The 57,671-nt window shown below is 51.5% G+C and carries 56 protein-coding genes (1 of these 56 running past the window's edge); 5 read left to right on the top strand and 51 right to left on the bottom strand.

What is annotated here, in order from left to right:
• Positions 1-181 (bottom strand): helix-turn-helix domain-containing protein (locus FYJ84_RS15050; protein ID WP_407060745.1); only part of this gene is annotated, 181 nt, incomplete at its 3' end.
• A gap of 282 nt (positions 182-463) precedes the next feature.
• Between FYJ84_RS15050 and FYJ84_RS08420 the strand changes: the two genes are divergently transcribed.
• On the top strand, positions 464-1,186 hold the full coding sequence (locus tag FYJ84_RS08420) for a thiamine diphosphokinase (RefSeq protein ID WP_154407163.1): 723 nt from the start codon (positions 464-466) through the stop codon (positions 1,184-1,186).
• Between the two features lie 150 nt (positions 1,187-1,336).
• On the opposite strand, the gene FYJ84_RS08425 is transcribed toward FYJ84_RS08420, so the two are convergent.
• The 42 genes from FYJ84_RS08425 to FYJ84_RS08625 all read right to left on the bottom strand — a co-directional run bounded on the left by FYJ84_RS08425 (position 1,337) and on the right by FYJ84_RS08625 (position 45,420).
• Complete coding sequence (locus FYJ84_RS08425; protein WP_154407164.1) at positions 1,337-2,620, bottom strand: O-acetylhomoserine aminocarboxypropyltransferase/cysteine synthase family protein; 1,284 nt, start codon at positions 2,618-2,620, stop codon at positions 1,337-1,339.
• Positions 2,621-3,053: 433 nt separating this feature from the next.
• The gene (locus FYJ84_RS08430) at positions 3,054-3,284 is read right to left on the bottom strand and encodes a hypothetical protein (RefSeq protein WP_154407165.1); all 231 of its coding nucleotides are present in this window, start codon (positions 3,282-3,284) and stop codon (positions 3,054-3,056) included.
• A 62-nt stretch (positions 3,285-3,346) separates the two neighbouring features.
• On the bottom strand, positions 3,347-4,687 hold the full coding sequence (locus FYJ84_RS08435; protein WP_154407166.1) for a replication-associated recombination protein A: 1,341 nt from the start codon (positions 4,685-4,687) through the stop codon (positions 3,347-3,349).
• 2 nt (positions 4,688-4,689) lie between these two features.
• Positions 4,690-5,169 (bottom strand): dCTP deaminase/dUTPase family protein, encoded by a 480-nt coding sequence (locus FYJ84_RS08440; protein ID WP_235901405.1) that lies wholly within the window; start codon positions 5,167-5,169, stop codon positions 4,690-4,692.
• Positions 5,170-5,184: 15 nt separating this feature from the next.
• Positions 5,185-5,436 carry an RNA chaperone Hfq gene (hfq, locus tag FYJ84_RS08445; RefSeq protein WP_277008197.1) on the bottom strand — a complete coding sequence of 84 codons (252 nt, stop codon included), beginning with the start codon at positions 5,434-5,436 and terminating at the stop codon, positions 5,185-5,187.
• Positions 5,437-5,463: 27 nt separating this feature from the next.
• Entirely contained in the window at positions 5,464-6,462 is a 999-nt protein-coding gene (gene miaA / locus FYJ84_RS08450) for a tRNA (adenosine(37)-N6)-dimethylallyltransferase MiaA (protein ID WP_235901406.1), read from the bottom strand.
• A complete protein-coding gene (locus FYJ84_RS08455; RefSeq protein WP_154407168.1) occupies positions 6,459-7,130 on the bottom strand; it encodes a metal-dependent hydrolase in 672 nt (223 codons plus the stop codon). Before FYJ84_RS08455 ends, miaA begins: the two co-directional genes overlap by 4 nt.
• An 84-nt stretch (positions 7,131-7,214) precedes the next feature.
• Positions 7,215-8,177, bottom strand: a complete 963-nt coding sequence (locus FYJ84_RS08460) for a D-2-hydroxyacid dehydrogenase (RefSeq protein ID WP_154407169.1) — start codon at positions 8,175-8,177, stop codon at positions 7,215-7,217.
• 16 nt (positions 8,178-8,193) lie between these two features.
• On the bottom strand, positions 8,194-8,748 hold the full coding sequence (gene pyrR, locus FYJ84_RS08465) for a bifunctional pyr operon transcriptional regulator/uracil phosphoribosyltransferase PyrR (protein ID WP_154407170.1): 555 nt from the start codon (positions 8,746-8,748) through the stop codon (positions 8,194-8,196).
• Between the two features lie 114 nt (positions 8,749-8,862).
• On the bottom strand, positions 8,863-9,783 hold the full coding sequence (locus FYJ84_RS08470) for an RluA family pseudouridine synthase (RefSeq protein ID WP_154407171.1): 921 nt from the start codon (positions 9,781-9,783) through the stop codon (positions 8,863-8,865).
• Positions 9,761-10,210: a signal peptidase II gene (lspA, locus tag FYJ84_RS08475; protein ID WP_277008148.1), complete on the bottom strand. Its 450-nt coding sequence runs from the start codon at positions 10,208-10,210 to the stop codon at positions 9,761-9,763. Before lspA ends, FYJ84_RS08470 begins: the two co-directional genes overlap by 23 nt.
• Before the next feature lie 44 nt (positions 10,211-10,254).
• Positions 10,255-11,049: a DivIVA domain-containing protein gene (locus FYJ84_RS08480; protein ID WP_154407172.1), complete on the bottom strand. Its 795-nt coding sequence runs from the start codon at positions 11,047-11,049 to the stop codon at positions 10,255-10,257.
• Between the two features lie 18 nt (positions 11,050-11,067).
• A complete protein-coding gene (locus FYJ84_RS08485) occupies positions 11,068-11,862 on the bottom strand; it encodes a YlmH family RNA-binding protein (RefSeq protein ID WP_154407173.1) in 795 nt (264 codons plus the stop codon).
• A gap of 24 nt (positions 11,863-11,886) precedes the next feature.
• Positions 11,887-12,693, bottom strand: coding sequence for a pyrroline-5-carboxylate reductase (proC, locus tag FYJ84_RS08490; RefSeq protein WP_154407174.1), 807 nt, complete (start codon positions 12,691-12,693; stop codon positions 11,887-11,889).
• The gene (locus FYJ84_RS08495; RefSeq protein ID WP_154407175.1) at positions 12,693-13,235 is read right to left on the bottom strand and encodes a cell division protein SepF; all 543 of its coding nucleotides are present in this window, start codon (positions 13,233-13,235) and stop codon (positions 12,693-12,695) included. The genes proC and FYJ84_RS08495 overlap by 1 nt, the downstream gene beginning before the upstream one ends.
• 29 nt (positions 13,236-13,264) lie before the next feature.
• Positions 13,265-13,954, bottom strand: a complete 690-nt coding sequence (locus FYJ84_RS08500) for a YggS family pyridoxal phosphate-dependent enzyme (protein ID WP_154407176.1) — start codon at positions 13,952-13,954, stop codon at positions 13,265-13,267.
• Positions 13,955-14,017: 63 nt separating this feature from the next.
• Positions 14,018-14,839 carry a peptidoglycan editing factor PgeF gene (pgeF, locus tag FYJ84_RS08505; protein ID WP_154407177.1) on the bottom strand — a complete coding sequence of 274 codons (822 nt, stop codon included), beginning with the start codon at positions 14,837-14,839 and terminating at the stop codon, positions 14,018-14,020.
• 17 nt (positions 14,840-14,856) lie between these two features.
• Entirely contained in the window at positions 14,857-16,548 is a 1,692-nt protein-coding gene (locus FYJ84_RS08510; RefSeq protein ID WP_154407178.1) for a radical SAM protein, read from the bottom strand.
• Positions 16,549-16,620: 72 nt separating this feature from the next.
• Positions 16,621-17,073 (bottom strand): transcriptional regulator NrdR, encoded by a 453-nt coding sequence (gene nrdR, locus FYJ84_RS14465; protein ID WP_205764162.1) that lies wholly within the window; start codon positions 17,071-17,073, stop codon positions 16,621-16,623.
• Positions 17,074-18,996, bottom strand: coding sequence for a YgiQ family radical SAM protein (locus tag FYJ84_RS08515; protein ID WP_205764163.1), 1,923 nt, complete (start codon positions 18,994-18,996; stop codon positions 17,074-17,076). It lies immediately after the preceding gene.
• Between the two features lie 30 nt (positions 18,997-19,026).
• A complete protein-coding gene (locus FYJ84_RS08520) occupies positions 19,027-20,106 on the bottom strand; it encodes a helix-turn-helix domain-containing protein (protein WP_154407179.1) in 1,080 nt (359 codons plus the stop codon).
• A 123-nt stretch (positions 20,107-20,229) separates the two neighbouring features.
• On the bottom strand, positions 20,230-20,652 hold the full coding sequence (locus tag FYJ84_RS08525) for an RrF2 family transcriptional regulator (RefSeq protein WP_154407180.1): 423 nt from the start codon (positions 20,650-20,652) through the stop codon (positions 20,230-20,232).
• Positions 20,653-20,698: 46 nt separating this feature from the next.
• Positions 20,699-22,027: a cytidylate kinase family protein gene (locus FYJ84_RS08530; protein ID WP_154407181.1), complete on the bottom strand. Its 1,329-nt coding sequence runs from the start codon at positions 22,025-22,027 to the stop codon at positions 20,699-20,701.
• 123 nt (positions 22,028-22,150) lie between these two features.
• On the bottom strand, positions 22,151-24,220 hold the full coding sequence (locus FYJ84_RS08535; RefSeq protein WP_154407182.1) for a polyribonucleotide nucleotidyltransferase: 2,070 nt from the start codon (positions 24,218-24,220) through the stop codon (positions 22,151-22,153).
• 254 nt (positions 24,221-24,474) lie between these two features.
• Entirely contained in the window at positions 24,475-24,879 is a 405-nt protein-coding gene (locus FYJ84_RS08540) for a type II toxin-antitoxin system HicB family antitoxin (protein WP_154407183.1), read from the bottom strand.
• A 31-nt stretch (positions 24,880-24,910) separates the two neighbouring features.
• Positions 24,911-25,120 carry a type II toxin-antitoxin system HicA family toxin gene (locus FYJ84_RS08545; RefSeq protein WP_328596358.1) on the bottom strand — a complete coding sequence of 70 codons (210 nt, stop codon included), beginning with the start codon at positions 25,118-25,120 and terminating at the stop codon, positions 24,911-24,913.
• Between the two features lie 544 nt (positions 25,121-25,664).
• Entirely contained in the window at positions 25,665-26,417 is a 753-nt protein-coding gene (locus FYJ84_RS08550; protein WP_154407185.1) for a hypothetical protein, read from the bottom strand.
• Positions 26,418-27,368, bottom strand: a complete 951-nt coding sequence (locus FYJ84_RS08555; RefSeq protein WP_154407186.1) for a helix-turn-helix domain-containing protein — start codon at positions 27,366-27,368, stop codon at positions 26,418-26,420. It abuts the gene before it with no gap.
• Between the two features lie 191 nt (positions 27,369-27,559).
• Positions 27,560-28,807: a bifunctional phosphopantothenoylcysteine decarboxylase/phosphopantothenate--cysteine ligase CoaBC gene (gene coaBC / locus FYJ84_RS08560; RefSeq protein ID WP_154407187.1), complete on the bottom strand. Its 1,248-nt coding sequence runs from the start codon at positions 28,805-28,807 to the stop codon at positions 27,560-27,562.
• Between the two features lie 27 nt (positions 28,808-28,834).
• A complete protein-coding gene (rpoZ, locus tag FYJ84_RS08565; RefSeq protein WP_439714483.1) occupies positions 28,835-29,059 on the bottom strand; it encodes a DNA-directed RNA polymerase subunit omega in 225 nt (74 codons plus the stop codon).
• Entirely contained in the window at positions 29,059-29,676 is a 618-nt protein-coding gene (gene gmk / locus FYJ84_RS08570; protein WP_277008124.1) for a guanylate kinase, read from the bottom strand. Before gmk ends, rpoZ begins: the two co-directional genes overlap by 1 nt.
• 2 nt (positions 29,677-29,678) lie before the next feature.
• The gene (gene remA, locus FYJ84_RS08575) at positions 29,679-29,924 is read right to left on the bottom strand and encodes an extracellular matrix/biofilm regulator RemA (RefSeq protein ID WP_154407188.1); all 246 of its coding nucleotides are present in this window, start codon (positions 29,922-29,924) and stop codon (positions 29,679-29,681) included.
• A 99-nt stretch (positions 29,925-30,023) separates the two neighbouring features.
• On the bottom strand, positions 30,024-30,902 hold the full coding sequence (locus FYJ84_RS08580) for a YicC/YloC family endoribonuclease (protein WP_235901407.1): 879 nt from the start codon (positions 30,900-30,902) through the stop codon (positions 30,024-30,026).
• Positions 30,903-30,977: 75 nt separating this feature from the next.
• Positions 30,978-31,826, bottom strand: a complete 849-nt coding sequence (gene dapF, locus FYJ84_RS08585; protein ID WP_154407189.1) for a diaminopimelate epimerase — start codon at positions 31,824-31,826, stop codon at positions 30,978-30,980.
• 113 nt (positions 31,827-31,939) lie between these two features.
• Complete coding sequence (locus FYJ84_RS08590; protein WP_154407190.1) at positions 31,940-35,650, bottom strand: dynamin family protein; 3,711 nt, start codon at positions 35,648-35,650, stop codon at positions 31,940-31,942.
• Between the two features lie 90 nt (positions 35,651-35,740).
• Positions 35,741-38,215 (bottom strand): replication restart helicase PriA, encoded by a 2,475-nt coding sequence (gene priA / locus FYJ84_RS08595; RefSeq protein WP_154407191.1) that lies wholly within the window; start codon positions 38,213-38,215, stop codon positions 35,741-35,743.
• Between the two features lie 47 nt (positions 38,216-38,262).
• Entirely contained in the window at positions 38,263-38,751 is a 489-nt protein-coding gene (locus FYJ84_RS08600; protein ID WP_205764164.1) for a prolyl-tRNA synthetase associated domain-containing protein, read from the bottom strand.
• Between the two features lie 19 nt (positions 38,752-38,770).
• The gene (gene cobO / locus FYJ84_RS08605; protein ID WP_268878713.1) at positions 38,771-39,364 is read right to left on the bottom strand and encodes a cob(I)yrinic acid a,c-diamide adenosyltransferase; all 594 of its coding nucleotides are present in this window, start codon (positions 39,362-39,364) and stop codon (positions 38,771-38,773) included.
• Positions 39,365-39,392: 28 nt separating this feature from the next.
• A complete protein-coding gene (locus tag FYJ84_RS08610) occupies positions 39,393-40,754 on the bottom strand; it encodes an MATE family efflux transporter (protein ID WP_205764165.1) in 1,362 nt (453 codons plus the stop codon).
• Between the two features lie 29 nt (positions 40,755-40,783).
• On the bottom strand, positions 40,784-43,927 hold the full coding sequence (locus FYJ84_RS08615) for a DNA translocase FtsK (RefSeq protein WP_154407195.1): 3,144 nt from the start codon (positions 43,925-43,927) through the stop codon (positions 40,784-40,786).
• 215 nt (positions 43,928-44,142) lie between these two features.
• Positions 44,143-44,700 (bottom strand): nitroreductase family protein, encoded by a 558-nt coding sequence (locus FYJ84_RS08620; RefSeq protein WP_154407196.1) that lies wholly within the window; start codon positions 44,698-44,700, stop codon positions 44,143-44,145.
• A 30-nt stretch (positions 44,701-44,730) separates the two neighbouring features.
• A complete protein-coding gene (locus tag FYJ84_RS08625; RefSeq protein ID WP_154407197.1) occupies positions 44,731-45,420 on the bottom strand; it encodes an MgtC/SapB family protein in 690 nt (229 codons plus the stop codon).
• 238 nt (positions 45,421-45,658) lie between these two features.
• On the opposite strand from FYJ84_RS08625, the gene FYJ84_RS08630 reads away from it, so the two are divergent.
• Complete coding sequence (locus tag FYJ84_RS08630) at positions 45,659-46,078, top strand: C-GCAxxG-C-C family protein (RefSeq protein ID WP_154407198.1); 420 nt, start codon at positions 45,659-45,661, stop codon at positions 46,076-46,078.
• Positions 46,079-46,190: 112 nt separating this feature from the next.
• On the opposite strand, the gene ilvB is transcribed toward FYJ84_RS08630, so the two are convergent.
• From ilvB to murB, 8 genes are all read right to left on the bottom strand, one after another.
• The gene (gene ilvB, locus FYJ84_RS08635; RefSeq protein WP_154407199.1) at positions 46,191-47,861 is read right to left on the bottom strand and encodes a biosynthetic-type acetolactate synthase large subunit; all 1,671 of its coding nucleotides are present in this window, start codon (positions 47,859-47,861) and stop codon (positions 46,191-46,193) included.
• A 39-nt stretch (positions 47,862-47,900) separates the two neighbouring features.
• Positions 47,901-48,968: a 3-isopropylmalate dehydrogenase gene (leuB, locus tag FYJ84_RS08640; RefSeq protein ID WP_154407200.1), complete on the bottom strand. Its 1,068-nt coding sequence runs from the start codon at positions 48,966-48,968 to the stop codon at positions 47,901-47,903.
• A gap of 69 nt (positions 48,969-49,037) precedes the next feature.
• Positions 49,038-49,538 (bottom strand): 3-isopropylmalate dehydratase small subunit, encoded by a 501-nt coding sequence (locus FYJ84_RS08645; protein WP_154407201.1) that lies wholly within the window; start codon positions 49,536-49,538, stop codon positions 49,038-49,040.
• A 1-nt stretch (position 49,539) separates the two neighbouring features.
• Positions 49,540-50,799, bottom strand: coding sequence for a 3-isopropylmalate dehydratase large subunit (leuC, locus tag FYJ84_RS08650; RefSeq protein WP_154407202.1), 1,260 nt, complete (start codon positions 50,797-50,799; stop codon positions 49,540-49,542).
• A 112-nt stretch (positions 50,800-50,911) separates the two neighbouring features.
• Positions 50,912-51,925: a ketol-acid reductoisomerase gene (gene ilvC / locus FYJ84_RS08655; RefSeq protein ID WP_154407203.1), complete on the bottom strand. Its 1,014-nt coding sequence runs from the start codon at positions 51,923-51,925 to the stop codon at positions 50,912-50,914.
• Positions 51,906-52,436: an acetolactate synthase small subunit gene (ilvN, locus tag FYJ84_RS08660; RefSeq protein ID WP_154407204.1), complete on the bottom strand. Its 531-nt coding sequence runs from the start codon at positions 52,434-52,436 to the stop codon at positions 51,906-51,908. Before ilvN ends, ilvC begins: the two co-directional genes overlap by 20 nt.
• Positions 52,437-52,653: 217 nt before the next feature.
• Positions 52,654-53,124 carry a CYTH domain-containing protein gene (locus tag FYJ84_RS08665; protein WP_154407205.1) on the bottom strand — a complete coding sequence of 157 codons (471 nt, stop codon included), beginning with the start codon at positions 53,122-53,124 and terminating at the stop codon, positions 52,654-52,656.
• A gap of 80 nt (positions 53,125-53,204) precedes the next feature.
• Positions 53,205-54,122 (bottom strand): UDP-N-acetylmuramate dehydrogenase, encoded by a 918-nt coding sequence (murB, locus tag FYJ84_RS08670; RefSeq protein ID WP_154407206.1) that lies wholly within the window; start codon positions 54,120-54,122, stop codon positions 53,205-53,207.
• A 182-nt stretch (positions 54,123-54,304) separates the two neighbouring features.
• Here murB and FYJ84_RS08675 point away from each other — a divergent pair, with 182 nt between their 5' ends.
• The 3 genes from FYJ84_RS08675 to FYJ84_RS08685 form a co-directional block, all read left to right on the top strand.
• The gene (locus FYJ84_RS08675; RefSeq protein ID WP_154407207.1) at positions 54,305-55,933 is read left to right on the top strand and encodes an SGNH/GDSL hydrolase family protein; all 1,629 of its coding nucleotides are present in this window, start codon (positions 54,305-54,307) and stop codon (positions 55,931-55,933) included.
• Positions 55,934-56,212: 279 nt separating this feature from the next.
• Positions 56,213-57,034: an Rpn family recombination-promoting nuclease/putative transposase gene (locus FYJ84_RS08680; RefSeq protein WP_205764166.1), complete on the top strand. Its 822-nt coding sequence runs from the start codon at positions 56,213-56,215 to the stop codon at positions 57,032-57,034.
• 314 nt (positions 57,035-57,348) lie between these two features.
• On the top strand, positions 57,349-57,671 hold the 5' portion of the coding sequence (locus FYJ84_RS08685; protein ID WP_154407209.1) for an Rpn family recombination-promoting nuclease/putative transposase. Its footprint extends 484 nt past the window's final position; 323 of the gene's 807 nt are visible here — the first part of the coding sequence; it begins with the start codon at positions 57,349-57,351; the stop codon falls past the right edge of the window.

The raw sequence follows: 57,671 nt of genomic DNA on the forward strand, positions 1-57,671 counted from the left end.
TTTTACTAGTCTGCTTGTAAGTCACACTTGTTTTGGAATTTGTCCATGCTTCTTTACGGATATTCAAAAACCTGTTATACACAAACCTGACGCATCCCAGTGTCTGATTGATTAGCTGTTGCTGTTGCTTAGTGGGATATATTCGATACAGATAGCCTTTTTGCTGTAACACATCATTCACCTCCTGCCACCTATTATTATATCATCGATATGTTCTATTGTCCACCTCAATTACTTGCGTAAATTCGGTGGACGTGGCATTCATCTCCCGCCTATAGAGGCAGGGAGTCTTCTGCCACATTAAGATAAATAGTGAAATTAAATCTTACTTAAATACTTTTGAAGCAGGTATTGACACCGGGAAACTATCATAAGAAAATATATTTGTAATGAAAAAAATGCCCTTATCATTCAAAATAACAAGGGCAGCCGATAGATATAGAGATTATGCAGGGAGGCAAAAATGCAGTTAAATACAACCGAAAAGAATGCAATATCATTGCCGGAGGTGTATGCCGGCTATTCCGCTCACCTGCCCCCGGGGGAGCTGCTTTTGGCAGGTGGCGGCAGGGCACCGGCACCTAACTGGCTGTGCCAGGCAGCCAGCGGCAGGCAGCTGTGGTGCATTGACCGCGGCATAGACTGCTGTCACCGTGCCGGGCTTGTGCCGCTGAGGCTCATCGGCGATGGTGACAGCGCAACAGAACAGTCCTGGCAGTGGGCGGAAGAAAACAAGGTTCCCATTGCGAAATTCCCTGTCAAAAAGGATTATACCGATACCCAGCTGGCACTGGAGATGGCAGCAGCAGAGCAAAAATATGTAGTTCTGACGGGTGCTATGGGAGGCCGTTTTGACCACGCCTACAGTACCATTTTTTCCTTTGGGCACAGCAATATCCAGGGCTGTATTGCCGATGAGCAGGAAACGGTATTTTTTCTGCGCGGCAAGGAAAAAATCACCCTGACATTAAGAAGGCATGCCAGGGCAATTTCCCTGCTTCCCCTGACAGCGGCAGCCTCCGGCGTTACCATTCAGGGAGTATACTGGCCCTTGCAGGATGCGGAGCTCACCCAGGGGCTTCCTTATGCAGTCAGCAATGAAGCAGCCGGGGAAAAAATCAGCATAGCTTTGGACAATGGTATTTTGGCAGTATATATCTGCTGGCAGGAAGACAAACTGGCTTAAATGATATCTGTAAAACAAATGATTCATTAGGCAAACAGGCGGCCACAGCTCCACTCCCGCAAGGTGAAGGCTGTAACCGCCTGTTTTTGTCCACTGTATGTTTTTATGTTTGTAAGAGAGATGTCAAAGTTAAAGTAACAACATTCGGGCTTACTTTACGGCTGCAAAGCCCTTTTCCAGATCGGCAATGATGTCATCAATATGCTCAGTACCGATAGAAAGCCTGATGGTATTCTGATAAATGCCCTGGTCGGTAAGCTCCTCCTCAGTCAGCTGGGAATGAGTGGTAGTAGCAGGGTGGATAACAAGGCTCTTTACATCTGCTACGTTTGCCAGCAGGGAGAAAATCTCCAGATTGTCGATGAAAGCATGAGCTTCCTTCTGACCGCCCTTGATATTGAAGGTAAAGATAGAAGCACCGCCATTAGGGAAATACTTCTTGTACAGCTCATGGTCAGGATGGTCAGGCAGGGATGGATGGTTTACCTTCTCCACCAGAGGATGCTTGCTGAGGAACTCAACAACCTTCTTGGTGTTTTCCACATGACGCTCTACCCGCAGGGAAAGGGTTTCCACGCCCTGCAGAATAATGAAGGCATTGAAAGGAGAAATAGTTGCACCGGTGTCACGCAACAGGATTGCCCGGATGTAAGTAACAAAGGCAGCAGGACCTACTGCATCAGCAAAGGAAATACCATGGTAGCTAGGGTTCGGTGCAGCGATAGCAGGATACTTGCCGCTTGCCTTCCAATCGAACTTGCCGGAGTCTACAATAACGCCGCCCAGGGAAGTACCATGACCGCCCAGGAACTTGGTAGCGGAATGTACCACGATATCAGCACCATACTCAATCGGACGAATCAGGTACGGAGTACCAAAGGTGTTATCGATTACCAGCGGCAGGCCGTGCTTGTGGGCAATCTTTGCCACTGCCTCAATATCAGGAATATCGCTGTTCGGATTGCCGAGAGTTTCCAGATATACTGCCTTGGTGTTAGGCTGGATAGCGGCCTCTACCTCCTCCAGGTTGTGGGCATCCACAAAGGTAGTCTTGATGCCATAGCGAGGCAGGGTATGTGCCAGCAGGTTGAAGCTGCCGCCGTAGATGGTCTTCTGGGCAACGATGTGGTCACCTTCCCCGGCAAGAGCCTGAATAGTGTAGTCAATAGCTGCAGCACCGCTTGCCACTGCCAGGCCTGCCACACCGCCCTCCAGGGCAGCTACGCGGCTCTCCAGGACACCCTGGGTAGAGTTGGTCAGACGGCCATAGATGTTGCCTGCATCAGCCAGGCCAAAACGGGCTGCCGCATGAGCGGAATTCCTAAAAACATAGGAGGTAGTCTGATAAATAGGCACCGCCCTCGCATCAGTAGCCGGATCCGGCTGCTCCTGTCCAACGTGTAACTGCAATGTCTCAAATTTATAGTTGCTCATAATAAATACCTCATTTCAATACAATTTATTTTTACTAACTTACCAGGCTTTAATCAGTGCTCTCCGCACTGCTCATCATGCCCCGGTATAACTCAGAATAATTTCATCCAATAGCTTCATCTTTCCTACACATGACGAAAGTGCTCTGGTGCCAGGCTGAAAGCCTTGCCAATCTCTGCATACCCTTCGCCTCCTTAATGCTTTAATCTTTTACTATATGGTTCAAACCTTATGCTTGTATATTAAACCTATTTGTCTAGTATGTCAATAGGTAATTGGAAAAATTTCTAAAAAAGCACTAAAAAAGGGACTAAATGCTACTTTAGTCCCAAAGATATATAATACTCATCTGCTTATCAGGATATACCACCCGACATACTCTGCGTATTATGCATATTTCAACATATATTCATATATTTAGATATTCAGACATTTAGCAGGAATTGCTGCCCAGCCGGGGATGCACCGCGTGGCGCAGGCTGCGACGGCGTATAATCGCCATGGCTTCCCGCAAATCCACATCCTCCCTGTCCTCGCCCTGCTCATACACGCAAAGGGGCTTATCCGCTCCCAGTTCGCTGGCAGGCATGTAGACATATTCGGCTGTATTGCCATCACCAAAGATTACACCGGCCTTTAATTCACATTCCGTCATCGTAGCCATCAAGAAAATCTCCTTTGCCTTCCGTTATGGGCTGTAAGTATTCTAGTATTCCGGTATCTTTATTACCGCTTGCGCTTCGGCCAGCATTTGGCCAGGTATTCCCTGATATAACGCTCACGCCCATTGTCAGAAGGATGATAATAAACCTTGTCCCTGATTTTATCCGGCAGATACTGCTGCAAAGCAAAATTTCCCGGATAATCGTGAGGATAGATATAGTCCAGACCATGCCCCAGCTTTGAAGCACCCTTGTAATGGGAGTCCCTGAGATGGGCAGGCACAGCACCGCAATCCGCCCTGCGCACATCAGCCAGCGCCTCGTCAATGGCCATATAGGCCCCATTGCTCTTTGGTGCCGAAGCCACATAGGTCACAGCCTCTGCCAGGGGAATACGCCCCTCAGGCATGCCTACGAACTGCACGGCCTGTACAGCCGCCATTGCCACCACCAGTGCCATAGGGTCTGCGTTGCCCACATCCTCGGCGGCACATATCGCCACCCTGCGGGCAATGAAATTGGGATCCTCACCACCGGCAATCATACGGGCAAGATAATGAACCGCCGCATCGGGATCGCTGCCCCGCATGCTCTTGATAAAGGCAGAAACCGTATCATAATGGTTATCGCCATTTTTGTCATAGCACTGGATGCGCTCCCCGAAAAGGCTCTCCAAAAGTGCCATATCAATCACAGCCCCATCCTCCGTCATGGAGGCCGCCTGCTCCAAAAGGTTCAATGCCATGCGCCCGTCACCGCCGGAGAGGCGTATCAGGGCGGTCATTGCTTCCCCGTCACAGGAAAGCTGCTGGCTGCCAAGGCCACGCTGGCAATCCGTCAGTGCCTGCGTCAAAAGCTTGCGGATATCATCATCGGACAGGGCAGAGAGCCGCACGATGCGCACCCTGCTCAAAAGGGCATGATTCACCTCAAAAAAAGGATTTTCCGTGGTGGCGCCGATCAAAATCAGCCTGCCATCCTCCACATAGGGAAGCAATACATCCTGCTGTCCTTTATTGAAGCGATGAATCTCGTCTATAAATACGATAGTGCGCTTTTGATAAAACTTGCGCTGCTCCGCAGCTTCATCCACAATCTTCCTGATATCCCCGATGCCCGAGGACACAGCATTCAGCCGCTTGAAATGACTGTTGGTGATACCGGCAATCATCATGGCAATGGTAGTCTTGCCGGTTCCCGGCGGGCCAAAAAGAATCATGGAAGGGAGCATATCCTGCTCAATCATCCGCCGGAGATACCTGCCCTTGCCCATGGCCTCCTCCTGCCCGATAAATTCATCAAAATTCCTCGGGCGCATCCGCTGGGCCAGCGGCTCGTACTTCGCCTTGCTCCTGCTTTCCTCCTCGGCAGCTGCCGCAGAAAACAAATCAAACCCCATATCCATAGCTACCTGTCTCCCGTAGAGCCAAATCCGCCGCCGCGCCCTGCGCCACAGCCTGCCCTATCGCCATCCACCAGAAGATAGCGATAAAAAATGCCCTGGGCAACCCGCATGCCTCTGGCTATTTTCACTGCTTTTTCCCCATGATTAATAAGGGGCAGCATGATATGCCCCTCATTATCAGGATTGTTATAATAGTCCGCATCAATAATCCCCTGGCTGTTAATGCAGCTCACCTGATTTTTGATGGAAAAGCCTGAGCGCACATGCAGCCCAAGATATTCATCAGGCTGCATATACGCCTTCAGCCCCGTAGGCACCAGCGTAACCTGATGCGGAAGCAGAGTCACATCCTCAGCCGCCTGAATATCGTAGCCCGCGCTGGAGCCGGTCTTTCTAGCTGGCAGCTCAATGCCCTTTTCCATGTAGGCAGAGACGACCTCAAAGCCCCTCTGCCTGCCATCCTTGTCATTCATATATTTCATGCTGTCAGCTGCCTGTTACGCACGCTCGGCACTTTCAGCCTTCTTTTCAAAATTATCCACCGGGCGGCTCATGGTAATGGTGGAAATCGCATGCTTATACACCAGCTGCTGCTTGCCCAGTGAGTCCATAATCACAGTAAAATTGTCAAAGCCCTTGACGAAGCCCTTAATCTGAAAGCCATTGACAAGGTGAATAATAACGCTGATATTCTCCTTGCGAACCTGGTTTAAAATGCTGTCCTGTAAATTGATTGCCTTTGTCATAATTTCCCTCTCCTATGCAGTATAAAATTATTATTTATTAATCCAACGTTGTACATCCCAAAGCAGATTATCTGCCAGCATGCCGGTATTCTTGTATAGCTCCGGCTGGTACCAGTGAATATACGGCATACGGCGATACCAGGTCAGCTGGCGCTTGGCAAAATGACGGCTGTTCTGCTGGATTTTTGCCACAGCCTCCTGCAGGCCCGTGGCTATGTCCACATCATTGCCTGTCAGCACCGGCAGCAGCTCCTTGTAGCCAATGCCCTTCATGGCCTGCACAGACGGTGCTACACCTGACTCCAGCAGATTGATAATCTCCTGCTGCAAGCCCTGTTCAACCATTATATTCACTCGTTGATTTATTCTATCATACAATTTATTACGCTGCCATGTCAAGCCAGCCACATAACAATCATACACCAATTCTCTGGATTTTTTCTGAGAAAGCTGCTCTCCGCCCAGATGGTGCACCTCTAACGCCCGTACAATGCGGCGAAAATCATTTATGTGCAGCCTGGCTGCCGCCTGGGGATTTACCTTCGCCAGCATGCCATGTACATATTCCCTGCCCTTTTCCTCCGCCAGTTTTTCCAGATAATTGCGATATGCTGCATCCTCACTCTGGCTATTCAGCTCATAGCCCTCCAGCAGGGACTGGATGTACAGCCCTGTCCCTCCCACCAGCAAGGGAATCTTGCCCTGCTGATTGAGCCGGGTGATAATCGCCTTTGCCTGCTGCAAAAAATCCATCAGGTTAAAGCTGGCATCAGGGGGCAGGATATCAATCATGTGATGCCGGATGCCTGACATTTCTTCCGTAGTAGGCTTTGCTGAGCCGATGTCGAAGCCCTTATACACCAGCATGGAATCCCCGGAGATAATCTCCGTACCAAGGGCTTTCGCCAGGCTGATGGACAAGGCTGTCTTGCCGGAGGCAGTAGGGCCCAGCAGTACCAGCAGCTTTTCCCTGGCTGCCGTTTTATCATTTTTACACGACGCGAAATTCATATCCGAATTGCTTTTCATAGCTTATCCATATCCAGAGCATCCCCCGGTGCCAGAATATGCACCTGGGAATCAGTGTCCTTTTCCACCAGCTCCTTGAAACGCTCAGGCTCGGCAGCAATCACAGGCCAGGTGTTATAGTGCACAGGAATCACATGCTTCGGCTGCAAAAGCTTGACAGCATAAGCCGCATCCTCAACGCCCATGGTGTAGTTATCCCCGATTGGCAGCAGGGCGCAGTCCAGCCTAAACCGCTTCCCGATGAGCTCCATGTCACTGAAAAGGGCAGTATCACCGGCAAAATAAACATTCTTGCCAGCAATATTTACCACAAAGCCGCAGGACAGCAGCCCAGGCACGCCACTGCTGTGAATAGCCCTGGTCATATACACGCTGCCAAAGCTGAATTTGGCACTGCCGCCGATATTCATGCCGTGGCCATTTTCTGCCCTGCATGTCTCCAGAATCTCCGGGGTGCCAATCACTATAGCCCCGGTACGCGCTGCAATAGCAGGTGCATCCCCCAGATGGTCAGCATGACCATGAGACACCAAAATATAGTTGCAGGTCACTACATCCGCCGTGGTAGTTGCCAGAGGATTGCCGGAAAAAAACGGATCAAACAGCAATTTATCCTTGCCATCACTCAGGGCAAAAGCTGAGTGACCGTAATAAGTTAAGAGCAGCATCGAAAACAACTTCCTTTCAGAGAAGAAAATGGCAATGTATCCATTGCCATCTTCCTAATTGCGTTAAAACATCCTCAAATAGTGTCAGCCCACCACATTTATAGGCTGCCCGGCCATATACGCCTTGACATTTTCCACGCACACATCCATCAGCCGCTGGCGGGCCTCGGTGGCTGACCATGCCATGTGCGGCGTCAGGATGCAATTCTTTGCCTCCAGCAGCGGATTGTCCGGCAGAATCGGCTCACTGCTTACCACATCAAGCCCGGCAGCCCTCACCTTGCCGCTGTCCAAGGCTGCCCTCAATGCCGCCTCATCCACCAGCTGGCCGCGGCTGGTATTAATCAGGATAACCCCGTCCTTCATCCGGGCGATGGTGTCAGCATTAATCATCTTTTCCGTCTCAGCCGTCAGCGGACAGTGCAGGGAGATAATATCAGCACGCTGATAGACCTCATCCAAGGTCAGATACCTGCCATACTCAAAGTCCTGCCCCGCCTTCCGCGGATGCCCGGCGATAATCTCCGCCCCAAAGCCCTGCACCATACGGGCAAAGGCCATGCCAATCCTGCCTGCACCGATAATGCCTACAGTCTTGCCAGCCAGCTCGATGTTGGAAAAATCCCAGAAGCAGTTGTATTTGCACTGACTCCAGCGGCCCTTGGCCACCTCCCCGGCATGATGGCCTACGCCATTGCAGATTTCCAAAAGCAGGGCCATAGCAAACTGCGCCACCGTATCAGTTCCATAGGTAGGCACGTTGGAGACAATCACCCCATGCTTCTTTGCCGCCTGCAAGTCAATATTGTTGTACCCGGTTGCTGTCTCACAGATAAACTTCAAATCAGGACACGCGGCAAAAATTTCCTCCGTGACCGGCACCTTGTTGACGAGAATAACCTCTGCATCACCGATATGCTCAATGATTTCCGCCGGATTGGCATAATCCGTGCTATCGTAGTAGACACATTCACCAAGAGCCTCCACAGGCGCAAAGGAAACATCCCCATGTCCCATCATATATCCATCCAAAACTGCCAGCTTCATATACTATTCCCCCTGATTATTCCTCGGCTTCCTCTCGGATCACAACCTTGTCCTCGCTATCGATTTCTGCCACCAGTACACTGACAGATTCCTTAGAGGAAGTAGGCACATTCTTGCCCACATAATCGGCGCGGATTGGCAGCTCCCTGTGACCGCGGTCAACCAGCACTGCCAGCTGAATGGCATGAGGACGTCCCATGTCCATCAGGGCATCCAGGGCGGCACGGATAGTGCGCCCCGTGTAGAGCACATCATCAACCAGGACGATGGTCTTGCGGTCAATATCCACAGGCATGGCAGTCGGCCGCACGATAGGCTGATAAGAAAGGGTGGACAAATCATCACGGTAAAGGGTAATGTCCAGTACCCCCACAGGCGGACGCTGCCCCTCAATCTTTTCCAGGGCATCAGCCACCCGCTCGGACAGAGGCACGCCACGGGAACGGATACCCACCAGCACAATATCCTCCAAGCCCTTATTTTTTTCCACAATCTCATGGGCAATACGCACCAAAGCGCGATTGATGCCCTGAGTGTCCATCAGGACAGTCTTATCTACAAAATTTGGCATACCTATCTCTCCTATCTTTACCTAAATTTCCATCTTCCTATGAACTGACTTGATTATATTGATTATATTGATTTTGTTAATTATATCAATTTTCTTAATTGCCTCAATCGCCTTTTATCTGCGCCTGATTTTCTTAATCAGTTCCTGCATATCCTGCGGCAACGGCGCTGCAAAGCGCATCCTTTCCCCGGTAGCAGGATGGGTAAGCTCCAGGCTGGCAGAATGCAATGCCTGCCCCTTGATGGCAAACTTGCCCCTCACCCTGCCGTGCCTGTCCGTGCCGTATTTCGGGTCCCCCACTACCGGATGGCCGATATAGGTCATGTGGACGCGTATCTGATGGGTGCGGCCCGTTTCCAGCCTGCACTCCGTCAGGGTATATTCCCCAAAGCGTTCCAGCACCCGGAAATGGGTGACAGCATGCTTGCCGTTTTCCCTGACGATGGCCATCTTTTTCCTGTCAGAAGCATCACGCCCAATATCTCCCCGGATGATGCCTGACTCCTCCTTGATATTGCCCCAGACCACCGCCTGATAGATGCGGAAAGCAGTCTTTTCCTGAATCTGCTTTGCCAGGCTGAGGTGGGCCTGGTCATTCTTGGCTGCCACCATGACGCCGGAGGTATCCTTGTCCAGCCTGTGGACGATGCCCGGGCGGATTTCCCCGTTGATGCCGGACAAATCCTCACAATGATGCATCAGGGCATTGACCAGAGTGCCGGAAAACACTCCTGCTGCCGGGTGCACCACCATGCCTCTTGCCTTATTGATGACGATTATATCCTTGTCCTCATAAAGAATGTCCAGCGGAATATCCTCCGGGAGAATTTCCGTATTTTCCGGCTCCGGCACGGACAGTTCCACCGCATCGCCAGCTTTCAGCTTGTAGTTTCCCTTGCGCACCGCCTGATTTACGGTGGCATTGCCGCTGGCAATCAGCTTCTGCACATGGGAACGGGAAAACTCCGGCTGCATTCTGGTCAGGAATACATCCAGCCGCTCGCCTGCCTTATCAGCTGCAAATATCATCTTCATTCCGCCTTTGCCAAATATCAAAAATCAAAATACCTGCCCCGGCGCAGATGGCAATATCAGCAATATTGAACACAGGCCAGATGCGAAAATCAAGAAAGTCCACTACCAGGCCGCTCTGAATCCTGTCTGCCAGATTGCCCACAGCTCCACCCAGCAGCAGGCCTGCACCGCTGCGCATCAGGAAGGACTCCTGCTGCAGCTTTTTGTAAAAAGCCGCCCCCAAAAGGACAGCTGCAAGGGCTACCAAAATGAAAAACCAGCGCTGATGCTCCAGCATGCCGAAGGCAGCTCCCGGATTTAATACATAAGTGATATGAAAAATTCCCTTGATAACCGGCAAAGACTGCCCCAGGTGCATAGTAGACACCACCAGATGCTTTACCAGCTGATCAATAATAAAAACTAAAATTCCTATACCTAAAGGCACCTGTTATAGCCTCCAAAACTAAATTACTCTATACCTTTATTAACCTATACCCTTTCCACAGGCACGGTCTTGTCTGTTACGCCTATCTGAGCGGCAATAGCCACGCTGGCCGCACTGGCATGAATGCCCTCAGGCTCCTGCTTTTTCTCAGCATCAGCCTGCACGTTCTCAGCTGCCTGCTCCTGTTCAGCAGTGGCAGGAACACTCTCATTTGCTGCCGAAGCCGCCGTACCGCTGGCTGCCACCTCAGATGTCTCCTTTGGCTGAGACTGCACCGCAGCCTTGACATCATCTGCCTTACCTGCTCTCTCCTGAACCTTGTCCGGCATAATATCGTAAGCTTCCTCCAGCAGCCCCAGCTCTGTCTGCATCAGGTTGCGCATCTTTGCCACAAACTGCCGCCTTTCCCTGACGATGCGCTCGTACTCTGCCACAGCGGCACGTACCTGCGCCGCTGCTGCCTCAATCTTGCGCTTGCACTCCCGCTCGGTATCCTGCTTCAGCTTTTCTGCGTACAGCTCCGCCTCACGCTTGAGATTTTCCCCGGCCTGCCTGGCTGCCTGGCGCACCTCCTCGCCGCGGACATTGGCGGTATTTACTACCTCATCCGCAGTGCGCTGGGCTACCAGCAGCGTATCCTGCAAATTCTTTTCCAGCTGATGATACTGGTCAAGCTGCTTATTGCACAGCTCGATTTCCTTTTTCATCTGATGGTTATCACGATAAAGCATCTCATAATCATTGACTACCTGGTCGAGAAAATCGTCTACTTCCTCCTGATTGAAACCGCGAAAGCTGCGAGAAAATTCCTTGTTGTGAATATCTACCGGTGTCAGCATAATACTGCCTCCCTACAATCAATAATATCTTTTCAAGAGTACGCCTATGCGCCCCTTTTTTGTCTGTCCCCTGACTTCGGCTACCTCCAGCCGTCCGCGGCCCCGCAGGGAAAGCACGTCACCTTCCTTGACATTTTGGGCTGCACCCTTGACCGGCTGCCAGTTCAGCTTCAGCTTGTCAGCGGCAATATCACTGGCTGCCTTGCTTCTAGAAACACCATAGCCTGCTGCCGCAATAGAATCCACCCTCAGGGAAGCTACGGTAGCACGCAGCTCCTTGTACTTTTCTTCCTTTGCCGGAATCAGTGACAAATCTGAAAGCTGGCAGGTGACACCGCTATGCCCTATCTGGGTGAGATTTTCCAGCAGATAATCAGCCATTTTGCTATCTGTCACAATGCCTGCCCGGGCTGTGCCCATGACAATATCCCCCAGGCGGCTTCTTTCAATGCCCAGGCTCATCAATGCCCCCAGCACGTCACGATGGCCGATATGCTCAAACTGCCCGTTCCAGCTGACCTCCACATAGGCCAGTTCAAAGGACGGTGAGCCCCCAAAGTCCTTATCAATCAGCAGGGCACGCTGGCGCTCTGCTCCACTGTAGCCGCCGTCAAAATCCAGCCTGAGGCCCGGATAATTGGCGGCAATCGTCTCCGCTATCTCCTGACCATAAGGGTCCAAAAAGCCGCTGAGGCGGAACTTCTGGCTTCTCTGCACCTGCTCTGCCATATCCACCAGCTTGATTGCAGTTTCCTCGCCTTCAGTTCCCCTGTAATATCTAATAATCTTCTCTTTCTGTTCTGAACCTGCCATAAACCAATTCTTTCCTATAAAACATTATTTCCTGCCCAGCTCCGCGGAACGCTCCGCAGCTGCCAGCACTGCATCAATCAAAGCACCACGCACCCCCTGCTGCTCCATGACGCGGACACCGGCAATGGTAGTACCGGCAGGACTGGTTACCTGGTCCCGCAGCACATCAGGATGCTTGCCGGATTCCAGCACCATCTTTGCCGCACCATAAATGGTCTGCGCCGCCAGCAAGGTAGCCGTAGCCCGTGGCAGACCTGCTGCCACTCCCCCGTCTGACAGGGCATCAATCATCAAAAAGCCATAAGCAGGGCCGCTGCCGGAAAGCCCGGTAACAGCATCCAGCATGTACTCCTTCACTTCTACTGCCTGTCCGCAGGAGGACAAAATCACCCGTACATCCTCTGCATCATCAGCACAGGTATTGCTGCTGAGTGCATAGGCAGACATGCCCTCCCCCACAGAAAGAGGAGTATTTGGCATAACGCGGATAATCTTCTGCTCCGGGAAAAACTCCCGTATGCTATCGATAGTCAGGCCTGCCACAATGGACACCAGTACCGCATCCCTTTTCAGCTTGCCCTGCACCTCTGCCATCGCCTTGGCTGCAACCTGCGGCTTGATGGCCAGCACCAGAATATCCACATCAGAAAGGAAGCCCTCCGCCCCCACAAAAGCCTGCACACCATAGCTGCCCTGCAAAAAGCGGCAACGCTCCTCCTTGTGGTCTGAAACAAAAATATTTTCTGCGGCTAAAACCTGCTTGCTGACAGCGCCGGACAAAATTGCCTCCGCCATAGCACCGCCGCCAATAAATCCAATTTTCTTTTCCATTACTTATTCTCCCACGGCATATCGGTAAATCCCTGATTGGTCTGCTTGTTTACGGATACGTTGACATTCTTTGGTGAAAACAGCCATACCCTGGTGCTGATGGAATTCACATTGCCATCCAGCGCATAGGTAGTACCGCTGACAAAATCAAGGATACGGCGATACAGCTGGTCATCCACGCCCTCAAAATTAATCACCACAGGACGCTTTTCCTTCAGGCAGTTGGCAATCTGCTGGGAATCATCCAATGAGCGGGGCTGAATAACAACCACCTTCATATTTGGCGCAGAACTGCCATGAGCTATATGCAGGGGCTTGCTGCCTCCCTCATGAATAGAGGAACCGGCACTGCCGAGAGTCACTACATTTCCGCCCCTGCTGCCTGCTTCCGGCTGAACCGGCCTGGCTGCCTTGGCAGCAGGTTCTGCTGGCTCTGCCGGTTTCTTAACAGGCTCCGCCGGAGGCGCTTCTACGCCTGCTTCGTCCTCATCCGGTTCCGGCTTTGACAGCCCGAACTTTTCAAAAAATTTATCAATACCCATGGGTTTTTCCTCCCTGCTCTAAAATTTTATCAATACTGACGGGGCCCAAAAATGCCGGTACCTACGCGCACCACATTTGCCCCTTCCTCCACAGCAATCGTATAATCGTGAGTCATACCCATCGACAAATATTTTATATTCGCCGTCTGCCAGCTGATTTCCTTCACCTTGTCAAAAATTTTTCGCATTTTTGCAAATAAAGGCCGGCATTCCTCTACATCCTCATAATTCGGCGCAATGCACATCAGCCCCATGAGCTGCAGATTTTCCATTTCATCCACCTTGTGCAGCAGGTCCATCAGCTCATCCTCATAGATACCGGACTTGGATTCCTCCTGAGCCAGGTTTACCTGCACCAGCACCTTCTGTACCTTGCCTATACCGGCTGCTGCCTTGTCGATGGCTTCTGCCAGATGCAGGGTATCCACGGAATGAATCAAATCAAACATCTTGACAGCCTGCTTTGCCTTGTTGGTCTGCAAATGGCCGATGAGATGCCAGGTCACCTGGCGGTCCAGTGTCTCAAATTTTTCCTTGGCTTCCTGAATCCTGTTCTCGCCAATATCAGTCACACCGGCATCGATTGCCTCCCGCATGGCATATATATCGTGATTTTTGGTAACTGCTACCAGCAGAACATCATGGTCAAAGGAAGCATCACGCTTTGCCTTGCTGGCCTCAATATTGCTCCTTACCTCCTGCAGCCTTTCCTCAATCATCAAATCACCCCTTAAATGTACCATGATAAAATTACGCAAAAAGTTGTTGCCAATAATATATCTCTATTTTACACCAATAATCGCCGCAATGCGACCAGTTTTGCCATTATCTGCCCGATAGGAAAAAAACTGCTTGCTGTTGCATGCCGTGCAGGTATGAGCATTGGCAATATTTTCCCTTTTGAGTCCGGCATTTTCCAGCTGCCTGGTATTGCAGAGCTGCAAATCAAGGTAAATGCCGCCATTCGGCCGCGCCTCAAGGATTTCAGCGGCAAACTCGGGAAATGCCTCCCTGAACTGATGAGCAACGCCCTCGCCCACCTGATAGCAGCAACTGCCAATGGAGGGGCCAATGGCTGCCAGCATATGGGCAGGATTGCTGCCAAATTCCTTCGCCATGGCTGCCACGGTCTTGGCCGCTATGGATTTCACCGTGCCCTTCCAGCCGCCATGTGCCAGCCCCACCGCCTTATTTACTGGATCAGCCAGCAGGATAGGCGTGCAGTCTGCAAAAAACAGCATCAGCGGCAATCCCGGCTCGTTGGTAATCAGGGCATCCGTATCGGGAATTGCCCCTGCATAATCGGCAAAACCTGCCCCCGCATCTTTTGCTGTAATCCGCACTACCCTGTCACCATGCACCTGCTGGCAGGTGGCAGTGCGCTGCGGCTCTGCGCCAACCATACGGCAGAAGCGCCGCCTGTTTTCCAGCACGGCATCCTTCTCGTCCTCCACATGGAGACCCAGGTTGAGGCTGTCATACGCCCCCTGGCTTACGCCGCCATGCCGGGTGGAAATCCCATGGAAAAATAAGGAATCGGGAAATATATCAAATCTGCCCAGCCACAGATTATTTAGTTCTGTATTGTATAAAGCAAAGCTCATGCCAAAAACTCACACTCCTATTTGCAGACACCGCAGCGATGACAGCCATCAAAACACCTGATGGTACGGGCAGGCTCCGCCTTGCATGCCTCCTGCCGCTCCTTGATGAGATACGCCTTGGTAAAGCCCATATCCAGCACATCCCAGGGAAGTACCTCATCCAGCTGCCGTAGCCTGGATACCTGCTCATCCAGGCTGCTGCCCCGTGCTTTCAGCACGGATTTTATCGCCTTGCTGCCGCCAGCCTGATAGGCTTCCCACAGGACTTCGCCTGCCTGCCGATTCCCCCTGGCAAGAAATGCCTGCACATAGGCATCCCGGGGCGATTCGGCAATCACCTCTATATTGTGCCGCTTCCTGAGGGCACTAGTTATAGACTTCAAGGCTCCCTGTATGTATTTTAATGGTGCCATAGGCTCCCACTGAAAGGGAGTAAAAGGCTTTGGTATAAAAGGATTGATGCTAAGGGTCAGGCGCCCCATAGCTCCATGCTTTTCCATAAAGTCCTTCAACCGGCACGCCATATCTACAATTGCCTGAATGTCCTCCGGCTCCTCTCCCGGCAATCCTATCATGATATACAGCCGGAAATTCCTGATGCCTGCCCTGATGCCCATATCCATGGCATTCAGGAGATGCTGTTCCTCAATGCCCTTGTTCACCACGGCACGCATCCGGCTGCTGCCAGCTTCCGGCGCCATCGTCAATGTTCTCAGGCCGCTGGCAGCCAGGGAGTCCACCAGCTCCTGGGTAACAGAATCCGCCCTAAAGGAAGCCACCGACATGCTGAGGCCATCCCCCAGGATTTCCCGGCACAGGCTGTCAATCTCCGGGTAATCGGAAATCGCCGCTCCCATCAGCCCCACCCGGCGGCCTGATGCCTTCGCCCCTGCCAGCATTTTTTCAATGGCTTCCAGGGAGCGGTTGCGGGGTTTGCGGAAGCAGTAGCCTGCCATGCAGAAGCGGCAGTGGCGTCCGCAGCCTCTGGCGATTTCCACCAGATGGAGGTTAAACTCCGTATCCTCCGTATAGATGACCGTCTCCCCCGGAAAATCATCCAGATTTTGCTGCCATTGGCGCACCACCTGATGCTCCCCCTTTTCCGGTCTGTGAACTGATGGCACATATACCCCGGGTACATGGGACAATGCTTCCAGTATTTCCTGACGGCCTGCCCCTGCCAGCTTCTTTGCATGATAAACATCCATGAAGCCCGGCAGCACTGCCTCCCCTTCACCGATGATGAATGCATCAAAAAACAGGCTCAAAGGCTCAGGATTAAAGGTGGCACAGGGACCGCCGCCGATAACCAGTGCGTCCTGCTCCCCCCTGTCAGCTGCCATGGGAACCACCTTGCCCAGCTCCAGCATCCGCAGGATGTTGAAATAATCCATCTCAAAGGAAACCACGAAGCCGATGATATCAAACCTGTTCAGCCCGGTCTGGCTCTCCATTGTCATCAGGGGCTGCCGTGCTTTTTCATATGCCTGCTGCTGCTTTCGCTCCGGCAGGAAAACACGCTCACAGGCTGTATCCTGCCGCTCATTCAGAAGCCGGTACACTATATGCAGCCCCAGGTTGGACATGCCGACAAAATATGAATTTGGATATGCCAGGGCAAAGCGATGCCTGCCCCCTGAAGGACGGCTGTAATAGCCTGTTTCCCTTGCCAGCTGCGCTTTCAGCTGTTCCTTTAACTTCCACACCATTGAGAACTCCCCGGTATCAGTATTGCAATTTAACCGAAAACTAAAATTAAAATAAACATCAATGTATCATCATCATTGCTCAGACAGGATATCCAGCTCCTTCTTGAAGCTCTGAATGTCCGTAAAACGGCGGTAAACAGAGGCAAAACGTATATAGGCAACCTGGTCAAAATCCTTCAGCATGGCAAGAGCCTCCTCGCCAATTGCCTTGGAGGGAACCTCCTGTTCATAATGGCGGCGCAGGTTCTGCTCAATGGTATGTGCCAATGCCACCACGCTTTCCAGTGATTTGTCACGCTTTTCACATGAACGTATCAGCCCGTTAAGGAGCTTGTTTTTATCAAACACCTGCCGGGTTCCGTCATGCTTAACCACCATCAGGGGAAGCTGCTCCACTGTCTCAAAGGTCGTAAAACGCCGTCCACAATTCTGGCAGCCCCTGCGGCGCCTTATAGTATGCCCCTCATCTATAGCCCTTGAATCAATAACACGGCAATCCGGAGTAAAACAATATGGACAACGCATTTACTTCACCAACTTTTTCCTGTTTTTCTGACTTTGCTGTTTCTGCTGATTTCCAGCTTTACTATTTCTTTTAGCCTTATGAGCATTATTATGGTTATTAGGTAGGTTTCTGCCAGCAGGTGACTTGCCAGATTTTTGTTCCGGCCGTATCAGGCATTTTGCCCCGTAGCCGATCAGATCACGCCTGCCCGCCTTTTCCAGTGCCCTGCGCACCAGCTCATAATTCTTCGGCAGCCAGAACTGCATCAGGGCACGCTGCATGGCTTTTTCCTCAGGGGACTTTGCCGAATAAACCTGCTGCCCGGTAAGGGGATTCAGCCCAGTGTACCACATGCAGGTGGACAGGGTGCCAGGGGTAGGGATAAAATCCTGCACCTGCTCCGGATGATAGCCCATCTCCTTGATAAACTCCGCCAGCTCAATGGCATCCTCCAGCTGGCTGCCGGGATGGCTGGACATGAAGTACGGCACCAGGTACTGCTTCTTGCCCAGCTGCTTGTTCATCCTGGTAAATTTTTCCACGAAGCGCCGGTACACTTTGCTGCCGGACTTGCCCATAAGCCTGGTTACCCTGTCCGAAATATGCTCCGGAGCTATTTTCAGCTGGCCGCTGATATGATGCTCACACAGCTCCCGGAGAAAATCGTCCTTGGCCAGCATGAGATAGTCGAAGCGGATGCCGGAACGGATAAAGACCTTCTTGACCTTTGGCAGCTGCCGGAGCTTTCGCAAGAGCTCCAGATAGCCGGCATGGCTTGCCGTCAGGTTCTTGCAGGTATCAGGTGACAGGCACTGCTTGCCGTGGCAGGTGCCCCGCTTTAGCTGCGCATCACAGGAAGTACGGTGGAAATTTGCCGTAGGCCCCCCCACGTCATGAATATAGCCCTTAAAATCAGGCTGCTCCGTCATAATTTTGGCCTCCCGCAAGATGGAAGCATCGCTCCGAGGCTGGATAATCCGCCCCTGATGGGAAATAATGGCACAGAAATTGCAGCCACCAAAGCAGCCCCGATGGGCGGTAATGCTGAATTTCACTTCCTCAATGGCAGGGACGCCCCCTGCCTTGTCATACATGGGATGCCAGGTGCGCATATACGGCAGGTCATAAATCTCGTCCATTTCCTCTGTGGAAAGGGGCATGGCAGGAGGATTCTGAACAATGCACCAGCTGCCATTCTGCTGTGCCAGCCGCTTGCCGCGAAAAGCGTCCTGCTCAAGATACTCTGTCCGAAAGGCTTCCGCAAAGGCAGCCTTGCTTTTCCTCACCTGCTCAAAGCTGGCAATGGCCTCGTAATCCCATATATAGTCAAAATCGGGCACCCGAAAACAGGTCCCCTGCACATCCTGAATATTCTGTATTTCTACGCCCTGATGAAGCTGGGCGGCAATCTCTATCAGCTGGTGCTCCCCCATGCCGTAGACAAGCAGATCCGCATCACACTCAGCCAGAATGGACGGGCGCACCTCATCTGCCCAGTAATCATAATGGGCAAACCGCCGGAGGCTTGCCTCTATGCCACCGATAATAATCGGCACGTCCTTTCCCCAGCATTCCCGAAGCCTCCTGGCATAGGTCAGAACAGCTCTTTCCGGCCGGAAGCCTGCCTTGCCACCCGGCGAATAGGAATCATCGTGCCGCAGCCTCTTGGCAGCAGTATAACGGCTTAACTGGGAATCCAGATTGCCGCTGGACACAAGAAAACCCAGCCGTGGCTTGCCCAGGCTGGTGAAATCCTTGGTGCTGTGCCAATCAGGCTGGGGAATAATCCCCACCCTGTAGCCATGCTTTTCCAGCAAGCGGCACAAAATCGCCGGACCGAAGCTGGGATGATCCACATAGGCATCGCCGGACACAAAAATAAAATCCAGCTGCTGCCAGCCCCGTTCCTCCATATCTTTCCTTGTTACAGGCAGAAAACTCATATAAACTCCTTGCCGCTCATCCTAATTTTATCACTGGGCAGCAGCGGCCGGCTGTCCCTGTTCAGCTGCCGGAGCCGGTGCCGGTGGCTCGGATGCAGGAGCCTCAGGCTGTGCTGCCTCTGCCGGTGCAGCCGGTGCAGCCGGCTCAGCCGGAGCAGGCTCGCTGTAGCTTTCCTGATAATAGCTCTGCTCCGCAGCCCCAGCCTGTCCGCCAGCCGCCTGTCCTGCATTGCCGTCTGCAGCATTCGCCCCGGCCTGCGGTACAGCTGCTTCCTTGACAAAGGTGCGGTCAGCAATCTGCCCTATCTCGCCCAGGGTGCCCATATCCTTTCCGTTGAAGGTTATCTGGATGCCCCCGGCATTACCGGCACGGATTTCCACGCTTTCCTTGCCCTTCCAGGACATTTCCTTGCCCTTTTCCACCGTGCCCTCAAAGGCATTCTGGCCGTCTACCTTGACGGAAATCCAGCAATTTTCCAGCATTTTTGCAGAAACCTCAGCCCCCTCATAGACCTTTACAGGTGCAGCAGGTTCCTGCTTCACCGGCTGCTCCTGCTTTACAGCAGGCTTTGGCTTGGCAGCAGGATCTGTACCTTCATCCATAAAAGCAACATACACGCCGCCAAGGAAAACCAGCATCACGCCCAGCAAAATCATGAATTTCTTGGAACCGCTCTTTTCCTCCCGCTCAAGGCTGTGGCGGTACTCATCACCTGCGGCAAACAGGCTGGTCTTCGCCTGAGGCCTGCTGTAGCCGGTACTGCTGCTGGTTTCAGCCCTTGCAGCAGGCTTCTCAGCACCTTTATTCCTGCCAAAGAAAGACTTCTTCGGCTCACTGGCTTCATCTTCCCTCGGCATATCGGCTGGCTGTACCACCTTGACAATATTGCGCTCGGAGTCGTACTGCTCCAGCAGGGCATCACCATCTATCTGCAGGAACTTGGAATAATTCCTGATAAAGCCCTTTGCATATACATCACCGGGAAGCGCATCATAATCGCCCTTTTCGATGGCTTCCAGGTATACATCTCGAATACTGGTCTCCCCTGCTACGTCAGCAATGCTCAGCCCTTGCTTTTCACGTTCGCGACGAAGAATCTCCCCAACCATAATCCGAACCTCCTAAAACTGCAGCATGTCACGGAAAACAATACTGCCCTTATTAATCATATTAATCTAACTACCATCTTATTATAACATGTAAATTTTGCAATACAATAGCCTGGCACAGGTCTATTTTCCCGGTTTTTGGCAAAGCTCCGCCAAAGTGATGGAATTCAGCACCTCATTTATCCTGGTGCCGATTCTCTCCCAAACTCCCCGGCGGCTGCACCCGGCAGCCTTCTGGCAGACAAAGGGCTCATCACCATCCATCAGCATGCAGTCAGCGAAAGCAATAGGCCCTTCCATGGCTACAATAATCTCACCAATGGTAATTTCCTCAGGCTTTTTCGCCAGCATGTAGCCCCCCTGGGCTCCCCGGATACTCTTGATAAAGCCCGCCTTGCGCAGGGTTCCCATCAGCTGTTCCAGATAATTCTCAGAAATTTCCTGCCTTTCAGCAATGGATTTAAGTGCCACAGGACCTGTGCCGTACTCATTTGCCAGGTCATGCAGAGCCAATACGCCATATCTTCCTCGTTGAGACAGCTTCATACTGTTACACCTCTTTTTAGTGAATTACTTGTTACAGAATTGCCTTTTAGAACTGAATCAAGCGGAATTCCTTAATCAGCTGGATGAGGATAGCCGCCGTCCTGTCCACCCCATAGCGATTGGACTTGACAGTTATATCGTAATTTTCGCTGTTGCCCCATTCCATAGCGGAAAACTGCTGGCAGTGGTTTTTCCTGTCATTGGCAAACTCGCGGATTTTTTCCTGGGCCTCCTCAAGAGGGATTGCTTCCTTGCGCATGACACGCTGGATACGCTCCGGCTCATCTGCCGTAATAAAAATATGCAGGGAATTTTTGTGGTTTTGCAGAACATAGTTTGCCAGCCTGCCCACGATAACGCAGGAGTCCTTGGCAGCAATTTCCTGAATGACCTGCGCTTCCAGGCGGAAAATCTGCTCCGGCAGCGGCACCTCGCTCTCAGGGAAGGATCCGGCATACCAGTCAAACAGGGTATAAAGTGCCGTGCTGGAAATCTTTTCCTCATGCTTATGCAGGTATTCAGCGGCAAAATCGCTGCGCTCGGCAGCCATCTTGATGATCTCCGTATCATAGTAGGGCAAATCCAGCTCATGGGCAATCCGCCTGGCAATCGTCCTGCCGCCGCTGCCGTACTCATGGGAAACGGTCAGCACAAAATGCGCCTCCGACACCTCCGGCATAGCCTGCCGTTCCCTCTCCTTCTGGATGCGGTTTTCCGGCAGCAGAAGATATGTCAGTGACTTCAGCTGATTGGTGAACAGGCGGATTTCCGTGCCGCAGAGAAAGGCCGTAATCAGGGTTCCCTCCCGGACGGCTTTCAGCTCTCCCACAAAAATCAGGCAGAGGACAGTGGCAAAGGTAGTCATGCACAGGTCAGAAACCACCCGGACGCTGGTATACCGCCTGCCTATCCTCTCCGCCAGTATCTGCAAAAAGGAATCCATGGGCAGCAGCGTCACCCGGGAAATAATGCCGAAATAAGTGCCAAAGGCCATGATGCTGCACCCGGCCAGCAGCATGCCTATCTTGGCGTAGTAGCTTTCCAGCACCAGAGGTGCCATGCATTCCAGGGACAGGTCAATAAAATAACCGAAAACCACCGTCATGCCGCATTGCAGCACCAGCATTCTCTTGTCCAGCCCCTTTTTCAGCACCGGCTGGATAAATATCATCAGCAAATTCATGATGGCTGTCCAGCAGCCAACCGTCACCGACGGGATAATCAAGGCAAAGGTATAGGGCAGCGAAGAAATAGGCGATACGCCCAGCGATGATTTAATCAAGCATGCCACACCAAAGCCCATAAACACCAAGCCCAGTGCAAAGACCAGGAAGCGCCTGGCCAATTCTGAAGGCGATTGTTTAATTTCTTTCATCCAAAAGCCACCTCAAAAATCGAAAGCCCGCAAGACCGCACCATCTGTGCAGCTATTTGCGGGCTCCAAAATCATATTATTATGTTACGCAGTCATCAGCGGATTTACCAGCCCATTAAACTATCAGAGCAGAACCTTGTGGGATACGTTGACACGCCCCTTCTGGTCAATCTCAGTAACCTTTACCTCCAGCTCATCGCCTACGTTCACATAGTCCTCAACCTTTTCCACGCGCTTCTTGTCCAGCTGGGAAATATGGCAGAGTCCCTCACGGCCAGGCAGCAGCTCCACGAAAGCGCCAAATGCCATCAGGCGTGTAACCTTGCCCTTGTAAATCTGGCCTACCTCTACTTCGCGGACAATCTCCTCGATGGCAGCCACGGCAGCAGCGGATGCCTCCACGCTGGTAGCGGAAATGCGTACAGTGCCATCATCGTCAATATCAATCTGTACGCCGCAGTCATCAATAATCTTCTTGATGACCTTGCCGCCAGGCCCGATAACCTCGCGGATCTTATCAGGCTTAATCTGCATGGTGGTAACTCTCGGTGCATACTTACTGAGCTCTGCATTCGGCTCGCTGATGCACTCCAGCATCTTGCCCAGGATAAATGCACGGCCGCGCTTTGCCTGCTCCAGGGCGGACGCCAGTATCTCACGGGAAATACCCTTGATCTTGATATCCATCTGAATAGCGGTAACACCCTCGGTGGTACCTGCTACCTTGAAGTCCATATCACCCAGGGCATCCTCCATGCCCTGAATATCAGTCAGGATGGTGTAGTCATCCCCATCCTTAACCAGGCCCATAGCCACGCCGGATACAGGACGCTTGATAGGCACGCCTGCATGCATCAGGGAAAGGGTGCTGCCGCATACGGAACCCATGGAGCTGGAACCGTTGGACTCAAGCACCTCGGAAACCATGCGGATGGTATAAGGGAATTCCTCAGTAGACGGAATAACCGGCACCAGCGCACGTTCAGCCAGGGCGCCATGACCGATTTCGCGGCGTCCCGGGCCACGTACAGGACGAGCCTCACCTACGGAATAGCCAGGGAAGTTGTACTGATGGATGTAGTGCTTGCTGGTCTCAACGCCCAGGCCGTCCAGCACCTGTTCATCACCCAAAGAACCCAGGGTGGTAATGGTCAGAATCTGAGTCTGGCCACGGGTAAACAGGCCGGAGCCATGAGTCCTCGGCAGCAGGCCAACCTCACAGCTGATAGGACGCACTTCCTCCACCTCACGGCCGTCAGGACGGATTTTCTCCTTGGTAATCATGCGGCGGACGATTTCCTTGACAATCTTGTGCAGCATATAAGGAATTTCCTTGACTGCATCAGGATAAATCTCCAGGAAATGCTCCAATGCCTCTGCCTTGACAGCAGCAATATGCTCGTCACGGGCCAGCTTGTCAGGATTTCTCACTGCCTCATCCAGCTTGGCAGTAGCGTATTCGCGGATGGCCTGCTCCATTTCCTCAGGCACAGCGAACAGCTTAACCTCGCGCTTTTCCTTGCCTACAGCCTTCTGCATCTCATCCTGGAAGGCAACGATTTTCTTGATTTCCTCATGCCCAAAGAGAATAGCCTCAAGGATAACCTCCTCAGGCAGCTCATTGGCACCAGCCTCAACCATCATTACCGCATCACGGGAACCGGCAATGGTCAGGTTCAGGTCGGAAGCCTCACGCTGCTCCACGGTAGGGTTGATGACAAACTCGCCATCAATGCGGCCTACCCGGACACCGGCTATCGGGCCCAGGAAAGGAATATCGGAAATAGTCAGGGCGCAGGAAGCACCAATCATGGCTGCAATCTCAGGTGCATTGTCGTGCTCTACGGAAAGGACAGTAGCCACAATCTGCACATCGTTTCTATAGCCCTCAGGGAACAGAGGACGGATAGGGCGGTCAATCAGGCGGCTGCACAGAATAGCAGACTCGCCAGGACGTCCCTCTCTCTTTATAAAACCGCCCGGAATCTTGCCGACAGCGTACATCTTCTCCTCATAGTCAACAGTCAGAGGGAAGAAGTCAACGCCCTCGCGCGGCTCCTCAGAAGCGGTAGCAGTAACCAAAACAACGGTCTCACCATAACGAACCAAAGCAGCACCATTGGCCTGCTTTGCCATCTTGCCGGTCTCAACGGTAAACGTCCTGCCGCCAAGCTGCATTTCAAAACTTTCCATCAAGTTTTTCCTCCTGTATTTTCAATCGTTTTTTGCATACTCTGTGATTATATCACAAAAATAGGAAAAATCATAATTTTTTCTGGAAAAAGTTTTCCTGCCGCTACTTTAAAATGTCATTATTTTCATGCTGTATTTATACATTATAAAACAGAACCAGATCTTTAATCGTTTTCATGAAAAATAGCAGGATAAACATTCAACATAAACATCACATCCTTTATCCCTAAAAACTTCCTAACCATAGACAAAAATCAGGAAAATGTAACATTCAATTCCTTGCACAATGCGTTCTGGAGTAAGTGAGAAAAATTAATATTGCGCTCACGTGCCAGGGTATCAAGCCAGCATGGAATGGTGAGCGTCTTTTTTACAGCGTGATTATCGGTTCTTCTAAGATACGCCACCTCATCATACTCAATCAAGGAAACGAAATCCTGCCCCTCAGTTGCTACATCAGCCGGATTTGAAGGCTCAGGAGCCTGTTCCTTATCCTCTTTCAGAGAATACAGATATATCCCCAATGCGTCCTCTGCCATTTGAATAGCTTCAGCCAAAGTGTTTCCTTCGGTTACGCAACCCAGCAAATCAGGGAAATCAACAGAATAACCGCCATCTTCTTCCGGATGAAATACCGCTGGATAAAAAATCTTGTTCATAACCCTACCTCCTACGTAATGCCAGCAGGGCTCATTTGAGCCCTGCCTGCTTCAAAATATTGTTATATGTACCGGGCTTCAGTTCTTCGTTGTGTAAAGGAATGACAGGCCGTCCCGGCTTGGTTGGGTGTTTCATGATGTGGTGTGAGCCTTTGATTCTATCAATAACCCACCCATCATCTTTCAATATCCTAATTAAATCTTTTGGGGCTGCTTCATGGCACCCAACTCCTTCAGGAATACTTCAAGCCCTGCATGGTGCTTACAAAAAACAATAAGAGGAAAGTAAATTGAAAGCTGAACAACTGTCAAAGATGTGATTTTGACATACATATATCACACATAACCATGATTGCATCCATATCGCCAGCTTCAGCACATTTAGCAATGTTTTGTATGACTGCTTGATTCCCACTCACAGCCATTTGTTTTAGTTGACCTTTCCCCCGGTGATTAGACACTAAACAACTTATTCTTAAAATAGCTTTATTTTCACTATTTTACGGATTGCAGAAAGCAAAATAATATCAAAAGCAACATTTCCATCCCTTCTGCCAAAGCTACCGCCCTAGTGTCATTGCGTTCAATATTCCAAACATCTTCCCACACATACATTATATCAAAAAAGACAAAAAACATCATTCACTTTGTTTCAATTTTGCCATAAAAAGAACCTACTGCCATGAGGATGTTCAAAAACTAAATGTACAGATGAATATCCGATATTGCAAATACTCGCATTACACCATCCCCTGAAATTGAAACACAAACCTATGATAGTTTTCTTACAAATAAATCTCCTTCAGCAACTCCACGCCCCTCTCTCTATCAAAAGGCATTCCCATCTGAAAAAGTCTTACTTCCGATTCATCTATTGCGCTGATTTCCTCAATGTATCTACGAATGCTGACTTTCACCAGTCCTTCTGATTCTACTTTTGTTCCTGATGTGACAATCTGCAGCAAGCGAAATACATCGTATTTATGCTTCCTTAAATCTTTTTCATTGACATGCTCGCCAGCTCTTTTTCTATCTAACAGGTTAATCCAAGCATACATTTTAAATGGAATCAAATGCTCTGCTCCCAAAACACCAATACCATCAGCCACTTTGCGTCCAGACATCATAAATTCATAGAAATCATCATTCAGAAGAATTGCTGATAAACTGGAAGTATCATCATCAATATGAATCGGAATGATTCCTTCTTTTATTTCAAGATGATATCCAGGCTTTCTTGAAAACAGCTCAATCATAGTTGGATAGCCAAATTTGCCTTCTGTGAAGCGATAAAAGTGCATATTTTCTCCGTTCTTCCAACCGCATTTATAACCGCCTTCTTCTATGTATTCCCAAAATATAGTTGCAAATTCCGGGAAATTATCTTCCATAATCAGAATAATATCAATATCTTTTGTCGCACGAAATGGCAAATCTGCCTCTGAGAGTAAAATATCGCAGGCAGTTCCGCCAATAATAGTGTAATAATCAGTATAATTTTTAAATTTTTCTCTAAAGGAATCTATTCCTGGTATCATTTATAATTCCTCCAACATTTCCTCAATGCTTACTTCTATTCTTTCGTCTTCGTTATCTTGAAAAGTGCATGCAAGTGAAACAGGATCTACACGCCCTTCCCTTGCAAAATAAAAAGGATTGTATTTCCATAATTGCACCTTCAGGCAAGCATCCGGGTTCTCAGATCTGGCATCCACAATTTCCAACCGGTTTACAACTTCCTCTCCCTTGTAGATTGCACATTCCTTTATGCTTGGTGGATTCAATTCTGACTGCTGACTAAGAGCAGTTTCACCTGCGGTAAATGATTCAAAGATTACTTCACATCGTCTAATTGTAATCACTTTCTGAACAGGATTAATCAAATATGTTTTTGCATTCTCATAATACTCTTTGCGTGGATAATTTCTCCTAATAGCAATCTCTGTTCCAGATTTAACCTGCTGGATTAGCCCCATTGCCTCTAATTGTGCCGATGCTCTTGTAATGGACGTCTTGGCAAGATTCAATTTGTTTGCAACTTCACTTTTTAACATTGAGTCTTCATCGCCCATATATAAAAGTTCCAAAAAAACCATCTGAGTTGCGGGCATCATCTTATCTGCCTTAGCATACTGATTGTGACGCACGTCCTGCAATATAATTCCCATAAATGGCAAGAATATATTTCCCGGCAGAGCAACAAAGGGCACACCTCTTTTTACAAGAGCATTTCTCATGGATATGCTGTTTAACGCTACTGCATATGCTACAGAGCACTGCAAAGCTTCCTCATACTTTGCTTTCTGCTTTTTCATTGCGGCAATGCTTAGCTCCGTTTCCTTCATAACATCTATTATGGCAAAGCTAACGCCATACATTTCAACCAATATAATATCACGCATTGTCATGAAGATCGGCAACGGTAATTTATTCTTGTATTCTGCTATTTTTACTTTGCAGCCAAAATACTGCTCTAGTTGCTTTTTCATATAGCATCTCCTTGTAACATTTTTTCTGTATAATAACATATCTTATGTTACTTTTCAATTATTTATGTTATTTCTAAGTCAATATTTTATTATTTCTCATACACAAAAACAGAGCCGCAGCTTTTCAGCAAAACGGCTCCATCTTTATAATGCAAATAAAATTGAATAAAATTAAGACTAAATAAACGCTGTTACATTCTCAGCTTCATTACCCTGTCAAGAATAATATACGCCAGCTCCTTCTTGCTCATCAGCGGCAGTTCTTCAATAGAACCGTCACGCTTCAGAAGCTTGATGAGGTTGGTGTCCACGTTAAAGCCTGCCTGGGGCTTTGATACATCATTGGCTACAATCATGTCAAGGTTCTTCTTTTCCAGCTTGCCCTTGGCATATTGCAGGAGGTTCTGGGTTTCTGCCGCAAAGCCCACCAATGTCTGATGGGGCTGCTTCATCTCCCCCAGTTCCTTCAGGATATCCGGGTTCTTTTCCAGCACCAGGGTAAGCTCCGCATCATTTTTCTTGATTTTCTGGTCGGAGACATTTTTTACGCGATAGTCAGCCACTGCCGCCGCCTTGATGACTATGTCGCAGGCAGGAAATCTCTCCTGCACCAGCTGGCGCATTTCCCGGGCGGACTCCACGCCGAAAAACTCCACCCCGGCTGGCGGCTGCAAGGCCGATGGCCCGGAAATCAGCGTAACCTCCGCTCCCAGTCTGGCAGCAGCCTCGGCAATGGCATAGCCCATCTTGCCGCTGGAACGGTTGCCGATATAGCGCACCGGGTCAATAGGCTCACGGGTACCGGCAGCTGTCACCAAAAGCTTCAGCCCCTGCATGGTATTGCCCATGGTGCTATCCATAGTGTTGCCATCAGCACTTTCCACGCTGCCACCTTCCCCGGCAAAATAATTTTCCAGCACTTCTACCAGCTCCGAAGGTTCCGGCATCCTGCCGATGCCGCTGGTGCCGCAGGCCAGATGGCCGCTGGCAGGCGGTATCAGCTGCCAGCCCCGCTGCTGCAGGGTGGTGATATTCCGCTGGGTGACAGGATTTTCATACATGTTGCTGTTCATGGCAGGGGCGAAGAAAATCGGCGCCCTTGTGGCCAGAACCGTGGTGGTAAGCATATCATCAGCTATGCCAGCTGCCGCCTTGGCAAGCACATTGGCCGTAGCCGGGGCGATCAGCACCACATCAGCCAAGGTTGCCAATGCTATATGCTCCACATCATAATTATGTATCTCCCCCCACATGGAGGTAATGACGGGATTGCCGCTGATTTCCCGCATAGCAGTTTCCGTCACGAAGTTCTGGGCGCCCCTGGTGAGGATAACGTGCACCTCAGCCCCCTTCTTGCGGAGGCGGCTGGCAAGATCCACGCACTTATAGGCGGCGATACCGCCGGTAACGCCCAGAACGATTTTTTTCCCATTCAACATATTGTTTCTACCCCAAATTACAGAGATTTACTTGATGCCGCTGGTTAAACGCTTGTAGGTAATCTTGCCCTCGTAGATTTCTTCCATGGCATTGGTTACATCACGGGTAGAGGTACGCTTGGCAGTGACAGGATGGCTTTTGTCCATGATGTCACGGGCACGCTTGGCAGCCAAAGTTACAAGCGTATAGCGGCTGTCCACCAGCGGTGTCAGCTGGTCCAGGTTAGGGGTTACGATGTTCATCTTACTCATTATGCATTCTCCTTCCACTGCTGCAAGCCTGCCAGAAGCTCCTCATTCAGGTCAGTGCGGTGATGCTCCGCCTCAATGATGCCGGCAATGGCCTTTTCAGCAGCCTCTACCTTGTCATTAACCACCACATAACGATAATTATGGGCAATTTTTATCTCGTCTACAGCCGCGCCAAGACGCCGCTGCAGGCTTTCCTCTGTCTCAGTGCCCCTGCCTTTCAGGCGGTTTGCCAGCTCCTCCAGGGATGGAGGCAGCAGGAAAATAAACAGTCCCTCCGGCACAGCCTTCATGACATTCAGGGCTCCCTGGGTATCAATCTCCAGCAGGATATCCTCACCGGCATTCAGCCTGTCCAGCACCTTCTGCTTCGGCGTACCGTAATAATTGCCGTAGACCTCCGCCCATTCCAGAAGCTCCCCGGCATCAATCATCTGCCGGAACTTTTCCTTGTCATAGAAATAATAATTTACGCCATCCTGCTCCCCCGGCCTGGGCTGCCGGGTGGTAGCGGAAATGGAGTAGGAAATCTCCGGGTGGTTTTTTCTCAAAAGGTCGCATACCGTACCCTTGCCGGTGCCGGACGGCCCGGAAATCAAAATCAACAAACCCTTGCGCACAGCTAGTCCTCCTCTACAATGCGATGGGACATGGTATCAGGCTGCACTGCCGAAAGCACCACATGCCCGCTGTCCATAATTACCACTGCCCTGGTACGCCTTCCATAAGTGGCATCTATCAGCTGAAAGCGGTCCCGGGCATCCTGAATAATCCTCTTGATAGGCGCAGATTCAGGACTTACTATGGCAACCACGCGGTTTGCCGATACCACATTGCCAAAGCCTATATTAATCAGCTTGATATCCAACGATAGCCACAACTCCCTTCAACTGCCAATGTCAGGCTCTCGAATCTCAACTATCAGCCTGCAGCCATTGATTATCAGCTTTCAGCCTGCATCCAGTATTTACTCAATATTCTGAATCTGCTCCCTGATTTTCTCAATCTCGCTCTTGACATCCACCACAAAGCGGGCGGCACCGGCAGAATTTGCCTTGGAAGCCACGGTGTTAATCTCCCGGTTCATTTCCTGAATGAGAAAATCCAGCTTGCGCCCTATAGGCTCATCCATGCCCATAATACTGCGGAACTGGTCAAAATGGCTGTGCAGCCGGACAGTTTCCTCCGTATAGTTCACCTTGTCAGTGAACAGGGCAGTTTCCTGAATAATCCTGCTCTCATCGATATCCTCTTTGGCCAGGTATTCCTCCAGCAGCTTTTCCAGCCTCTGGCGGTAGCTTGCCACAATCTCCGGGGCCAGCTTTTCCAGCTCTGCCACGAAGCCCTCCAGCACATCAATCCGTGCCAGCAAATCAGCCCTGATATTCTCACCCTCAGCAGTACGCATGGCCACCAGGTTGCCAAGCGCCTCCTCAAAGGCCGCCAGCAAAACAGGCTCTGCACCAGCCAAATCCACATTTTCCTCGGTGATTTTCAGCACATCAGGATAGCTGGCAATCTGGGCAGCCCCGGGACGTCCCCCCAGCCCCAGCCGGTCATTAATCTCATCCAGTGCCTTGCCGTAGGCATCCACCAGCCCCATGTCCACGCTGATGGTCACAGCCTTGTCCCTCAGGTCCTGAAAGCGCACATTGATATCCAGCTTCCCCCGGGAAAGATACTCCTTAATCTTTTTCGTCAGCTGGTTTTCAAACATATTCAGGCTGTAGGGCATGTGAAAATTCGTCTCCAGATACCGCTGGTTCACGGTTTTCAGCTCCACATGCACCTTGAAATCCTGATTTTCACAGTCCCCGGCACCAAAGCCGGTCATACTCTTTATCATGAATAAATCCTCTTTTATCTTTTAACCCACAATTTAGCCCATATATTATAGCACTAAATAAAAGCCATGACAACATTAATCCTGTAAAGGATATGTGCCGCTGAATACCTGCAGGGCAGGGCCTGTCATGTAGAGATGATTGTCCTGCTCATTCCATTCAATGACCAGCCTGCCCCCATCCAGCTGCACTTCCGCCCGGCGGTCAGCCAGTCCGTTCAGCACAGCCGCTGTCAGGGTAGCGCAGGAGCCGGTACCGCAGGCCAGGGTAACAGCCGCCCCCCGCTCCCAGACGCGCATCCTGAGATGCTGGTGGTCCATGACCTGCACAAACTCGGTATTGGTCTTGCGAGGGAATTTTTCATGGGTTTCAAAAAATCTGCCCAGCTCATAGATAGGGAAATTCTCCGCATCCTCCACAAAGACCACGCAGTGAGGATTGCCCATGGATACGCAGGTCATCTTAAATGTCTTGCCCTGCACCTGGATTTCCTCGTTGATTACCCTGTTCATGCCATAGCCAGCCACAGGAATCTTATCCCCTTCCAGCACCGGCTCTCCCATATCCACCTCAATCATGGAAATATTGCCATTTTCCTTGATGATTTTCGGCACCAGAATGCCTGCGCCAGTCTCAACCGTAAAGGCATCCCCGGTCACATGGCCTGCCTCATAGACATAACGGGCAAAGCAGCGGATGCCGTTGCCGCACATCTCCGCCTCGCTGCCGTCCGCGTTGATAATCCTCATGCGGATATCCGCCTTGTCCGATGGCAGTACCAGCAAAATGCCGTCCGCACCAATGCCATAATGCCGGTCGCAGATTTCCTGTGCCGCAGCTACATAAGGCTCCTCTGACCTGTTCATGCAGTCAATCAGCACAAAATCGTTGCCTGTGCCCTGCCATTTGGTAAACTCAAAACTCATCTTTCCTACACTCCTCACCAATCCAAAAGATTTAACAAATATCAATCGTGTTGAATATCAATATCAATATAAACACCCATCAGCATTACTGCGGCAATCCCGCCTTTTCATCACTAGGCCTGCTTCTCCAATTCAGCCAGGATTTCCTCCAGCACCTCTGCCGGGACGCCACCCTCAAGCGCTGCCAGATCAGCCTCGTAATTTGCCTGCAAAATACGCTCAAAGCGTTCCTTCACCCTGGCAAAAACCTGCTCCGTGCCCTCATGGAGGCTGGACAGCAGCCTCTCCTGCTGCTCATGCAGATATTCATCCGCCAGCCTGTCAAAAATCTTCTCCAGGGCCGCTTCCATCTCCCTGGTGCCCCCCTGCTCGAAAAAGCTCTTGGGATTTTTATAGATGGACAATGGCTCTCTAAAAATTTTCCTATCTATATCCTTGAAAGCAGTTTCATACTCCATACCGCATTCGTAGGCAAAATCCCGCTGGGAAATAGGCAGCTCGCTGTTGATTTCCAGAAGCTTGCTGTTGACCTGCTGCTGCAGCTGCCACGCCTGCCTGCTGATAAACTGCTCCATGCGCAGCGTGGTAGCACGAAGCTCCTGTGCCAGGTCAAAGCCCAGGCTTTCCATGAGCTGCCCCAGGGCCTCCTGCAACTTGCCGCCGGCGTTGTCCTTGCCCTTTAGCAGGGCCGGGTTAAAGGACTCCCGATAAAAATCAGTATACCGCAAAAATACCCTTTGCTTGACATAATACACCAATTCCCTGGCTTCCTGCTGCTGGCGGTTCTGCATATCCATACTGGTCAGCCCTGCCAGAAGCCTGTCAGCCTTCGCCTTGAAGTCCGCCAGTTGCAAACGCCGCTGTTCCTTCTCAGCCCTGTCGCTGCTGTTAAGCCGTATCAGCTCCTTTACCCTCTCCACCGCCAGCAGGTACTCACCCCGGGCGGCATTGACTGCAATGCCCGTAAGCTCCTCCAGCACAAAGCGGTAAAAAGCATCCTCAAAGGCAAAGCCTGTATTCTTGCCGGACATTTTCTCCTTCAGTATCTGCTGGCTGGACAGGCCGAACATCTGCGGCTTCCTGACGCCGTATTTCTTCAGCTGGTCAGCCACATAGCCGATTACTCCCTCTGCTTCCCCTGCATCCTCCGCCAAATCAATGGCATTGACAATGAAGAACATCTTGTCCAGGGCAAAGGCGTCCTTGACACGCCCCAGCTGAATGAGAAATTCCCTGTCCGCCCTGCTGAAAGCATGGTTGTAATAGGTCACGAACAGCACCACATCCGACTGCCGGATATAATTAAAGGACATATTGGTATGACGGGCATTGATGGAATCAGCCCCCGGCGTGTCCACCAGGGTAATGCCCAGCCTGGTAAACGGGCAGTCATAGTAAACTGCCAGCCAGTCCACAAAGCAGGACTTATCCTCCTGTGCCGCATAGACGCCAAAATCAGCCAGCTGCCTGGTCAGCTGCTGCCCAAGTTTTCCAGCTGCCTCCTGCCAGCCGGAGATAAAGGCACGCAAAAAGGCCTTTTCCCGCTGGCGGCTGCCGGACTTGTCCTCCAAAGCGTTTTCCACCATGGCCAGCGCCTCCTGCAAGGTGGCAGCCGACTGGTGAAATGCCGACAACGCCCTGTTCACATCTGCCAGCAGCATGGATTCATCCTTCAGCTTGACCACAACCGTGCCATGAGGATGCTCATCATCCACAGGGCATATCTTATTGATAGCTGCCGTTGTAGGGTTTGGCGATACAGGCAGCAACGCCTCCCCCAAAAGGGCATTGGCAAAAGAGGACTTGCCTGCGCTGAAGGCACCGAAAAGCGTCACCATGAAGCCCCTGCCCTCCAGGCGGTCAGCCCGTTCCGCCAGCTCTGCGGCAAGCTGCTTCAGTACCGGGATGCGGCCTGTCAGCTGACTCCCCTTGCGAAGCTTCTCCGCCCAGCTATGAAGCAATGCCTTGCCGCCCTTTTCCTGATGAATATGGGCGATACCTGCTGCCTCTCCGGAATCATCCTGGCTCTCCGGCTTGCCTGCAACCCCTTCACTGGCGTTACGCTCCATATCCCTGGCTATATCCATAGCCATAGCAGCACCAGCACTGTCATCAGCCTTACCATCCTCTGCACAGGACTTGACAGGGCTGCCATCCATCGGCGGCACAATTTCCTCATCCAGCTGCCGCGGCAGGAAAAGGGAATCCCCCTCCGGCGGCATGGAGTCAGCTGCTGCCACCTGCTCCAGCACCTTCGCCAGCTCCTTCTGTGCCCTTTCAGCCTCATCAGCTGCCGACCAGGCCTTGTGGTAGCGTTCCATAGCTGCCAGCTGGCTGTGGATTTCCTGGCAGCGCAGCTTTCGCCTTTCTGCCAGTTTTTCCTGCAATTTTTCCTTGAAAGCAAGGGCAAAGCGCCTGGCCACATGCTTGGTGCCCTCGGCAAAATTCGCCGTATAATTCATCACATAGCTACCGTCCTGAGTCAGCTTTGCCCCGGAGCGCATGGCCTCCGTCAGAAGCTCCTCCGGCGGCAGGATGGCCATGCCCTGCACATAGCCTGACAGCTGTTCATTATCCACATGCTGCTGCCGGGCAAAATCCGTGAAATATGTCTTGATATGCCATTCCAGCTGGGTGCGTGCCTTTTCCGCCGCATCCTCAAAAAAGGCTTTCCTGCGCCTCTCAAGCTCCGCCAAAGTCTTTTTGCCCCTGCCGAAAAAGCCCACCTTGAAATCAGGCTGGCAGGCTTCCAGATAATCCCTGGCCAGATCGCGGGTGGAGGTAGGCATCAGGTAGGCGTTGGCGAGAATCTTCTCCACACCTGCATCAAACTCCGCCTCCCAATCCGTCAGCAGCCCGTCCCTTTCTGCCGACAGCCGCCGATAGTCATCCCTCATCTGCTGCAGCCTTTCAGCAGACAGACCTGACAGTATCTCCCTGCTGCCAGCTAGCAGGTTCTCCCTCTCCTGGCCGTATTCCTGCCTGTATTCCGCCAGCACCTTGTTCAGGGAAGCAGCCACCGACTCAGCCAAAAGCTCATGGCGTGACGCAAGCTTCTCATCAAGCAGCTGCTTCAGGGCAGGAAACTGATTGCGGGGATGCTCCGGGTATTTCAGGGATGTATAAAAAAAGCCTGCCGGCCTTACGCCCCAGCTGTGAAAGGCCTTTTCCACCCCCTTGCAGAACGCCTCAAAGGAAAGCTCCGTCTCCACATGCTTATCAATCTGGTTGACAATCAGGTACACCGTCTTGCCTGCCTGAGTCAAATCCCTGGTAAAGGACAAGTTCAGCTCCGCCTGCACGTGGTTATAATCCATCACGTAGAGGATGATATCCGCCAGGTGCAGTGCCGCCTCCGTAGCCGCCCTGTGGGCATCATCCGCCGAATCAATGCCCGGCGTGTCCATGATAACCACCTGGGGCGGCAAATCCAGCTGACTACGGCACAGCTCAATCTCCGCAATGGAATCACCATCACGGCAGAAGCTTCTCAGCAAGTCATAATCATAAGGCGCCAAATATTTCCTGGGCTTTTCCCTGTGAAAGAACACCCTGGCATAGTCCTCCCCGCCCTTGCCCCTGTGCACCCTTACCAGGTTGGCACTGGTAGGAATAGGGCTGGAAGGCAGGAGGCTTTCCCCCAGCAGGCTGTTAATCATCCGGGACTTGCCGGCAGAAAAATGACCGGCAAAGGCAATGCCGTATTCCCCTGCGGCCAGCTTTTCCGCCAAGTCCCGTACCCTGTTCATATTGTGCTGATGGCCCCGCTGCGCAAAGAAATTGTACGCAGCTGCCAGCCTGCAGCGTAAGACCTCGTTTTGCATAAGCTATCTATCCTTTACCTGACATTATCTGACATTTACACATACCTGGCAATTGCCCCCACGACATCCATATAACGGCTAAAAAATAAGCTACGAAGTGGCAAGGGGATCAATATCCACCATCACCCTCATGTCCTGGCCTGCTCCCTGCCGCCGGAGGAAGCACAGGACGCTTTCAATATCCCCGGTCTTCAGCAGCAGGGCATAGCGGTAAACGCCCCGCAGCCAGGACATCATGGCAGGTGCCGGGCCCACTGCCTGCTGCAGGGGATTGCCCCGGAACTCCTGCACAAAAGCGTCCCTCATGGCTGTTGCCATGCGCCTTGCCTCCGACTCGTTCTCATGCTGGAAAACCAGCTTGATGAGCCTGCTGAAGGGCGGATTGAATAATGTCTTTCTCAGCTTCATTTCCTCCCGGAAAAATGCCTCGTAATCCTGGTCAATGCCGGTTCTGACTGCAAAATGCTCCGGGCTGTAGCACTGCACCACCACCCGTCCCGGTACCTCGCCCCTCCCGGCCCGGCCTGCCGTCTGGGTAATCAGCATAAACACCCGCTCCGCCGCCCGGAAATCCGGCATATTAAGGGTTGAATCCGCACTGAGGATGCCCACTGCCGTCACATTGGGAATATCATGCCCCTTGGCCACCATCTGGGTGCCCAGCAAAATATCAAATTCCCTTTTGCGGAACTTGTCCAGTATCTCCGTGTGGGCAAACTTGCCGGCAGTGGTATCCCTGTCCATGCGGATAATCCGTGCCTCAGGCACCAGCTCCGCCAGCTCCTGCTCCAGCTTTTCCGTGCCGGAGCCAAAATACTTGATATAGGGGCTGCCGCACTTGGGGCAGACATCCGGCACAGGCACCTGTATATCGCAGTGATGGCACAGGAGCCGCCCGTCCCGGTGATACACCAGCGGCATGGTGCACTGGGGGCATTTTACCGGCTCGCCGCAGGAACGGCACATGACAAAGGTAGCAAAGCCCCGCCTGTTCAGCATGAGGATAATCTGCTCATGCCTGGCCAGCGTATCGGCAATCAAATTCTGCAACGGCAGAGAAATCACGCTGCGCCGCCCCATCCTCAGCTCCTGCCGCATATCCGCACTGACCACCTTAGGCAGGCAGCGGCTGCCGATGCGCTTCGGCATGTAAAGAAGCCCATAGTCCCCCCTCACCGCATGGTAGTAGGTCTCCAAAGATGGGGTGGCACTGCCCAGGAGCAGTACAGCACCGTACAGCTCCGCCAGCTTCTGTGCCACCACCCTGGCATGATACCTGGGAGACTCATCCTGCTTGTAGGAATTGTCCTGCTCCTCATCCATGATGATCAGCCCCATATCCTCAAGAGGCGTAAACAGGGCGGAACGGGCCCCGATGACAATGCCTGCCTGGCCGGTGCGCACCCTCATGATAGCATCATTTCTTTCATTGATGGAGAGGCGGCTGTGCATCACCACGATATCCCCGGCAAAGTACCCCTTGAATGACTGCACTACCTGGCCGGTCAGGGCAATTTCCGGCACCAGCACTGCCACGCTCCTGCCCATGTTCCTTGCCTGACGAGCCGCTTCAATATACACCTGGGTCTTGCCGCTGCCGGTGACGCCATATAAAAGGAAGGTACGGTATTCCCGGATTTTCAGCTGGGTGCCCAGGGCTGAAACCGCCTTTTGCTGGTCAGCTGTCAGCTCCTGCACCATGCCGCCTGCCGCAAAATCACGGTAGCTGTCACGCAGCACCCGCCGCTGGCGGATTGCGCCGAAGCCGGACTCCGCCACTCCCTTGACAACCTCCCGGGAAAATCCCTCAGACAAAAGCTCCTTGATGGATATGTCAGGCGGCTCCCCGGCCGCAGCCTGCCTGTCAGCCAGCCACAGCAAAAGCCGCTTCTGGGCCTTTTTCCGCTTATCGAACTGTTCAATAGCCTCGGCGGTCAGCCCATCGCCCACGGCCAGATAGCTCTCATAGCTTTCCTTTGCCCGCTGACTGGCGGCATATACCCGGCGTACCAGCTTGTACTTCAAGAGCCCTTCCAGAATCTTGCCCAGCTGGGCTGCCGCCTCCGGCATATCATCCGCTTCCAGCTGCTGCCCCAGCTCCTTTTCCTTGGCGGAACCGGCTGCCAAAAGAGCCTCATAGACCTGGCGGTACACATCCACCATCAGCAGCATATTGTCCCCCATATCAGGCACAGCCTCATACTTCAGCTGGATTTTCAGCCCGCTTTTCCCCGGCATAAAAAGCCGCATCATCTCTCCCACAGAGCACAGATAAAAATCAGCCAGCCATTTGGCAGCCTCAATCATCCTGGGGGAAAACCAAGGCTCCTCATCCACCGCCGCCTTGATGTATTTCAGCTTTTCCACGGGATAGGCATCTTTCATCTCCCGGTATCTTTCCACCGGGCAGACCTTCACCACAAATCCCTCAATATCCCGGCCGCCAAAGGGCACCAGCACACGCCAGCCTGCCCCCAGCCTGCCCAGCTTCGCCGGTATCCTGTAGCTGAAGGAGCTGGCTATGCTCTTGACAGGAATATTTATATACACATCAGCAATCTGCATATCATCACATCTCAAAGAAAGAATAACTGGTTAAATAAATGGGTAAATTACAGCTCCACCACCTGGGCCTCATTGCCATGACGGCGTATCATGGTCAGCAGGTCCTCCGTCTTCATCCAGATTGTAGCCGTATTTTCATTAGGATGGATGCCGATAATGCCGCTGCCCTGCACAAATTCCTCATCCAAAAACAGCTTGACGTTGCATTCCTCGTTATTTAGAAGTCCCAGGGGCGATACGGAACCCGGCAGCACATCCAGCATTTCCTTCAAATCCTCCGCCGAGGCAAAGCTCAGGCGCCTGGTCCCCTGGGCTTTCTTAAACTCCTTCAGCTGCACCCTTTTCGGCCCGCAGACCGTAATCAGGTAATAATTCTGTTTCTTGTCATCCCGGACAAAGAGGTTCTTTGCCTCCCGGTCCGGATAAGGCATCTCCATGTTAAGTGCCTCCTCCATGGTGAAAGCCGCCTCATGCTCAGTAACCTCGTGCCAGATTTCCTGCTTATCTACAAAATCAAAAATTTCCTGCTTGTTCACAAATCTTATCTCCCATTTTTTAAAATTCAATGCCCTGCTGTGCCTTTATGCCCTGCTGGTACGGATGCTTCACCAGCTTCATCTCCGTTACCAGGTCAGCACGCTCAATCAGCTCAAGCCGCGCATCCCTGCCTGTCAGGAGCACATGCAGCTTTTCCGGCTTCTTGTCCAGAAGTGCCAGCACATCATCAAGGGAAATCAGGCCGAACTTCACGGCATAATTAATCTCGTCAAAGATAATCAGGTCATACTGACCGGACACCATCATCCGTTCTGACTCCTGCAAGGCCTTTGCCGCCGCCCTGATATGCTTTTCCCTGTCCTCGTCACTGCGCATCAGGCCGAGCCCCAGCGGCCTAATTTCAATCCTGCCATCCAGCTGCCCCAGCCGTTCAATGGCTTCCAGCTCGCCGTATTTCCAGCCCCCCTTAATAAACTGCAAAATCAGCACCCGGAGGCCGCTGCCCCATGCCCTTAGGGCCAGTCCCAGCCCTGCCGTAGTCTTGCCCTTGCCGTCGCCGGTATGCACCAGAATCAATCCTTTTGTTTCCATATTTTCTGCACTCCTTTTATAAAAATCATCTGTGCATTGCCTGCATACATTTCCCTGCAGCCTTAAATTTCAAGCCTGCATCCTTATATTATTTCCCAACGGCTGGCAGCATAGAACGTTCCAGCTTGTTGAAAACGTAAAAATACGCTCCGATAATCAGCAAAATCGTAAATACCCAGCTGATGGGGTACACCGCCATCAGCACGCTGAAAACCGGCTCCGCCGCAAAAATCGTATAGATATAGATTACCCGGAAGACGCACACCCCCAGAAAGCAGGCCGCTGCCGGATAAAGGGAATGTCCCACTCCCCGCATGCCGCCGGAACAGGTCTCGATGACCACATTCATAAATTCAAAGGTCAGGATATAGCGTATGCGCAGCACCGCATACTCGATAACCTCTGCATCTGCCGTGTAGATGGCTGCCAAAAAAGGTGCCAGCAGGGACATCAGCAGGCAGATGCTGCCGGTAATGACGAAATTCATCCCTACGCACCAGCGCATAATCTGACGGCAGCGCCGGATATTCCCCGCCCCAAAATTCTGTCCCACAAAGGTGGTAGCCGCCTGGGAAAAGGCGGACAGAATGAAAAAGGCGGCAAATTCAAAGTTCAGGGCAATAGCCGAGGCGGCGATATACTCCGCCCCCAGATTGTTAATGGCAATCTGAATAATGATGTTGGAAAAGGAAAAGACCATGCCCTGCAAGCCTGCCGGCAGGCCAATCCTGGCAATATACGCCAGCACACTTACATCAATGGCCAGCTTGCGCAGCTGCAGCTGCATCGGCCCTTCCTCCTGATGCAGCCAGTACACAATCAGGCAGGCACTGCAGGTAGTGGCAATCACCGTAGCGATAGCGACTCCCTCCACCCCCATATGCAAGGCCAGCACGAAGAAAAGATTCAGGCTGACATTGATACAGCCTGATGCCAGCATGGCGTACAAAGGCCGCCTGGTATCCCCCTTGCTGCGCAGCAGGGCGGCCCCAAAGTTGTACAGCAAAAGGGTAGGAACTCCTGCCATCAGAATTTGCAGGTACAGCTCGGCGGCATCCAGTATCTCCGGCGGCGTATCAATCAAGAGCAAAATATCCCGCCCGAAAGTGACACCGAAAACCGCCAGAAAGATGCCGCACAAAACTGCCACCAGCATGGAGGTATGCACCGCTTTTTTCAGGCGCAGGTAAGTCCTTGCCCCCAGAAAATTGGCACAGGCCACATTGGCGCCAATGGACAGCCCCACCATCAGGTTCAGCATCAGGTTGATTACTATGCCATTGGCCCCTACGGCAGCCAAAGCCTCCTTGCCCACAAACTGCCCCACAATGGCCACATCGGCAGCATTAAAAAGCTGCTGCATGATGCTTGTCATGGCAAGGGGAATGGCAAATTTCAGCACCTTGTCCCAAATAGAGCCCTCCAGCATGTTTATTTCCAGCTTAGCCACCAAATACATCTCCTAATACAAATCATATATTACTGATTTTCATAATTGTCCATTATCTCAAAGGCCTGAGCCTCCGTTACCAGAATCTCCCGGGGCTTGCTGCCCTGGGGCGGCCCTACAATCCCCAGCTGTTCCATAGTGTCCAGCAGACGCCCGGCACGACTGTAACCGATATGATACCGCCGCTGGAAGCTGGAAGCGGAAGCACTGCCGCTGGACATGGTAAGCTCCACCGCATCCCGAAGCAGGCTGTCAATCTTGACCTTGCCTGAGGAAGCCTTGTCATCATTCTCCCCATCATTTTCGCTTTCCACAGCTTTATTGGTAAAATCAATGATTTCCTGATTTGCTTCCAGCTTGTGCCCCTGGGACTTGATGTACTCAGTCAGCATCTCCACTTCCTTGTCGCTGACGAAGGCTCCCTGGATACGGGTCGGCTTGTTGGCCTCCTGAGGCTTAAAGAGCATATCGCCCTTGCCCAGCAGCTTTTCCGCGCCGGAAGCATCCAGAATCGTCCTGGAGTCAATCTGGGAAGTCACCGCAAAGGAAATACGGGACGGGATATTTGCCTTGATTACGCCCGTAATGACATTTACTGATGGCCGCTGGGTAGCCAGCACCAGATAGATACCGGCAGCACGGGCCTTCTGGGCAATGCGGCAGATGGCATCCTCCACATCGTGAGGAGCCACCATCATCAGATCAGCCAGCTCATCGATAATGATGACAATAGAAGGAAGCTGCTGCTCAGGCTCATCGGCAAACAGCTTGTTATAGCCCTCCATGTTGCGCACCCCTACCTGGGCAATCAGCCCATAGCGCTTTTCCATTTCCTGCACCGCCCAGTTCAGCACTGAGGCCGCTTTTTTTGCATCGGTTACCACCGGCACCATCAGGTGCGGAATATCGTTGTACACGGACAGCTCCACCATCTTTGGGTCTATCAGGATAAACTTGACCTCTGTGGGCTTTGCCTTGAACAGCACGCTGGTAATCAGGGTGTTGATGCATACTGACTTACCGGAGCCGGTGGCACCAGCCACCAGCAGATGAGGCATTTTCGCCAAATCGGCAAAGATAGCCTGTCCGCCGATATCCTTGCCCAGCCCCACTGTCAGCTTGGACTTGGCTGCCGCAAAGGCAGGGTTTTCCAGCACCTCCCTCAGCTGCACGCTTTCCAGCTCACGGTTCGGCACCTCGATACCGATAGCCGCCTTGCCGGGAATCTGCTCAATGCGCACCGCTGTTGCTGCCATGTTCAGGGCTATATCGTCAGCCAGCCCCGTAATCTTGCTGACCTTGACGCCTGGTGCAGGCTTCACCTCATAACGGGTAACAGCCGGTCCGTGGCAGGCGTTGAGGATGGAAGCCTTCACCTTGAAATTCGCCAAAGTCTCCCCCAGGATTTTCGCGTTGTTGCTGATTTCCTGATTGAGGCTTTCATTCATGGTCTTTACGGTCTTGGAGAGCAAATGCAGAGGCGGCAGCTTGTATGGCGGCGGTGGCGGTGCTGCCTGCTCCGGGGCCGCTTTTGCTGCTGCCTGCTCCACGCTGGCTTTCCCTACTGGCTGTTCTGTGATAATTTCCTCCCCTGGCTGCTGCACAGAACCATCGTCCTCAACAGCCTCTGTCAAATCCACCGACTCCTCCGGGTAGGTTATCTCCATATCATCGATGCCGTAGTCATACTCATCGGCTTCTGATTTCGTTTCTGTCTCCGCCTCTGCCACTATATCTGCTTCTATTTTCGTCTCTGCCTCTAGCTCTATCTCTGCTTCTACCTCTGCGTCTGCTTCTGTGTCTGCCTCATCTTCGCCTGCAGCTTTAGCTATATCTATTCCCATTATGTCTAAAGCAGCAATCGTCTCTGCATCAACACCTGCATCCACATCTACATCTGTATCTGTATTTACCTCTGTCTCTGCATCTATGCCTGTATGCATATCTGTATCTATATCACTGCTTATATCAGCGAATATGCTGTCACTATTGTCTGCGGCATACCTCTCCCAGTCAAAATCAGCCATCCCTTCCCAGTCATCTGCCTGAATCTGCTTGGCAGGTTGAGCATGTAGCCCGGCCTGGCTCTCATCCGCAGTCTCCAGGCCCAGCTGCACAGCCAGCTCAGGCACTTCCTCCGGCTCTGCCGTGCTGGAAAACTTTTCCGCAAAGAAGCCTGCTGCCACAGGATTTGCTTCCACCAGCTCATCTGCATTGGCAGGTGGCGGCGCAAACTCCTTCACATCTCCGGACTCCTTTTCAGCCATCAGCTCTGCCGCTATGCTCACACCTGACAGGCTGTCCCTGCCGGATGCATGAGTTTTTTCCTGATAAGAAGCTGCACCTCTTTTGTCACTGCCAGCGGCAGATGTGCCCTGTTCCCCGTTCAAAAAAGCAGAATCCTGCTCATAACGCGCCAAAAACTGCTTGCCGCGAAGCCGCTTCAGCCTTTCGCCCACATCATCAATATGCTCCTGCACATATTCCTGCACCTGCTCCTTGGCCTTGCCGCCTACCTCAACTGTCTTATCATAGACCACCACTGTAGCTTTCTTGGCAACATCAGCACCTTTTTCCGCCTTTTCCTTGGTGGTCAGGATGCCCTGTGCCAGCGACCAGGTGGTTGCCACAATCAAGGCGCCAATCAGCCCTACCGCCAGAAGTATTGGTGTTCCATCCACACCTGCTACATTGTGCAGAAAAATCGTAATGGCCCCCCCCAGAAGTCCGCCACCCTCCACCAGGCTGGAAGGCAGAATTTCCTCCCCCGGCTTTACCACCAGATGATGATAAAGGGAAATGGCACAGGCAAAAAAGCCGATGCCCCCCAGCAGCCTGGCATTAAAGACCAGCTTCTGATGCCGCATGATATAATAGCCGCCTGCGCCCACAAAGGCACCTGCTGCCACCAATGCCCCTACGCCAAAGAAATATTGCAGGAACTTGGCTGCCTTGAGCCCCACAAAGCCTACATTCAATCCGGCTATGCCGCAGATAGCAATCAGCCCGGCAGCCACAAATGCCAGCCCCCGCAGCTCATAGTTCCGCTTTGTATTATCCTGTACCGGCTCATTGGCATTGGCACTGCCACTGCTTCCGCGCTTCGCCGCAGCAGTTTTTTTATTCTCAGCAGCCTTCTTGCGGCTGGTTGTCTTTGTCCGCTTTTTTTGCAACTAACTCACCCTCAAAATTATTTTTAAACATTCATTTCATTATTATACCAAAAAAATACATAATTTGACAAAAAAATCTGCAAAATAAACAGGCAGCCGGGAAATATCCGCCATATGCCCCCTTCGCCAAGGCGAAAAAGCCATATCCATCCCGGGCTGCCTGCTGTATTTATCCCAATGAACGACACAAAACCTTACTTAAACGACACAAAACCTTACTTATAAGTCACAATATCCTCAAGGGCACGCTTCGGAACATAATAATTCCTTTCCTCGTCAAGATAATAATCCAGGCTGTCCTTCAGCTCCACCACCGTACTCTTGTGGGAAGGATACCCCAGCGCCAGCACCAGGCGTACCTTGTAGCCTTCCGGTATTGCCAGAAGCTCCTGTATTTTCGGTGCATTGATGGAGGCCATGATACAGCTGCCTACCTTGTGCTCCCATGCGGTGGCAGCCAGCGTATTTACGGCAATCCCCACATCAATGTCACTAAGGGGCACAGCCCTTTCCGACTTGGCAATCACCACAAAGGCGGTCGGCTGCTCCCCCTCCACAGGCGTCCCCAGCTCCTTTGGGAGGGCTGCTGCCCATTTCACCAGCGGCTGCATCGCCTTCACCATCTCAGCAGACCTTACCACCGTATAAATCAGCGGCTGGTCATTCTTTGCACAGCTGGCAATCCTGACATTTTCCATCATCTCCCCCAGCACCGCCTCCGGCACCGGCTCCTGATGAAAACGCCTGTAAGTCCTCATTCCCTGATAATCCATAATCCTGCCTCCCCAAAAAACATAAATTTATCAGCGCAGCTCTATACCGTGTATGCCCGGCAAATCCTGCAAAATATTGACTATATGGGTTGTGCTGTAATGCCTGCTGTTCAAAAGCATCATTTCCATGACGAGGATAATCGTCTGCTCCCGCTCATTCCTGGCATATTCCTCCCGCATTTTGATTTTTGTAATATCGATGTGCAAATCATCAAGGCAGCTGGTAATGATAGAAAGCTGTTCAGGATTGTTATCCGAATACACCGTAAGCTGCAGCACACCGGCACGGGTGGATTTTTTCAGCTCGAAATGGCTGAGCACCCCCACAACTATAACTACCAAAATTGTTGTCATTATCGCTTCTATGTAAAAACCGGCACCCACTGCCAGCCCCACACAGGCAACCACCCACAGGCAGGCTGCCGTGGTCAGCCCTGTTACGCTCACCCCTTCCTTCATGATGGCTCCGGCACCCAGAAAACCAATGCCGCTGACTACCTGCGCCCCCAACCTTGCCGGGTCCGCATTTGTCATGCCCTCCACCTGCTTATATATCTCGTAGGACATCATCATTATCAGGCATGAGCCAAGGCATACAAGTATATTCGTGCGCAGCCCTGCTGACTTGCGCCGTGACTGACGCTCATAGCCTATCATGCCTCCCAGCACGCATGCCAGCGCCAGCTGGCCGAAATTCTCAAGCACCTCATAGTATTCCATTTCTCCCACCACCTCTCCGGCATCCTGCTGCACCTCATGCACATCTCTATATGCACCAATGCACTACTAAAACACGTTTTACTCCTTACTGGTTAAAATTCTACATATACGACTGATTTTCCTGCTTTTCCGAAAAAATTATGATATAATTTTATTTAGCAGGATACGTGCAATGAAACTGCCTGCAAGACAGCACATTTATAGTACCAATGGCAAAAGAAGGAGAAGAATACACATTATGGAAAGCAGAAAGAAAATAGCAATCGAAAAGCACGACCTGGGCTACAACTGTGCCCAGTCCGTAGCTCTTACCTATGCTGATTTAGTTGATATGGCACCGGAGCAGCTGTTTAAAATCACTGAGGGCTTCGGACTGGGCGGCGGCAATATGCAGGGAACCTGCGGTGCCATCAGCGGCGCTATAGCTCTCATCGGCCTCCTGAACAGCTGCGGTGATTTGGAACACCCTTCCACCAAGGCTCAGACCTATGCCCTGGGACGGGAAATCCTGGAACGCTTCAAGGCTCAGAACGGCTCCGTCCTCTGCCACGAATTAAAAGGCGTTGGCACCGGCAAAGTCCTCCGCTCCTGCCCTGACTGCATCATGGATGCCTGCCAGCTCTTTGAGGAGCTTTACGAAGCAAAGCTCAGGCAATAATCCCCACTGCCATAAGCATATAAAAAATTGCATAAACATATATACCCATAAAAAAGGACAGCTACGGAACACATCTCCCATAGCTGTCCTCTTTATTTGCATTTATTTCACATTACTTGAAATCCACGAACTCATTAATCCTGGCACCGCCTTTTATCATCGGCTCCACAAAGCTTCTGTGGATATTCATCACGATAACATACGGCCTGCGCTCAGACATGGCACGCCTAAATGCCTCTGCAAAGCCCTCGGTAGAGTCAACATTTTCCGCCTCTATGCCAAAGCTCCTGGCATAGGCTGCATAATCCATTGGATAATCCAGCTCGCAGGCAATGTATCTTTCCTTGTAGTTTACCTTCTGCAGCTGCCGAATCATGCCCAGGCTGCTGTTATTCACAATGATGGAGATAATCGGCAGATTCAGCCTGGCAATGGTATAATACTCATTGCCGGTCATCTTGATGCCGCCATCGCCAGCCACATGCACTACGCGCCTCTCGCTGCCGCTGTTCTCATAGGCAACCTGTGCCCCCATAGCCGCAGGCAGGCCAAACCCCATAGTGCCAAGGCCGCCGGAGGTAAACCATGTCCTTGGCTCCTGCACCTTCAAGTGCAGGGCACACCACATCTGATGCTGTCCCACATCCGTGGCAAAAGCAAACTCCTTGCCGCTGGCAGCCTTTGCCACGCAATTCATGGCCCAAGGCACAGTCAGCCTGGAAACATGATAATCATAGGCATATTCGCAGCGCCAGCCACGGATTTTCTTCCACCAGTCCTCCAGCCTGGACACAGGCTCACGCTGCATCAGCATGGCAAGAATAGTCTGCATGTTGCCGGCCAGCCCTATAGAGCTGGCAATATTCTTGTCAATTTCCGCCGGGTCAATATCCACATGGATAAACTTGGTTCCCACTGTGTATTTATCAAGATTGCCTGTCTGGCGGTCAGCAAAGCGGCTGCCCAATGAAATAATCAAATCCGCATTTGCCACGGCATTGTTGGCAGCCTTGGTGCCATGCATACCGGCAAAGCCCAGCACATTGGGATGCTCGCTAGGCACACCGCCAATGCCCATCAGGGTAAACACGATCGGCAGGTTATAATGCTCCGCAAATGCAACTACCTCCTTGGAAGCACCTGCATTGATGACACCGCCGCCGGAAATAATCACCGGCTGCTTCGCCTGGCAGATTACCTCCGCCGCCTCTGCCACGCAAATCTTGAAATCAGCATCCGGGGTGCCAGGTTCCTTCACAGGCGTATCGTCAGCATAAAAAGGAGCCGGATTCAGCAAAATATCCCGGGGAATATCCACCAGCACAGGCCCAGGGCGGCCATGCCTTGCCAGGCGAAAAGCCTCCCGGACAGTAGCAGCCAGAGCCTTCGGGTCCTTGACCTTGTAATTGTGCTTTGTCACAGGCATGGTCACATCCATGATGTCGATTTCCTGAAAGGAGTCCCTGCCCAAAAGCCCTGTATCCACCTGACCTGTAAAGGCAACCACAGGAATAGAATCCATAAATGCCGTTCCCAGCCCTGTCACCAGGTTGGTAGCCCCCGGGCCGGAGGTGGCAATGCACACGCCTACCTTGCCGGTAGCACGGGCATATCCGTCAGCAGCATGAGCCGCATTTTGTTCGTGAGTAGTCAAAATCTGATTGATATTTTTTGCATCATACAGTGCATCATATAAAGGGAGAATCATGCCGCCCGGATAGCCAAACAGCGTGTCAACCCCTTGCTCCTGCAGAATTTTTACGATTACCTGAGCTCCATTCATGGGCAGGCCCCCCTCATTAAAACTTCTGTAAAAACAACATCAGATATGTGCCAGTACAGCCCTGGTCATATCCTCGGTATTTGCCTTTTTAAAGCCCTCATGCCACAAATCAGCAGTACGCCAGCCCTCAGCCAGAGCTGCATCCACAGCATCCTCGATGGCCTTGGCAGCGGCCTCCTCCTGCAGGGAATAACGCAGCAGCATAGCCGCAGACAGAATCGTACCAATAGGATTGGCAATGCCCTTGCCTGCGATATCCGGTGCAGAACCGTGAATTGGCTCATAGAGACTGGTACATTCACCGATGGAAGCAGACGGCATCATGCCAATAGAGCCGCCAATCACCGCAGCCTCGTCACTGAGAATATCGCCAAAGAGATTGCCGGTCACGATAACATCAAACTGAGTCGGGCGGACAGCCAGCTGCATGGCAGTATTGTCAACGTAGAGATTATTCAGCTCCACATCGTCATAATCCTTTGCCACCTCTGCCACCGTGCGCCTCCACAGGCGTGAGGTTGCCAGCACATTCGCCTTATCCACGGAAGTGACCTTGCCCCGGCGCAGGCGGGCGGTCTCAAAAGCCAGCTTGGCAATGCGCTCCACCTCAGGAATAGAATAATTCTCCAGATCCCAGGCCCGCTCAGTACCGTTAAACTCCTCGGACTCGCACTTGTCACCGAAGTAAATACCGCCTACCAGCTCCCGGACAATAACCAGGTCAACGCCCTTGACCAGCTCCGGCTTCAAAGGAGAATACTCAGTCAAAGAATCTGCCACCTTTACAGGACGCAGGTTGGCGTACAGCCCCAGGCCCTTCCGAAGTCCCAGAATTGCCTTTTCAGGCCGCAGGGACGGCTCCACATTATCCCACTTGTCACCGCCAACGGCACCGAACAGCACCCCATCAGCAGCCTTGCATGCCTCCAGGGTATCCTCTGGCAGTGGCGTGCCAAACTTGTCATAGGCAGTACCGCCTGCATCCTTGTATTCATATTCCAGCTCCAGGGAATATTTCTCCGCAGCCTTCTTCAGCACCTCTACGGCGGAGTCAGTAATCTCCTTGCCGATGCCGTCACCAGGAATGACCACAATCTTCTTTGCCATACTATCTTCTCCTTAAATCGGTACAAAATCCTTGCACCAGTGCAATTTCATCACTATATATTTATGCTTTTAGCCCTTTGCCTTGATGTAGTTAATCAGGCCGCCAGCCTTGGCAATATCCTGCACGAAGCCCGGCAGCGGCTGGGCATGGAATACATCCCCGGTAGTCAGGTTCTCAATTACGCCGGTGGCAGTATCCACCCGGAGCCTGTCCCCGTGGCTGATTTTCTCCACATCAGCACCGATTTCCAGCAGCGGCAGTCCGATATTGATGCCGTTCCTGTAGAAAATACGGGCAAAATCCGCAGCAATAACCACAGGCACACCGGCAGCCTTGATGGCAATCGGCGCATGCTCACGGGAAGAACCGCAGCCGAAATTCTTGCCGCCTACCATGATGTCCCCTTCCACCACGTTGCTGGCAAAAGGCGCATCCTGATGCTCATCGCTGTCCTCCATGCAATGAGCCGCCAGATCCTTCGGGTCAAAGGAGTTCAGATAGCGTGCCGGAATAATCACATCCGTATCAATATTGTCGCCGTAGCGCCAAACCTTTCCCTCTAAGCTCATCTTACTTTACCTCCTCTGGAACTGCAATACGGCCGAGAATTGCGCTGGCTGCCGCCACATAAGGGCCTGCCAGATAAACCTCGGAATCAACGTGGCCCATGCGGCCGCGGAAATTACGGTTAGTGGTGGAAACAGCCTTCTCCCCGGCTGCCATGATACCCATGTGGGCACCCAGGCACGGCCCGCAGGTAGGGGTGCTAACAGCAGCACCGGCATTAATAAAGGTCTCCACATAACCAGCCTTCATGGCATCAAGATAAACCTGCTGGGAACCAGGGATAATGATGCAGCGCACATCAGGATGTACAGTATGGCCTGCCAGGATTTCCGCTGCCTGCTGCAAATCCTCAAGGCGTCCATTGGTGCAGGAACCGATTACCACCTGGTCAATCTTAATCTCCCCAATCTCGGACACAGGGTGGGTATTTCCCGGCAGATGCGGGAATGCCACTACAGGAGTAAGCTTGGACAGGTCAATCTCCACCACCTGCTCATACTCCGCATCCTCATCAGCCGCTACCGGCTCATAAGGCTGCTGCACACGCCCCTCTACATACTCCCTGGTAATCTCATCAAACGGGAAGATACCGTTCTTGCCGCCGGCCTCAATGGCCATGTTGCTGATGGTCAGTCGGTCAGTCATGGTCAGCTCCGCCACGCCCTCACCGGCAAACTCAATTGCCTTGTACAGGGCACCATCCACGCCGATCATGCCAATCAGGGTAAGGATGACATCCTTGCCACAGATGTACTTTGGCTTCTTGCCCGTCAGGACAACCTTGATAGCCTTTGGCACCTTGAACCAGGCCTCGCCGGTAGCCATAGCCACACCCAGGTCAGTGGAACCCACGCCGGTAGAAAAGCCGTTTACCGCACCGTAGGTGCAGGTATGGGAATCAGCGCCGATGGTCAGCATGCCAGGGCCTACAATGCCCTTCTCCGGCAGGATGACGTGCTCGATGCCTACGCGGCCAATCTCAAAATAATTCTTAATCTGATGCTTCCTGGCAAACTCCCGGACAGTCTTGGCAAGACCTGCTGCCTTAATATCCTTGTTTGGCGTAAAATGATCAGGCACCAGGGCAATCTTTGTATTATCAAACACCGGCTTGCCAATCTTCTCAAACTCCTTGATGGCAGGCGGAGCAGTTACATCATTTGCCAGCACCATATCCAGCTTGCAGAAAATCAGCTGACCGGCAGATACAGACTCCAGGCCTGCATGTCTGGCAAGAATTTTCTCGGTCATATTCATACCCATAACATACACCTCTCATAATTCTCACTAATGCTACAAATAGGCTTATGCCAAACACGGCATAAGCCTATTTCATTTTATTTTAATTTACCTGTCAAAAGCAACCGGGCTGACATTAGTCCTTGGACAAATCAGCGCCATCCTTCAGCCAGCTCATCATGCCGCGCAGCTTGCCGCCTACTTCCTCAATCTGATGCTCTGCATTCAGCTTGCGCATAGCGTAGAAGTTCGGCCAGCCAACCTTGTTGTCGGTGAGGAACTTGTTGGCGAAGGTACCGTCCTGAATCTCCTTCAGAACCTGCTCCATAGCCTTGCGGCTAGGCTCAGCTACTACGCGAGGGCCGGATACATAGTCACCATACTCAGCAGTGTTGGAGATGGACTTGCGCATCTTGGCCATACCGCCCTCATACATCAGGTCAACGATGAGCTTCATCTCATGGAAGCACTCAAAGTATGCAATCTCAGGCTGATAACCTGCAGCTACCAAAGTCTCAAAGCCGTTCTTGATCAGGGAGCATACGCCGCCGCAGAGAACAGCCTGCTCACCGAACAGGTCGGTCTCAGTTTCCTCACGGAAGGTAGTCTGAATGCAGCCGGAACGGGTGCCGCCGATACCGCGGGCATAAGCCAGGGCCAGCTCGAAAGCATGACCGGTAGCATCCTGATATACTGCAAATACATCAGGAACACCGCCACCCTGAGTGAAAGTACGGCGTACCAGATGACCAGGGCCCTTCGGAGCAACCATGAATACATCTACATCAGCAGGTGGAATAATCTGCTGGAAATGAATGTTGAAACCATGTGCAAATGCCAAAGCCTTGCCAGCAGTCAGGTTTGGTGCAATCTCATTCTTATATACATCAGCCTGCTTCTCATCAGGAATCAGAATCATGATGATGTCAGCAGCTGCAGTTGCCTCGCCAACTGGCAGAACCTTCAGACCTTTGCTCTCAGCAACAGCCTTGGACTTGGAACCGTTATAAAGGCCTACTACAACGTTCAGACCGCTCTCCTTCAGGTTCAGCGCATGGGCATGTCCCTGGGAACCATAACCAATAATAGCAACGGTCTTGTCCTTGATAACTTCCCAATTTACATCCTGGTCATAAAAGATTTTTGCCATAATACTCTCTCTCCTCACAATGTTCTTGTATTGTATGCTCGCCCCGCTCCAGGCCGATAAGGCCTGTCCTGATAATCTCCAGGATACCATACGGCTTCAGGAGACGGGTGAACGCCGTCACCTTGTCATCATCGCCGGTAACCTCAAAAATCAGGGTAGTAGGCTGCACATCAATGACGCGGGCCCGGAAAAGCTCCGCCATTTTTAACACGTCAAGCCTGTTGGTATCGTCCGCCTTGACCTTTATCATGGTCATGCCGCGATACACAGCGTCTCCGGCTGCCAGCCGCTGCACCGCCTCCACATCAGGAAGCTTCTCCAGCTGCTTCATCATCTGGTCAACCAGATACTCATCACCGTATACCACCACGGTAATACGGGAAAACTCAGGGTTCTCGGTCACGCCCACCGCCAGGCTGTCAATATTGAACTCCCGGCGCGAGAACATGCTTGCCACCCGAACCAGCACACCGGTCTGATTCTTTACCAGAACAGATAATACGTGCTTCATTAAGAAAAACCCCTCCTATACCATCTGCCCAAGGCAACTATCACAAGTTTTCATTGAGCTTTGTATATTATCACTCATTAACACTAATTTGTCAACATTTAATAAAAAATATTACATTGATTATTTTGTATAGAAACATTTTTCCATCTCGTATACACATTGAGCCAAATAAAATAAAAATGTTTTTATACAGGCAACCTATGTCCACTGTACTTTATCACGACTGCCAGTTTTTGTAGGGATTATGTATCAGGCTGGAATTATAGTACCTGGCATCCCCTGATACCTCCTGCCCTGCCCAGTCAGGCAGCACCAGCTCTGCAGCCTCGGACTCAAGCTCCGCCTCAGCCACCGCCAGCCCTGCATTGTCCCCGGCAAAAATATCAATCTCCCACTGCTGCCCCTGATAGGACTCAGTATAGCGTGTCTTTTCCACCAGGGGCCTCAGGCACAGCTCATCCAGGAGCTGTGCCGCCTCCTTTGCAGGAATTTCATATTCCATCTCCATACGGGAAATGCCATGATTTTTCCCCTTGATGGTCAGAAAGCCGCGCTCCCCCTTCAGGCGTACCCGCACCGTGCGCTCCGGCTCCAGGGACAGATAGCCCTGGCGGATGCTGACGCCCTCGCCCTTCGGCTGCCACAGCTCCCTTTTGATTAAAAACTTGCGCTCAATTTCCTTTGCCATCTTCACCCATCCTGCTTGTCTTTTTCGTCAGTCACCGGCTGATAACCGCCCGTTGCCGCCTGCATGGAATATCCTGCTGCTTACTGCTCGCCGATAATCCGCACCTCAGGGAAAAGCCTGACACCGTTTTTGGCATACACCCTATCCTGCACCTCTTTAATCAGGCTGAGCACATCCGCCGCCGTAGCGTTGCCGGAATTCACCACAAACCCGGCATGCTTGGTGGAAATCTGGGCACCGCCTACCTGCAGTCCCTTCAGCCCCGTCTCATCAATCAGCGTCCCGGCAAAATATCCCTGAGGCCTCTTGAAGGTACTGCCTGCACTTGGCAGCTCCAAAGGCTGCTTGCTCTCCCGGCGCTGGGTAAAATCAGCCATTTTCGCCTGAATTTCCTCCCTGTCCCCCGGCTCAAGCTCCATGGTAATCTCGCAGATAGCCTGCCCGTTATGCTGGAAGACGCTATGGCGATAGCCAAAATCCAGCTCATCCTTCTCATAGGTAATAATATTGCCATTATGCGCCACGGTCTTCACCTGGGTGACCACGTTCTTCATCTCGCCGCCATAGGCCCCTGCATTCATGAAGACTGCGCCCCCCAGGCTGCCCGGAATGCCGCAGGCAAACTCCAGCCCTGCCAGCCCGTTTTCCGCAGCAAACTGGGAAACATGCTTCAGATACGCACCTGCCCCGGCAACGATTTTATTGCCGTCGCACTGCTTGTAGCTCATAGGCGCATGAAACTTGATGACAGCTCCCCTGATACCCTTGTCCAGCACCAGCACGTTGGAGCCATTGCCCAGCACGGTATGGGGAATATCAAAATCCCTCAGGAGGACAAATATCTTCGCCACTTGTTCCATATCGGAAGGAAACAGCAGATAGTCCGCCGGTCCCCCGATATTAAAGGTCGTATGCCTGCTCATCGGCTCATTCACATAAAATTGTTCCTCGCCCAGCAGCTCCTTGGCTGCAGCAATAAAATCCTGATTTAATGACATGCCATCATTTCCTTACATAAATATTTTTCAAAAAAATTCCACCGACCTGTAGCCTGAAATTCAATCTATCTTGAACATTATACTAATAATTCAGCTATTTGAAAAGCCTCTTTGTTGTTCTATTGCAGTTTTTCATGTATAATAGGTTTGAATATATTAGTAATACCCGAGGATAATTTAATATGCGGAAATTAATTGCGTACTTTCTTTCATTTTTAACGATTATATGCTGTTTTACTATTTTTTGTATTTTTCTCACAGAAAAGACAGATTTGCTGGGGCTGAAGGATTACCAGGTCACTGCCAGCTTTTCCCAGGAAAAGGGCAGCACGGTCATGCACTGGCAGCGCTATCCCTATCCCTGCCTCTATCAGGTGGAAACCTATTACAAGACCACCGGCCTGGTGGAAGGGGAGCCTGAATTCACCAGGGTAAGCTCCGAATTTACGGTACAGGATTCCTATACCGTGCCGCCTACCGCCATACCTGCCTATTACAAGATCACTGCCTATGGCATTTTTGGCAAGGTCTCCGGCAGGGAAATACTCATCCCCAATGCCAACTACCAGGAGCCAATCCGCCCTGTGCCCATCTTCAAGTACACTGCGGACAATCCTGCCAGCCTGAAGCCGTATCTGGTCTGGCACAGTGTGCCGGACGGGGTACTGTACGAGCTGGAGCTTCTCTCAGGCCCCCCTGATGAGGAAAACACTGCCAGGCTGTCTGCCAAAAACCATCTCTCTGCCACCCGGCAGGTGTTTACCAACGGCTTGCAGATTGATTTGACGCCATACCAGAACCAGCCGCAGCTTTTCTGGCGGGTACGGGCCATGAATCTCCGCAAGGAGCCCATCGGCGTTTTTTCCACCGCAGAGCCAATCTGCCTTGATGCAGGCAAACCGGCTCCCAACAAGCCCCTGCTGAACAACTTCGACAGGATGCCGAACTTCTCCCAGCCTATCTATCCTGTCTTTACCTGGATTCCCATGCTGGGAGCCACACGCTACGAGGTGGAGCTCCTGACCTCGCCGCCTGCCGTGGAAAACGATACCTCCCCTACCAAGGACAGGGCATGGGCAAAAGTCGTGGACAGCTCCTTCAGCTGCTATGACGAATACGCCCGCTACTACGCAGGCAAATACTATTGGCGCGTCAGGGGGCTGGACGCCAGCGGCAACACTGTGGGCACCTATTCAGATACCGACAGCTTCACGGTGGAAGCACACCTCTCCCGGCCGGAGCTGGCAGCCTTCGGGGACAGCATTACCCACGGGGGCGGTGCCGTCTCCTTCTCCCCTGCCAATCTTGAGTACAGCTATACCACCTACATCGGCATGCCATGCATCAACCTGGGCCGCAGCGGTGACACCTCCACCACCACCCTGGCCAGATTTGACAGGGATGTACTGCCTATCATGCCGAAAAACCTTTTGATTATGACAGGCTCCAACAGCCTGCGCTCCAACGCATATTCCGCAGACAGGGTAATCTCTGATTTGGCACAGATTGGCGAGAAATGCCGTCAGAACGATATACGCCCTATTTTCCTGACTCTGCCGCCTATCAACCCTGCCAATATCATGCTGGCCTTCCAGACCCCTACTGACCCCAACTGGTATGCCAAGATGAAGGCCATCAACGCCTTTATCCGCCAGCAGCCCTATTACATCGACCTGGAGCCCTACTTCTACGATGCCAGCAAGACCATCCTGGCTCCTGAATGGGCCAATGACGGCCTCCACGCCGATATAAAGGGCAAGATGCTGATCGGGGAAATCATCGGCATGCACAAGGATTTGTTTGTGCATTAATCTCATCATGCTGAAAAATTCATAACACTAAGTAATACTTATAACAATATGTAATTAAACAGCCCGGTTTCGCGAGGAGCCGGGCTGTTCACATTCTATTATGATGTTTTTAGTTTTTCCCTTTACATTTTCATAAATACGCTATAAAATGCGAGATATCAGCAGTATGAAAAATATTCACAACATTAAGGAGGATTTACAGAAGATTTCACAGGGGATTTGACAAAATTTCATCTGCATGTTTTAAAGGATTTTGGTATAATGAAAGGGGAATGCATTATGGTTTATGAGGATATGCCTGTCATTAAATCCTGGGAGGAGCTGGGATTTACCGATGACTACATGTTCAAGCTGGTTCTCAGCAAGCACCCGAAGCTTATTATCAAGCTGTTAGAGATTATCCTGCAAGTAAAGGTCAGGGAAATCAGATTCAAGGAAACTGAGAAACAAATCAAGAACTCCTACGAGGGGCATGGCATACGCTTTGACCTCTATGTAGAGGACGAAAACAATACCGTCTACGATATTGAGATGCAGACAGGCTACTACAGCTCTTTGCGGCTTGCCAAGCGCATGCGCTTCTATCAGGGAGCATTTGATGTGGATGACCTGGCAGCCGGAGAAGATTATATCTCCCTCAAAAAGAGCATTATCATCTTCCTCTGCCCATTCAAATTCCTGGATGGCAGGCGGTGCATCTACACCTTCCAGAACTACTGCCAGCAGGACAAATCCATCCTCCTGCCGGACGAAGCAACAAAAATCGTCATTTCCAGCCAGGGAAACATCACGGCAGATACGCCCAAGGCACTGATTCCCATACTCAGCTACATGAACGGCAGGAAAGCTGACAGCACTTTTACTAAAGAAATTGACAACGCCATCAAGCTGGAAAAGAACATCGAAGCTGAAAGGATGAGCTATATGACATACGAAATGAAGATACGCGAATTTAAGCAGGCTGGTTACCATCTGGGAAGGCTGGAAGATATCAAGAACCTGATGCAAACTACCCAGTGGTCTGCTGAAAAGGTAATGAATAGCATGAAGATCACGAAAACTGAACAGAAGAAATATCTCACCATGCTGCAAAATTCATAACGCTATGTAATGCTCATAATACTATGTAAAAAAACAGCCCGGCTTCGCGAGGAGCCGGGCTGTCCACATTTAATCATGATGTTTTTAGTTTTTCTTTACATTTTCACAAATACGCTATAAAATGCAAAATGTCGGCAGTATGAAAAGATTCACAAAATTAAGGAAGCTTTACAGGGAATTTCACAGGGGATTTGACAAAATTTCATCTACATGTTTTAAGGGATTTTGGTATAATGAAAGGGGAATACATTATGGTTTACGAGGATATGCCCGTCATTAAATCCTGAGAGGAGCTGGGATTTACCGATGACTACATGTTCAAGCTGGTTCTCAGCAAGCACCCGAAGCTTATTATCAAGCTGCTAGAGATTATCCTGCAAGTAAAGGTCAGGGAAATCAGATTCAAGGAAACTGAGAAACAAATCAAGAACTCCTACGAGGGGCATGGCATACGCTTTGACCTCTATGTGGAGGACGAAAATAACACCGTCTATGATATTGAGATGCAGACTGGCTACTACAGCTCTTTACGGCTTGCCAAGCGCATGCGCTTCTATCAGGGAGCCTTTGATGTGGATGACCTGGCAGCCGGGGAAGATTACATCTCCCTCAAAAATAGCATTATCATCTTCCTCTG

Source organism: Anaerovibrio slackiae (genome assembly GCF_009695585.1).
GTDB classification, from domain to species: Bacteria; Bacillota; Negativicutes; order Selenomonadales; family Selenomonadaceae; genus Anaerovibrio; species Anaerovibrio slackiae.

Excerpts from the sequence above, each read along its gene's own strand:
- FYJ84_RS08535 (WP_154407182.1), bottom strand. The coding sequence starts at position 24,220 with ATGGAAAGTTTTGAAATGCAGCTTGGCGGCAGGACGTTTACCGTTGAG.
- FYJ84_RS08620 (WP_154407196.1), bottom strand. The coding sequence starts at position 44,700 with ATGGATTATCAGGGAATGAGGACTTACAGGCGTTTTCATCAGGAGCCG.
- FYJ84_RS08430 (WP_154407165.1), bottom strand. The coding sequence starts at position 3,284 with ATGGCTACGATGACGGAATGTGAATTAAAGGCCGGTGTAATCTTTGGT.
- ilvC (WP_154407203.1), bottom strand. The coding sequence starts at position 51,925 with ATGGCAAAAATCTTTTATGACCAGGATGTAAATTGGGAAGTTATCAAG.
- FYJ84_RS08580 (WP_235901407.1), bottom strand. The coding sequence starts at position 30,902 with ATGATAAAGAGTATGACCGGCTTTGGTGCCGGGGACTGTGAAAATCAG.
- coaBC (WP_154407187.1), bottom strand. The coding sequence starts at position 28,807 with ATGTTGAATGGGAAAAAAATCGTTCTGGGCGTTACCGGCGGTATCGCC.
- FYJ84_RS08420 (WP_154407163.1), top strand. The coding sequence starts at position 464 with ATGCAGTTAAATACAACCGAAAAGAATGCAATATCATTGCCGGAGGTG.
- FYJ84_RS08665 (WP_154407205.1), bottom strand. The coding sequence starts at position 53,124 with ATGGCAAAGGAAATTGAGCGCAAGTTTTTAATCAAAAGGGAGCTGTGG.
- FYJ84_RS08550 (WP_154407185.1), bottom strand. The coding sequence starts at position 26,417 with ATGATACCAGGAATAGATTCCTTTAGAGAAAAATTTAAAAATTATACT.
- FYJ84_RS08590 (WP_154407190.1), bottom strand. The coding sequence starts at position 35,650 with ATGCAAAACGAGGTCTTACGCTGCAGGCTGGCAGCTGCGTACAATTTC.
- FYJ84_RS08625 (WP_154407197.1), bottom strand. The coding sequence starts at position 45,420 with ATGGAATACTATGAGGTGCTTGAGAATTTCGGCCAGCTGGCGCTGGCA.
- FYJ84_RS08455 (WP_154407168.1), bottom strand. The coding sequence starts at position 7,130 with ATGCTGCTCTTAACTTATTACGGTCACTCAGCTTTTGCCCTGAGTGAT.
- nrdR (WP_205764162.1), bottom strand. The coding sequence starts at position 17,073 with ATGCGTTGTCCATATTGTTTTACTCCGGATTGCCGTGTTATTGATTCA.
- FYJ84_RS08480 (WP_154407172.1), bottom strand. The coding sequence starts at position 11,049 with ATGCTGACACCGGTAGATATTCACAACAAGGAATTTTCTCGCAGCTTT.
- priA (WP_154407191.1), bottom strand. The coding sequence starts at position 38,215 with ATGCAGATTGCTGATGTGTATATAAATATTCCTGTCAAGAGCATAGCC.
- FYJ84_RS08520 (WP_154407179.1), bottom strand. The coding sequence starts at position 20,106 with ATGGTTGGGGAGATTCTTCGTCGCGAACGTGAAAAGCAAGGGCTGAGC.
- leuC (WP_154407202.1), bottom strand. The coding sequence starts at position 50,799 with ATGGGTATGAATATGACCGAGAAAATTCTTGCCAGACATGCAGGCCTG.
- proC (WP_154407174.1), bottom strand. The coding sequence starts at position 12,693 with ATGGAAAAGAAAATTGGATTTATTGGCGGCGGTGCTATGGCGGAGGCA.
- FYJ84_RS08510 (WP_154407178.1), bottom strand. The coding sequence starts at position 16,548 with ATGGTGTGGAAGTTAAAGGAACAGCTGAAAGCGCAGCTGGCAAGGGAA.
- leuB (WP_154407200.1), bottom strand. The coding sequence starts at position 48,968 with ATGGCAAAGAAGATTGTGGTCATTCCTGGTGACGGCATCGGCAAGGAG.
- FYJ84_RS08630 (WP_154407198.1), top strand. The coding sequence starts at position 45,659 with ATGGAAAGCAGAAAGAAAATAGCAATCGAAAAGCACGACCTGGGCTAC.
- rpoZ (WP_439714483.1), bottom strand. The coding sequence starts at position 29,059 with ATGAGTAAGATGAACATCGTAACCCCTAACCTGGACCAGCTGACACCG.
- ilvB (WP_154407199.1), bottom strand. The coding sequence starts at position 47,861 with ATGAATGGAGCTCAGGTAATCGTAAAAATTCTGCAGGAGCAAGGGGTT.
- FYJ84_RS08425 (WP_154407164.1), bottom strand. The coding sequence starts at position 2,620 with ATGAGCAACTATAAATTTGAGACATTGCAGTTACACGTTGGACAGGAG.
- FYJ84_RS08525 (WP_154407180.1), bottom strand. The coding sequence starts at position 20,652 with ATGAAGCTGTCTCAACGAGGAAGATATGGCGTATTGGCTCTGCATGAC.
- FYJ84_RS08515 (WP_205764163.1), bottom strand. The coding sequence starts at position 18,996 with ATGAGTTTTCTGCCTGTAACAAGGAAAGATATGGAGGAACGGGGCTGG.
- FYJ84_RS08460 (WP_154407169.1), bottom strand. The coding sequence starts at position 8,177 with ATGAAGCTGGCAGTTTTGGATGGATATATGATGGGACATGGGGATGTT.
- FYJ84_RS08470 (WP_154407171.1), bottom strand. The coding sequence starts at position 9,783 with ATGAAGATGATATTTGCAGCTGATAAGGCAGGCGAGCGGCTGGATGTA.
- FYJ84_RS08485 (WP_154407173.1), bottom strand. The coding sequence starts at position 11,862 with ATGGCAGGTTCAGAACAGAAAGAGAAGATTATTAGATATTACAGGGGA.
- miaA (WP_235901406.1), bottom strand. The coding sequence starts at position 6,462 with ATGAAAAGCAATTCGGATATGAATTTCGCGTCGTGTAAAAATGATAAA.
- FYJ84_RS08500 (WP_154407176.1), bottom strand. The coding sequence starts at position 13,954 with ATGATTGAGGAAAGGCTGCAGGAGGTAAGGAGCAATATTGAGGCCAGC.
- FYJ84_RS08675 (WP_154407207.1), top strand. The coding sequence starts at position 54,305 with ATGCGGAAATTAATTGCGTACTTTCTTTCATTTTTAACGATTATATGC.
- FYJ84_RS08435 (WP_154407166.1), bottom strand. The coding sequence starts at position 4,687 with ATGGATATGGGGTTTGATTTGTTTTCTGCGGCAGCTGCCGAGGAGGAA.
- FYJ84_RS08680 (WP_205764166.1), top strand. The coding sequence starts at position 56,213 with ATGGTTTATGAGGATATGCCTGTCATTAAATCCTGGGAGGAGCTGGGA.
- FYJ84_RS08540 (WP_154407183.1), bottom strand. The coding sequence starts at position 24,879 with ATGAACAAGATTTTTTATCCAGCGGTATTTCATCCGGAAGAAGATGGC.
- dapF (WP_154407189.1), bottom strand. The coding sequence starts at position 31,826 with ATGAGTTTTGAGTTTACCAAATGGCAGGGCACAGGCAACGATTTTGTG.
- murB (WP_154407206.1), bottom strand. The coding sequence starts at position 54,122 with ATGTCATTAAATCAGGATTTTATTGCTGCAGCCAAGGAGCTGCTGGGC.
- FYJ84_RS08555 (WP_154407186.1), bottom strand. The coding sequence starts at position 27,368 with ATGAAAAAGCAACTAGAGCAGTATTTTGGCTGCAAAGTAAAAATAGCA.
- FYJ84_RS08440 (WP_235901405.1), bottom strand. The coding sequence starts at position 5,169 with ATGAAATATATGAATGACAAGGATGGCAGGCAGAGGGGCTTTGAGGTC.
- pyrR (WP_154407170.1), bottom strand. The coding sequence starts at position 8,748 with ATGCCAAATTTTGTAGATAAGACTGTCCTGATGGACACTCAGGGCATC.
- FYJ84_RS08530 (WP_154407181.1), bottom strand. The coding sequence starts at position 22,027 with ATGAAAGAAATTAAACAATCGCCTTCAGAATTGGCCAGGCGCTTCCTG.
- FYJ84_RS08495 (WP_154407175.1), bottom strand. The coding sequence starts at position 13,235 with ATGGGTATTGATAAATTTTTTGAAAAGTTCGGGCTGTCAAAGCCGGAA.
- pgeF (WP_154407177.1), bottom strand. The coding sequence starts at position 14,839 with ATGAGCTTTGCTTTATACAATACAGAACTAAATAATCTGTGGCTGGGC.
- FYJ84_RS08645 (WP_154407201.1), bottom strand. The coding sequence starts at position 49,538 with ATGAGCTTAGAGGGAAAGGTTTGGCGCTACGGCGACAATATTGATACG.
- ilvN (WP_154407204.1), bottom strand. The coding sequence starts at position 52,436 with ATGAAGCACGTATTATCTGTTCTGGTAAAGAATCAGACCGGTGTGCTG.